We start from the raw sequence: 40,712 nt of genomic DNA, 5'->3' as shown, positions 1-40,712 counted from the left end.
AACGATTCCGGCATCGTCGCCGCGGCGACGATGATTGTATACGGCAGCGTGCCGCTCCTGCTGCTCAAATTAGAAGGCGCCTGATTCGCTCAGGCGCCTTCGGTTTATTCCGCCAGCTGTTCCCACTGCTCATAGCAGCCGGCAAGCCGGTTCTTGCGATCTTCGATCGCTTCATTCGTTTGTTGGACGCGGACATAATCGTTATACACTTCCGGACTGGCGAGCTCGGTCTCCAGCGCGGAGATTTCCTCCTCCAGCTTGGCGATCTCCTGCTCGAGCTGTTCCAGCTTGCGCTGCTTGGAGCGTTCCTCCCGCTTGGCTTGCTTGTTGGCCTCATAGTTATTCTCGGCGGCCGGCTGGGGTGCGGCGGACGATTTGCCCGCGTTTGCGCTGCCTTTGCTTTTTGCCGCTTCGGCGGCGAGCCGCTGCTGCTCGATCTCGGCAAGCTCCTGCTTTTTTTCCACATAGTCGTCATAGTTGCCCAAATAGGAGGTCACGCCGTCACGGCTTAATTCGAGCATCGATTCGGCCATTTTGTTCAGGAAATAGCGGTCATGGGAAATGAAGAGCAGCGTACCTTCATAGTCGATCAGCGCCGATTCCAGTACCTCCTTGCTGAACAAATCCAGATGGTTGGTAGGCTCGTCGAGAATCAGCACGTTGGCTTTCTCCAGCATCAGCTTGGCCAGCGAGACGCGGGCTTTTTCGCCGCCGCTGAGCGCGGCGATTTTTTTGAACACATCCTCGCCGCTGAACAAAAAGCTGCCGAGCACGGTGCGTATGCGCGCCTCTTCCAGATTCGGGAACGCATTCCACACCTCGTCCAAAATCGTGTTGTTCGGGTTCAGCCCTTTTTGCTCCTGGTCGTAATAACCGATACGGACGTTGGTTCCCCAGCGAACGTCGCCATTGTCAGGCTGCTGCGCGCCGATGAGCGTCTTCAGCAGGGTCGTTTTGCCGATTCCGTTCGGGCCGATCAAGGCGGCGGTATCGCCGCGGCGCAGCTGGAACGACACGTCGCGCAGCAGCGGCTGCCGGCCGTCATAAGAGACGGAGACATCGCTGACCTGCAGCACTTCCTTGCCTGACGTCTGCTCCACCTCGAAGGCGAAGTGAGCCCGTTTCAATTCGCCGAGCGGCTTGTCCAGACGATCCATTTTCTCCAGCGCTTTGCGGCGGCTTTGCGCCCGCTTGGTCGTGGAAGCGCGCACCAGATTGCGCTGCACGAATTCCTCCATCTTGGCGATTTCTTCCTGCTGCTTTTCGAACTGCTTCAACTGAATCTCATATTCGGCCTGCTTGGTTTCGACATAACGGGTGTAGTTGCCGGTGTAACGCTTCGAGGTCGTCCGCTCGATTTCGTAAATGGCCGTAACGAGCGCATCGAGAAAATACCGGTCATGCGAGACGACGAGAATGGAACCGGAATACGAACGCAAATAGCCTTCAAGCCAAGTCAGCGTTTGAATGTCCAGATGGTTGGTCGGCTCGTCGAGGAGCAGCAGGTCCGGCGCCTGCAGCAGCATTTTGGCCAAGGCGAGACGCGTTTTTTGCCCTCCGCTCAGCGTGTTTACCAGCGTCTCCGGAGCAAAGCCGCCGAAGCCCATGCCGTGCAGGATGCCGCGGATGCGGGCCTCCGCTTCGTAGCCGCCCCGTTCCTTGAACCATTCCGATAAGGAAGCGTAACGCTTCATCGTATCTTCGGTCAGCTTCTCGTCCGCCAGCACCTCGGGGGCGGACATCATCGACTCCAGCTTGCGCAGCTCCTGTTCCGCCTCATCCAGATGGGCGAAGACGCTGCGCATTTCCTCCCAGATCGATTTGTCCGACTGGAGCCCGCTATTTTGCTTCAAATAGCCGATCTTAGTTTCTTTGGCTTTGAAAATATCCCCGGAATCGTAAGACATCTCCCCGGCGATAATCTGCAGCAGCGTCGATTTGCCCGCGCCGTTGACGCCGACGAGGCCGATCCGCTCCCTTGCTTCGATTTGCAGCGATATATTCGAAAGCACGGTGTTGATTCCGTAGCTTTTGGTTATTCCCGATACTTGCAGCAGCATGATAAGCCCCCTAAACATAAGTTGCGCGTTTTTTCAAAAAACCGCAATGTTTTCATACCCTTCAGTGTATCATGTTCCGGGCTGTTTTTCAGCTTCGAAATCCGGAAAAAAACGATGACCATTGAATTATACACAGATTTATACACAAATTAACAAACCAAAAACGCAGATTGTGTACAGATCGGCATAAGGGTATGCACATATCCACAGGCGAAGTTATCCACATGGCTTGACTCCGCTGCAGGTTCCGGGCTGCCGGCGAGGCCCGAAACCCCGTAGAAAATGTTCCGTTTTCAGCGTATTTTCAGGTTGAAAACCTAAACTTTTTGCGGGAATTTGTCGATATAAGATAAGTATGGTTCTGAATTGAACCGCCCACATTCGGAGGAGCAACAAAAAAAGATTTAGGGAGATGGAACAATGGGTTTGCGGGCAACAAAGCTTATGGTATGGCTGCTTGTTTTGACTATCGTTTCAAGCGGCTTCGGCGCAATGAGCGCGATGGCGGCGGAAATTTCCAGTCTGGTGCTGAATAAAAACGAGCTCACGCTGGAGGTCGGGGGGACCGCATCGCTAACGGCAACGGCTGTGTACGATACCGGAACGACCGAGAATGTTACCGTCAAGACGGATTGGAACTCGGGAGCGTCCGACGTAGCTTCGGTTTATGCGGGAGCGGTAACGGCGAAGAAGGAAGGCAAAGCCGTCATTACGGCGACTTACCTGGGGAAAACCGTCATCGTGAACGTGACTGTAAGCAAGCATGTTCGCTCGCTCATCAAAGATAAGCAAACGATCGATTTGCGCAAAGGAAATTCCGAGCAGGTGACTCTCACCGCTTATTATGACGACGGAACGACGGAAGATGTAACGACCAAAGCCGAATGGAACATCGACAACGGCCAGGTAGCTACCGTCGTGAACGGTTTGGTTACGGGACAAAGCTCGGGGACGGCGATCGTCTCTGCATCCTACAACAGCCAAACGGTGTCGATTCCCGTCAATATCGAAATCGTCAAACGGGTCGATCCCGAGAAATCGAAACTGTCGCTCTTATTGAACGATTCCGAAACGATCAAGCTGTTCGCGACTTACCCGGACGGCAGCTCCGAGGATGTATCGGACCGTGCGGAGTGGGAGTCGGACAATCCGGATATTGCCGATGTGATCAAAGGGAAGATTACCGGCTACGGTCCGGGACAGGCTACGATTACTGCTTCATACGGCACCAAGAAGACGACGATTAAAGTCGAAGTGGACAACGCCATTAAGCTGGATCTCGGTACGGAGACCGTACTGATGAAGAAAAACGGCACCGAGCAGCTGAAGCTGATGGCCAGCTACGCCGAGGGCAATCCGGAGGAGATTACCGATCGCGCCGAGTGGAGCTCCAGCGACGATTCGATCGTCAGCGTCGTGAAGGGCAAGCTGTTCGCCAACGCTTCCGGCGAAGTGACGGTTACCGCCAAATACGGCGAGAAAACGGCCGGCGTCATCGTCGACGTCGATGTGCCTAGAAGATTGGAGCCCGAGAAGGACGCCATCGATCTGCAAACCGGAGGCAGCGATACGATTACGCTATGGGCCACTTATGCGGACGGTACGCGCGAGGATGTGACAACCCAAGCCAAATGGTCGGTCGATAACGAAGCTATCGCCTATGTGCTTAACGGCAAGGTGACGGCCTACAAGGCCGGCGAAGCGACGGTTACGGCCACCTACGGTGAGAAAAGCGTTACGATTCAAGTGTCGGTGGATATTCCGACGATCATCAAGCCGAGCAAGAAAACCGTCAGTTTCCAGACGGGAAGCTACGAGCAGATTACATTGAGCGCGATTTACAGCGACGGCAAGACCGAAGACATTACGGAAAAAGCGGAATGGTCTTCCAGCGCCCCGGCGATCGCCGAGGTTCGCAAAGGGTTGATTAGCGGAGTAGGCACAGGAGCTGCTACGATTACGGCCAAATACGGCACGAGATCGGCGACGGTGCAAGTGTCCGTAGGCGTATTGAAGAGTTTGACGACCAAAAGCCTGACGAGCATTTCCATGAATAAGGGAGCGACGCAGAAGCTCGACCTGACGGCTACTTATACGGACGGCACGACGAAGGACGTGCTGCAGGATGCGACTTGGGTGAGCTCCAGCGAGAAGATAGCGACGGTTGACGAGGGCGTTATTACGGCGCTCGCCTCCGGCGAAGTATCGATCACCGCATCGTTCGAAACCAAGTCGGTCACCTTCACCGTGAAGGTGGATATGGCTGACAAGCTAACGGCCAGCCCCGCGTCCGTCAGCTTTGACTTGGGCGATATCCGTACGATTACGCTGAGCGCGACCGATTCCGACGGCATCGCCAAGGATGTTACCGCGGATGCGGAATGGACCTCAAGCAATCCGGCTCTGGTGACCGTAGACAAAGGGGCTCTGACGCCTGTTGCTCGCGGCAAAGCGACGGTGACGGCGAAATACGGCGGCAAGACGATTTCCATCTCGGTCGAGATCGGCGTTATCTCCGCTTTGGACGTGGACAAACGGTTTGTTTCGACGAAGAGCGGTTCTACGGCGCAGCTTGTCTTGACGGCGACGCTTGCCGACGGCACGAAAAAAGAGGTTACAACGAGCGCTCAGTGGAAATCGAGCAACTACAAAATTGCCGATGTCACCGACGGTCTGGTGACCGGCGTATCGGCAGGCAACGCGACGATCACCGCCTCGTTCGGAGGCAAGAGCCTCGCGATTCCGGTCGAAATTGACAAGCTGAAATATTTGAAGACCGACAACGTCATTTTGGAACTGAAGGCCGGATCGACGGGAGAGGTTAAAGCGACTGCTACCTATGAGGATTTGACGGAAGAGGATGTAACGATTCCGGCACTGTGGACTTCGAGCAATATCCGTGTCGCCGACGTCAAGGACGGCATCATCAAGGCGACGGGCAAAGGCAAGGCTACGGTGACGATAACGTACGGCAAGAAGAAAACGACTGTTTATGTTATCGTAAGCTAACTATATTTAAAGGATGGACAAAAGGGCCCGCTGCGCTGCAGCCGGGCCCTTTCGCCGTAGTTGGAGATGGCGGAAGCACGCGGCGAGTTCTAACGGTGAATGCAAAAAAACTCGCCTTTCCATGAAGGCGAGTCCAATTGCCGTGTACGGCGTCGTTTTATTTCGTTTTGGATTGCAGCAGCTCGACCAGCTGGTCCCCGATATTTTTCCCGCCGCCCGGATTGAAGCCGCCGCCGTTACGCGGCTGTTTGTCCTTACCGGATTGATCGCCTCCATTTGCGTTCGCGCCGGAATCGGCATTCGCCCCCGAAGCGCCGCTTGCGTCCGTCTTTTGCTGCTCGCGTTTTTGCCGCGCTTCTTCCATTTTTTGCTTCTGCTCATCCGTCAGCTCCGGCTTATTGGCATTGTCGCCCTTATTGCCGCCCGGCCGCACCTGAGAAGCGTTCGCCGCCTGATCGTCGAGAAATTTCTTTTGCTCGGCGGTCAGTTTCTCCGTCAGCTTCGTTTTAGTGTCGGCGCTGACCTCTCCTTTGGAGATGCTGTCCTGCACGACAGGCAGCATTTGCTCGGCCTGCTCCTTAGTAATGGCAAGCCCGTCGGCTTTATCCATACGGATGAGCGAGGAGAATGTCATCATCATTTCGCGCTGCCCCTCGGTCATCGAGCCTCTCTGCTGCTTGTCCTGCTGGCCTTGCTTTTGATCCTGCGCCTGATCTTTATTCTGCGACGTCGAAGCGGTTGCGCCCGCTGCATTGGCCGAAGCGGCCGCCTTGCCGTCCGACTGCGTGCCGCAGCCGCTTAACAGTACCGCAATGACCGCACATGCTCCTAAAAGCTGTTTGTATTTCACGTATGACTCCATCCTTCCGTAATTCGTTCCTTCTTTCATCTGTAAGCGCCGCAAGAAGAGCTGACGTGACGATCAGCTCTTTTTCAGCTTATAGCTCGGCGGTGATTGGCGGGCGTGACGATTCCTGTGCCGCTATCCTTGAGTGATGCCGGCCGGGTTTTATTGTTCGCTGCCGGAAGCCGCAGCATCGGAAGAGGCGGAGCCGGAGGCTTTCTCTTTATGCTGTCTTTTGCTTTCGACGAAGGTTTTCAAAGTATCCGTCAAGCTGTCTTTCAAGCCGCTGATCAGCTGATCTTCGCTAATGCCTTTGGCTTCGGCGATTTCCGCGAGCGATTTGCCTGCTTGCAGGTCGGCGGTCAGCTCTTCTTTAGTAACCCCGATGATTTGCGCTAACTTGTCGGGATCAGCCAGCGATCCGAAATGCTGCTGTTTGCCTTTTCCGGAAAACTGGCCGAATTTCATAGTGCTCTCCACTTCTTTTTTCAGACGATCGGCCAAGTTCGCTTTTTGCTTATCCGCTTGCTCTTGCGTCAGTTTGCCCGAAGCGACAGCCGCATCAATGTCGGCCGTTTCCGCCGCGGTCAATTTGCTCAGGAAGTCGTCTTCGCTGAGGCCGGCTTTATCTTGGGCGATCTGGGCGAGCGATTTGCCCTGCTTCAGCTCGTCCGTGATGACGCTTTGTTCTACGCCTAGCACGGTTGCCGCCTGTTTCAAGAGATCTCCGCCTCTCATGACCATGCCGCCGCCGAAGTTACCGCCGAATTTTGGCTTATCTCCGGTTTCTTTAGCTGTGCCTTTCCGTTCCACTTCTTTCTTCAGGCGGTCGGCCAAATTCGCTTTCTGCTTATCTGCTTGCTCTTGTTTCAGCTTGCCTGAAGTGACGGCGTCATCAATAGCTGTCGTCTCCGCCGCGGTCAGCTTGCTTAAGTAGTCGTCTTCGCTAAGGCCGGCTTTATCTTGAGCGATTTCCGCGAGGGACTTGCCCTGCTTCAATTCATCGGTCACGACGCTTTGCTCCACGCCGAGAATGGTTGCCGTCTCTTTGATGACATTAGTGCCGCCGAATCCGAATCCGCCTCCGAAGGCGCCGCGGCCCTCGAAGCCTTTTTTTCCAAAGTCGGCTTTATGTTTGGTACCATTGGTATCTGTATTGTTCTGGACAGTGGAACTGTCAGTATCTTGTGCTTGAGCTTGGGTAAGCAATGCGGTCAATCCGCCGCCGATTAAAAACCCTGCGGCAATCGTACCTGTAAGTATTTTTTTACCGATCGTCTTCATTCGTTCCTCCACCTTCATTATGAAATGGCCTTACACTTAAAGAGTATAAGCTCAATATATGAAAAAGCTATGAAGCTTAGCTTAACTGGAGATTAATGTTAGCTGAAAGTGAACTGAGCGAAATTTGCCATCCGTTTCCTAGTATACAAATCAAAAAGGGTTATCGTATGCTCGGAAGTATAGTGGAATCCTCTACGAAGTTATCGGAGGTTACATATTTTTAGGGAGAGCGGGTGAGGGTATGCAGCCTCAGTTGAACCAAGGAGCCGGACCGGCGCTGCCGAAGCGGGCGGGACGCGGATTGCTGCTTGTTTTGGCGCTGTTGATATTCGCGGTATCGGCCGCTGATCTGCGTCCCGATACGATAGCGGTATCCGCTAAGGAACAGGCTGTGGGCATACCGGATTCGATATGTTTTATGACCTTTAATATTCGTCATGCTAAAGGCTTGGACGGAAAGGTTCAGCTAGCCGCCATCCGAAGCCAAATCGAGCAGGGGAAAGCCGATCTAATCGCTCTTCAGGAGGTAGACCGGTTCCAGTGGCGCAGCGGCATGCAGGATCAGGCCCGATCGTTGGCCCGATCGCTGGGGCTTGCTTATGCGTTCGCACCCGCTATGCGCAGAGGGGTCTCACAATACGGAATCGCTCTGCTCAGCCGGTATCCGCTCTCTCATGTCCGGACCTACCCGCTGCCTGGCGACAAGGAGCCGAGGGTCGTGCTGACGGCGGAAATGAAAGTGCGGGGTGCAGGGCAACCGGGGAGCGGGAGACCGGAAGAGTCCGTCACGATAGTGACGACTCATTTGGGCGTGTCGGGATCGGACAGGGCGAGGCAGATGCCGCAGCTGCTGCGCGTATTGCAGAGCATCCGTACGCCGATTATTTTGATGGGCGATCTGAATATGCCGGATAACGATCCTTTAATGAAGGAACTGAACAGGCGGCTGCATAAAGTGTCTCTGAATCGTCCGCAATCGACGGTTATGCACGGTGGAGAGATTGATCATATTTTCACAAGCTTTGCCGACAGCTGCGACGGCTTCGCCTGGACGGAGCCTACGCAGGCGTCCGATCATATTCCGGTGCTTCATCAGATTTCGTTCTCGCGGCTGCTCGATTAATATGCTTGAACGGAACGCATCCATTAGACCATATAAGGAATACTATTTTAAACATTATCATGCATCGGGACCGGTTCGGGTATCGATTCCGTATGATCCATGCCGGGAAAGCTTGGCCCGCCAAGCCGGAAACGCTAATGTCCGGAGGCGGTTTTCCCTATGTCATGACGAAGCGGATAGAGTGAAATGGGAGTAAAATGAAAAAGAAGTGCGAACAAATGCCTTCCTTGCTTTTTTTTACCGGATAATTGTTGTAAACTGAATGAAAATAATGTTTTTCGTTACGGAGCAATTCCTTCACGTTTCCGACCCCATCAAAGAGAGGCCGTTACATGAATATCAAAGAATGGAAAATTGAGCTGCGGCGGAAGGCGGAGGCCGAGAGAAACGCACTCTCCCCGTCCCAGCACAGCGTAAAATCACAACAAATTAATGAAGCTTTAAACAAGCGGATCGGCGAAATTTTGGATTCCTGCGCCAAGCCGGGGCATCGGCCGACTTTATTTACGTATGTTCCGGTGAAGTCCGAGGTCGATGTGAGCGCGGTAACGGAAGCATGCTGGGCTAAGAACTACCGCGTTCTGGTTCCGAAGGTGCAGCATGATCCGAAGCAGCTTAAGCTGTTCGAAATCAGCTCCCACGATGATTTGGAGAAGGGCGCATGGAACATTCCGGAGCCTAAGGCCGGCGCCCCGGAGTTTCGCCAAGTCAGGGAGATCGATGTTATTCTCGTTCCGGGTCTGGCGTTTGATACGCAGCTCGGCAGGCTCGGCTACGGAGGAGGCTTCTACGACCGGTTCATGCAGCAGTATGTCCGTGCCGGCTGGGACAAGCCTTATATTATCGCGGCCGCCTTCGATCTGCAAATGATCAAGGAAGTTCCCATGGGCTTGTTCGATTTCCGGCTGGACGAGCTGATTACGGAAGCGAGAACGATTCGCGCGGCTCAAACAGGAGGCTTGAAGAACGGATGACGGATTCCAATCCATTAACGCATTTTAATGAAGAAGGCCGGGCGCGGATGGTCGACATTTCGGAGAAGCAGGAGACAAGCCGCAGCGCGACGGCGCGGACGACGGTCGCCATGCAGCCTTCGACGCTCGCTCTGATCAAGGAGGGACGGATTGGCAAAGGGGATGTGCTGGCGGTCGCTCAAGTGGCCGCGATCATGGCCGCCAAAAAAACATCGGACTGGATTCCGATGTGCCATCCGCTGTCGCTCACCGGCGTCGACGTGCGCTTCTCCGATAACGGGCGCAATGAGCTTTATATTGAAGCGACGGTGAAAACAAAAGGTCAGACCGGTGTCGAGATGGAGGCGCTGACGGCCGTATCCGCAGCCGCGCTGACCGTCTACGACATGTGCAAGGCGGCCGAGAAAGCAATGGAGATCGGCCCTACGCATCTCGTCAGCAAAACCGGGGGGAAAAGCGGAGATTTTTATAGAAACGATACCGGTAAGTAATCACTTTACGGTACAATAAGCCCATGGAGAGGAGTAAGCTTATGCGTTGGAAAGTGGCGATTTTAACGGCAAGCGACCGAGGATCCCGGGGAGAGCGAGAGGATACGAGCGCCCAAGTGATTCGGGAGCTGATCGAAGAGGAGATTAACGGGGAAATCATCGAGTACCGTGTCGTTCCCGACGAGAAGGACGAGATTATGGCTGCGCTGATCGAAATGACCGATTATTTCAAGGTCGATCTCATACTGACGACGGGCGGAACCGGACTTGCCCCCCGCGATGTGACGCCGGAAGCTACTCTGGGAGTCATCGATCGCCTGGCGCCCGGCTTTGCCGAAGCGATGCGGATGATCTCGATGCAAAAGACGCCCCGAGCGATGCTCTCCCGAGCCGTATCGGGCATTCGCGGCAGAACGCTGATTATTAATCTTCCGGGCAGTCCGAAGGGCGTATCGGAAAATCTGGCCGCCATTATGGATCAGCTGCCTCATGCGTTGGGGATATTGACCGAGCGTGAAGGAGATCACGGGTATGAAGCCTGATGCCATGCTTCGCGAGGTGAAGGTGGAGGAAGCCGTCGGGATGCGGCTGGCGCATGATTTGACGCAGATTATTCCGGGGCAGTTCAAAGGCCGGTTGTTTAAAAAAGGACATGTCATCGAAGAAAGCGATATCCCTGCGCTGCTCAGCATCGGCAAGGAGCATATTTACGTCATGGCTTTGGAGCGGGGATGGCTGCATGAAGACGAAGCGGCGCTGCGGATGGCGCGGGCCGCGGCGGGATTGAATGTGGAGCTGGGCGCGCCTCATGAAGGAAAAATAACGCTCAGGTCAACCATACACGGACTGGCCTCAGTTCGCAAGCCGCTGGTCGACGCGGTGAATGCCGTCGATCAAATCGTGATGTCCACGATCAAGACGAATACGGTCGTCCGTCCCGGACAGGCACTGATCGGCACCCGGGTCGTTCCGCTCATTATTGAGGATGAGAAGATCCGCATGGTGGAGCAGCGGATAACGATGCCGCTCGTCGAAGTGAAACCGTTTCGTCCGCTTCGCGTAGGATTAATTACGACCGGAAGCGAAGTGTACAAAGGCCGCATACAGGATAAATTCGGCCCCGTCGTGAAAGAAAAAGTGGCTGCGCTCGGCTCCGAGGTGATCGAACAGCGACTTACGCCTGACGAGAGCGACGCTATCGTGCGCGAAATCCGCTATTTCTTGGACGAGCGGAAGGCGGATTTGATTCTTGTGACCGGCGGCATGTCGGTGGACCCGGACGACCGTACGCCTGGAGCGATCAAACAAGCGGGGGCGACGATCGTCAGCTACGGCACGCCGATGCTTCCGGGATCGATGCTGCTGATGGGATATTTGGGCGAGGTGCCGATTATGGGGCTGCCCGGATGCGTCATGCACGATCCTTATACATCGTTTGACGTGCTGCTGCCGCGCATTTGCGCAGGGGAGACGATCGTGCGCGAGGATATTACCGAGATGGGCTACGGCGGTTTGCTGGGCTGCTAGTGTCGGCCGGCAAGCTGCCGCCGTTGGTTTGCCCCGATCCGCGGGATTGTTTAAAAGCCTGATGAACAAGTGGCCGGAGAGTCGGTAGAGAGTTGGAACAGCGAGTGGAAGCCTCTATCGACCGCAGGCCACAACGAAATCATTACCCTTTTAAAGCATGATATATAAAGGAGGTCCGGCAGTTGAGTATTTCTCACTTGCTGCTTATCGCTATCGTCGCTTTGGTTTTGTTCGGGCCGAACAAGCTGCCGGAGCTGGGGAGAGCTCTGGGCAAAACGATGCGTGAATTCAAGAAAACGGCCAACGATTTGATGGGCGACCTTCAAGAGACGGATTCGCAGCCGCAGCCCTCGCGCAAGGACGTGACCCCGTCCTCGTCTTCAACGGGTTCTACGGCGCCTGCCAGCTCATCGTCCGATGCGCCGGCTGCCGCTGCCCAGCAAGAGAAGCCGGCTGCGTCTGATACCCGCAGATTGCCCGATTAACGGCCGTCATTCCATTTTACAACCAGGAAAGGTGAATAGATATGGATCTCGATGAAGGGATGTCACTGGTCGAGCACCTCGGCGAGCTGCGCAAGCGCATTATATGGGTGCTGGTCGTTCTTATTCTTGGAATGGTCATCGGCATCATCGTGGCACAACCGCTCATTACATATTTAAAAAGCGTTCCTCCGGCTAACGGCATTACCTGGAACGTGTTCTCGCCATGGGATGCGATTCGTATGTATATGAGCTTCGCCTTGATCACCGGACTGATTATTACGATTCCTGTCGCATTGTATCATATATGGGCGTTTTTGAAGCCTGGGCTTCGAGAAGAGGAGCAAAAAGCTTCGCTTAAATTCGTGCCCTTTGCATTTTTACTGTTCCTAATAGGCCTGGCCTTCGCTTACTTTGTCGTCTTCAAGATGGCTTTTCTGTTTACTTCGGGGATTACCGAAAAGCTGGAGCTTCAAGAAACGTACGGCATAGCGCAATATTTTTCGTTTATGTTCAATATTCTCATTCCGATTTCTTTGCTGTTCGAGCTGCCGATCGTCATTATGTTTTTAACGCAGCTTCGCATCCTGAACCCGAAGAGACTGCACAAGATTCGCCGCTACGCGTATTTGATTCTCGTTATTATCGCCGCGATGATCACGCCTCCCGATGCGGTTTCTGCTATCGTCGTGTCGGTTCCGATGATCATACTGTACGAGTTCAGCGTGTTTTTGTCGGGGCTCGTCTACCGCAAGCAGCTGCTCAAAGACCGGGCGTGGGAAGAGGAATACGGCGCCAAATAAAGTCTGCTCCACCGTTTCGGCACGGCTTGGGGCAGGCTTTTTTCTTCCGTTGACGGCTCGTATAAATTATTTTCGTCTGGATACAATGAATGGGGTGTGAAAAATCGGTAAAACCACTTGCAAAATTCACGCAAACTGATTATCATAATAAGTGTTGTTAGCACTTAGTCAATTCGAGTGCTAACGGAAAAATGAACAACCATAATCTAAAGGAGGCTATTTTCTCATGATCAAACCGTTGGGTGATCGCGTAGTCATTGAAGCCATTGCTAAGGAGGAAACCACAGCAAGCGGTATCGTGTTGCCGGACACTGCCAAAGAGAAGCCGCAAGAAGGCAAAATCGTAGCAGTTGGCAGCGGCACTCTGAAAGACGGAGAGCGTATTCCGCTTGAAGTGAAAGAAGGCGACCGCATTATTTTCTCCAAATACGCTGGCACTGAAGTGAAGTACGATGGCCGCGAGCTTCTGATTATGCGGGAAAGCGACATTCTTGCCGTTCTTGCCTAATTTAGAGCGTTCTTACTTAAGTTAGCCTAACAGCTGCAGCTTTATGAGCGAAACAGCTTCTACTTATGATGCAAATAATGGTACGACTTAAAATAAAAATCAATATTTTTCGGGAGGGTATCACTCATGGCAAAAGAAATTAAATTCAGTGAAGACGCTCGCCGCGCAATGCTTCGTGGTGTTGACGCGCTGGCAAATGCCGTTAAAGTCACTTTGGGTCCAAAAGGCCGCAACGTCGTTTTGGAGAAAAAGTTCGGCAGCCCGCTGATCACTAACGACGGCGTGACCATTGCCAAAGAAATCGAATTGGAAGACGCGTTCGAGAACATGGGCGCTCAGCTCGTTAAAGAAGTAGCGACCAAAACGAACGATGTTGCCGGCGACGGTACAACGACTGCAACTGTTCTGGCTCAAGCGATGATCCGCGAAGGCTTGAAAAACGTAACGGCAGGCGCTAACCCTATGGTAATCCGCAAAGGGATCGACAAAGCGGTTAAAGCGGCTGTAGAAGAATTGAAAAACATCTCCAAAGCAATCGAAGGCAAACAATCCATCGCGCAAGTTGCGGCTATCTCCGCTGCTGACGAAGAAGTAGGCGAACTGATCGCCGAAGCTATGGAAAAAGTGGGCAAAGACGGCGTTATCACCGTTGAAGAGTCCAAAGGCTTCGCTACGGAGCTGGAAGTGGTTGAAGGTATGCAATTCGACCGCGGCTACATCTCTCCTTACATGATCACCGATACGGATAAAATGGAAGCTGTATTGGAAAACCCATACATCTTGATCACAGACAAAAAAATCTCCAACATCCAAGAGATCCTGCCTGTGCTTGAGAAAATCGTACAACAAGGCAAACCGCTTCTGCTTATCGCCGAAGACGTAGAGGGCGAAGCATTGGCTACCTTGATCATGAACAGACTGCGCGGCACGTTCACTTGCGTAGCGGTAAAAGCTCCTGGCTTCGGCGACCGCCGCAAAGCCATGCTGCAAGATATCGCTGCCTTGACTGGCGGACAAGTAATCACGGAAGAGCTTGGCTTGGATCTGAAATCCACTCGTCCGGACCAACTGGGTACGGCTCGTCAAGTTCGCGTAACGAAAGAAAACACGATTATCGTGGACGGCGCTGGCGACAAAAAAGACATCGGCGCTCGCATTTCCCAAATCCGCGCTCAACTGGAAGAAACGACTTCCGACTTCGACAAAGAGAAGCTGCAAGAGCGTCTGGCTAAATTGGCCGGCGGCGTAGCGGTAATCAAAGTCGGCGCAGCCACCGAAACCGAGTTGAAAGAGCGCAAGCTTCGCATCGAAGACGCTCTGAACGCTACTCGCGCTGCAGTAGAAGAAGGCATCGTATCCGGCGGTGGTACGGCTCTGGTTAACGTATACAGCGCGGTTGCAGCTGTACAATCGTCCGGCGACGAGCAAACCGGCGTAAACATCGTCCTGCGCGCTCTGGAAGAGCCTGTACGCACGATCTCAGCTAACGCTGGCCAAGAAGGCTCCGTTATCGTTGAGCGTCTGAAGAAAGAAGCAGTAGGCATCGGCTACAACGCAGCTACCGGCGAATGGGTGAATATGTTCGAATCCGGTATCGTTGACCCTGCTAAAGTAACTCGTTCCGCTCTGCAAAACGCAGCTTCCGTTGCGGCTATGTTCTTGACTACCGAAGCGGTTATCGCCGACAAACCGGAGAAAGACAAACCAGCTATGCCTGATATGGGCGGCATGGGCGGTATGGGTGGAATGATGTAATCAAAACCTCATCGAAGCCATTCGAGGAGGAACGACCGCGATGAAGCGGCCGATTGGATTACCAGTTGAGCCAAACGCGATCAAGGCGGAAATACGGGCAGAACAGCCCGTAGCATCCGTGGTTCTTCTGCGGAAGAACCATCGTTATGAATAAATCAAAAAGGTTTCTCATAGGTTCGATTTCGAACTTGTGAGAAGCCTTTTTTGTTATTCGGGAAAAACGCTGACTGCACAAGCAAAAATGCCTTCCGACCGCTGCCTTTCCCCGATTTATTGAACTGCTGGCCCGTGAAGGTTGGTCGAATCGAGGGGACAAAGGCGGCCGCGACCGCGCTTCTACAGACTGCTTCCGCTTGAAGCTTACATGATGAGAATGGATGGAGCAGAGCTAGAGCATTTCACAAGCTCATGGATGAAGGCTTGGGAATCAAGCAGCAGTCGATACTGTGACGCCCCGTGCAGCGATCGCGCTGTGACAAGCGCAAGAGCTTGTCTGTAGCTTCATTAACAGATATCCTTGTCGTTGTATGTATTTTACAAATAGAGGCTTATACAGGCGTTTAGCACCTTTAAAACGCGTTCGTCAGATAATAGTCTGATGAAAAAGACGGCTGTTACGCGAAAACGTCCTCCGGCCACTGTTTGTCCGGAAAGGAGAACAAAAAAAGACCCGATACCGAAGTATCAGGTCTTTTCCGTAATTAGTTGATGAAGCGAGCTGTGCTCAAGAAACGTTTCAGCATAGTAGCCGATTGTGCGCGAGTAGCTTGGCTTGCGGAACCGATAGTATCATCAGTCATACCGTTAATCAAACCAGCGTTGATCGCAGCAGCGATTTCTTTTTGAGCCCATACAATTTGATCAGCGTCTTTGTACTTGCTCAAAACGCTTTGAGGATCAGATACATTCGTCGCGATATCAACATAGTTCATGGCACGAACAACCATAGCCGCCAATTCTTCACGAGTGATTTGCGCGTCAGGACGGAATGTGTTGTCTTCATAACCATCGATGATACCAGCGTAAGATGCTGTTGCTACAGTGCTTGCATACCAAGCATCGGAGCTTACGTCTTTGAACTTGCCAGCTCCAGTTTGTGGAGTCAAGCCAAGAGCACGAACAACCAAAGCTGCAAACTCAGCGCGGGTGATGTTGCGGTCTGGTTGGAATTGAGTGTCAGTTACACCGTCGACAACCAATTTGTTAGCCAGAAGCTCAACGTCTGTTTTGGACCAGTGGGAAGCTACGTCAGCAAAGCTTTTGCTGTTTTCAACAACCGTATAGATGCTGCTTCCGTTACGTTTCAGCGTTGCGATCGTTTGATCATCCTCAGTGGAGAAGGTGGATGGAACGAAGCTCAGCTTTTTCGTAGTGTCATTGAACAGAACACCCGTTGCCTTACTGGAATCAACAGCTTTCGAAACGTTGATGGAACGAGATACATAAGTGTTACCGAAGTCAACTGCTGCTGTTTTGCTGCCGTTATCTACTGCTACGACGTCGAAGTCTACAGCGTTAGCCACTTGAGTAGCGCCCAATGCTGTTGCAGCTGCTTTAAGATCATCGGCTGTTGCGCCGGTTACTTTCGCGATGAATACTTTGATCTTCATGTCCTCTACTTTAATTCCGAGAGTTGTTGCAAGATCATCCAGTTTCAATACGGAAAGCGGAAGAGTCAAAGTACCATTGCTGTTAACAAGCACGATCGTTTTGCCGGCTTTTACTGCGTCTACCAAAGCAGAAGCAGGAAGAAGAGCAATATCTCCGGAGAGATTCAACGTAACAGTGTCATTGTTAGACAAAGCACTGGACAGTGTAGATGCGTCTACGGAACCGTCGCTGCTAACGGAGATCGTTCCGTTACCAGTGGAAATTCCGCCGCCACCGCCACCGCCGCCACCACCACGGTTATTGTTGGTCGGTGTGGTGTTGCTAACAGTAGAGTACACGGAATCGTTAACGGACACAACGCCGTCTTTGTAAACCGTCGTATTTACTGTCAAGGAAGTGTAAGTATTACCTACATCCAAGCTTCCGATTGTGTAGAACCATCCCTTGGCAGGGTCATATACATTATTGTAAACAGCTTGTGCAGTTCCCAAAAATTGACCATTAGTGCCAGGGCTATACACATTCACATATACGGCATCATTTTTACTTGCGTCCAGATAAACATCGGAATAAACGCTGCCGGAAACCGAACCGTATTTATAAGTCAAATTAGAAAAACCGGTTGCGGCGAAAGCCAGTACAGGAACCATCATAGCGATAACAAGCATTAAAGATAGCATTGCAGAAGTCTTCTTAACAAAATTGCGATTCAACACCAGGTTTCTCCTCCTATTTCTTTCTCTGTTTGATCCATTTAGGTTATTTCTATTCGCCATTATCTCTTTTCACCTCCTTTCCATGGGGGCTTCTATAACATAAGGCACAGCCTTTGTTATTCAAACACATAGAGCCTATTCTAACATCTGTTCGCTAATTTTGGTAGCATCTTGAAGAAAAAAATGTTTCCCAAATAATAGAACGTTATTTAACGGAAAAAGTTGCGTTTGCCAGCTTGTTAATTTCATCCTTTTCATCAGGATGTTTGGCAATTAACTTATCGTACAGCGCTTGATCGTTTTTATTTTGTTTTTGAAGCGAGGCGAGATACCATCTTGCAATGTCCTGCTCCATTTCATCATTGAACTGATCGTTTACATACATCTTCAAATATTCAGTGGCGGAAGCGTATTGACCGCGAATATATTCGATTTGTCCCAAATTGAACGCCATCGTTTTGGTGACATCAAACTCTCGTCCTTGTACCTGGGCTTTCGGCAAGCTTTCAAGATCTTTCATTTTGGCAAGAACCATGTTGTGAATGTCGAAGGCATCGTTCCAATATTGGGTCATCAATGCTTCGTTGTGCTGAGCTCTAGCCTGTTCGCTAAGACCTAAATCATAGGAAATGACTTTTTCATACAAAGTAATATCCCAAGGAAAATTGCTAATTTGGGATCTCGCTAAATCGTGCGCTTGCGTTAATTGATCCTTTAAAAGATAGGCCTGAAGCTCTTGATCGATGAGATAGCGGTTATGAGGCTCCGTTTGTTTCAACTGGTTAATTTGGTCCATTAACAAAGTGTAGTACTGTTCGTCTTTCGTTTGTTGATAGCCTTGCATTAAAATATTAATTTTATAGATGGAGTAATCGGGCTGATTAGGATGTATTTTTAAAGCTTTATCCACGGTATTGAATACTTCGTTAATGGGCTTGTTGCCCGAAGCATTAGCAACCGCTGAGCTGAACAAGCTATTTGCATTAAGGTTTTGAGTCGAAATAAAGAACATTACTATTGATAATACCAGTAAAACCGCCGGTACGCCCTTGTTAATATAAGGCAAAGCGTTTGGTTTGATGAACTTGGCCGTTGCGCTCGTATCAATATGGGAGATCATGGCTCCCAAGCATAAGAAGACAAGAACTCCAAGAAATACAAAGCTCAAATCGAAGTCAATGATACTGTGAACAAGCAACGCTATTGTAAAAATAAAAAATACATGGTGGTTCTCGTTGCTTTGCGGAGCTTTCAATTGACGATGTATATACAAGTAAAAAATATAGATTAAGAAAGCAAGAAGAATCAGGATTCCGATTATGCCCGTTTCTACTAGATATTGAATAAAGAAATTATGTGCTTGTCTGCTTACATAAGGGTTGTTTTGATATTTCTCATATAGGGCTGCCCAAGCGCCGCCTCCGGCACCTGTCAGAGGATAATCGTTGAGCAGCTTGATGGAGTCTTTATAAAAAGTGCCTCTCTCCAGTACACTGTGTTGTTCAAAGTTGATATTTTCGATACGCTGCTTAATATAGTCGGGAAATAGATTCAAAGCGCCCGTATTGCCAAAGACAATAAATATACCTAGACAACCGACAATTAATGCAGCGGCAGGCAGCAAAATATTGGCGAACCGGTTTTTAATTTTAGCTTCAAAATAATTTTCCAAAATGGGATAAACAAATCGCTGAAGCAGCCAGATGATTACTGCACAGCCGACGGAGGAACCGAGTAAGATCCAAAGTCCCGTCGATGCTGTGGACAGATCCTGGTGAAGATAAAACTGCTCTCCGACCAAAGTAATTTTGTTTAAAATAAGCATCGAGATTAATCCGGCAATGCCAAAATGAATGAAAACAAATATTTGCTTTGTAATTTTCATAAACGGCAGTACCAATAAAAGAACAACGGGCAATATGACAAGTCCGCCCCTCGAAAGCGTGAGCAGCAGCGAAACTAGCATAGGAACCAGCATGAAAGCGTGTATTAGTATCGATGCAGGCTTACGTGTTTTTACAATCAGATAGGCCGCGGCAAGCAGCAGGGCGATCAGATAAGCGGCATAAGAGTTTGCGTACTGGAAAATGGAAGTTAGACGCAGCTGATTATCCGCCATCATAACGGCATCTTTATATTCATTGTTCTGTATAATGGCGAACCATTGCACCAATGAAGCGGAAAGCGATTTATAACCAAGCCAATTTATCATCCCGAACCAAACAACTACATAACCTGAAACCATAATGCAGTATGTAATGATTCGGTTTCCAAGAGAGCTCCTGCATAGATACAGTCCGAGAATGAAAAAGATCGAATAAAGCATCTGTATATACAGCATATTCGTGGAATAATAACGGGAAGCTTCGTGAATTCTCGCTAATAAATACGTAAAGGGTAAAAGCCAAACGAATAAGCTAAGCCAGTCGCGGTGGTCCTGCAGTTTCCAGTTAAAAAGCAAGTACAAAGAGGCAAGAAACATGATGATGAAGCCCCATACCAACGAACTGTAAATCGGACGTTCAAAGTCAAAAGTATTTCCGTTAAATAAACCTTTTTGAAACGGGGCCCAGAACATAAAAAGAACGACAAAGGCCGTCAATATCCAAAATAAAATGGATGTTTTCTCTTCACTCACTATTTGCTTATTTTTCTTATACATGAGGCTGCTCCTTCTGTTTAATTGCATTGTCGATAAATGATGAAATTTGGTTTTTAAACCTTGTCTCGTTAAACTGATCTGCATGCTGCCGAATAATTTGCGAATCAAAGCTCAAGGTGTTGAAGTGCTTCAGCGACTGAATTAAGCTATCTGCAGAAGGCTCGCGGAAAAACACGCCGCTTGTCCCTTCGGCTACAGTTTCAAGCGCACCGCCTTTACCATAGGCTATGACAGGTTTCCCATTGGCTTGTGCTTCGAGAGGCGTGATGCCAAAGTCCTCCTCTCCAGCTAAAATGAAAGCTTTGCAGCCGGCATAATATTGCGAGATGACTTCATCGGATTGATAGCCCAGGAGCTGAACCGTCGGCCCGGCAAGCTTTTGCAGCCTGCTGCGATCGTACCCGTCGCCGATGATAACAAGCGGCAGTTGGAGCCGATTAAAGGCCTCTATAACGAGATCAATCCTTTTATAAGGAATCAACCTTGAAACGATTAAAAAATAATCTCCGCTTTCCGTCGGCGCGCCAAAACGATCAAAGGCAACCGGAGGGTGAATGACCTCACTTGGAAGATTATAATATTTTCTAATTCTCCGGGAAACATTTTCGGAATTCGCGATATAATAATCCACTCGCTGCGAATTTACATAGTCCCAGTTGCGTATTTTGTGCAAAATAAAAGGGAGTACGTTTTTATAAATTGGATTATGGATCTCGGCTAAATATTGATGATACAAGTCCCATACATATCTCATGGGAGTATGGCAGTAACAAATATGAATCTGCGAAGGGTTTGTTATAATTCCTTTTGCAAACGCGCTTGAGCTGCTTAAAATCACATCATAGCTGCGCAAATCGAAGCTTTCCACCGCGTGAGGAAGAAGGCTTAACATTTTTTTATAATGTTTTTTGGAAAAAGGGACATTCTGTACAAATGAATTTATAATATTGGCCTGCTTGAATCTGCGAGGCATGCGGTCTAAATCGGAAATAATCGTGTAGACGGGAGCATCGGGGAACATGTCCATGAAACATTCCAGAACGCGCTCCGCTCCCCCATATTGGTTCAGATAATCATGAACAAGTGCGATTTTCATAAGGATACCTCTTTCCTTAATTTCAAAAGAAGGTCACTGGTCATTTAATACTTTCAAGTAAATTTTTTTTGTTTCAGCGGCAGTTTTTTCCCAAGTAAAGTTAGAAGCGCGCTGCAGAGCTAATTGGGAATATTGACTCCGAATTTGTGTGTTGGAAATCATTGTGTGCATGGATTCCGCCCAGGCAAGATCGTCATCCGGTGGAATTAGGACACCGCCGTCTCCGATAATTTCAGGTATAGATGAGATGTTGGAGCCAATCACGGGTGTACCGCACTGCATAGCTTCAAGAAGGGGCAGGCCAAAGCCCTCATAGATCGATGGCATTACAAAAGCGGAAGCAGCACTGTAAATAGCCGGAAGGTCATCATCGTCAATAAATCCTGTAAATATGATTTCTTCTTCTAATTGATGCTTTTGAACCCATTCAAAAATAGGACCATATTTCCACCCTTTTGCACCTACTATAACTAATTTAACGGATGTTTCCCAATTTTGTTTCAACAAAAGGTATGACTTTAGAAGCCCAAGTAAGTTTTTACGAGGCTCTAATGTTCCTACGAACAAAATAAATTTTTCAGGAAGTTTATATTTTGTTAAAACAGGAAGACTGTCGAGAATAAATCTGAAGTGCTCGTCTGCAGCTAAATAAACGACATCAATTTTATCTTCGGGAATATGAAGCAGTTCGATAATATCCTGTTTCGTCTGCAAAGAATCGGCAATAATGTGATCGCATTGTTGTGCGCTGTAAGGAACCCAATTACTGTGATGCTTCAAAATACGTTCGCTTGTCGCATCAGGGTATCTCATGTACGCTAAATCATGGATAGTAATGATACTTTTGCCTCTCCAAGTAGGCGTATAAGTGAAGTTAGTACCATGAAATATGTCGGCTTTTGCTTTTGACAGCATATCATAAGGCATATGGTAAAGGAAATTTGGCCTAAGTAATCTTCGTATTACTTTATAAGGATAAACGTTATTTCTTAAATGAAGATGAAAATCACGTTTTAAATCTAAAACGTGATTTTCATGTATAGCTTTTACGATTCGGTTAAAAGCTAAGTGTACATCTAAATCTTGAGTGGCTAACTGCTTGCTCAAACACTCCACGTATCTTGCGATACCGGATCGGGGACCCAGCAGAGGTTGAGCATCCAAATATACATTCAAGGTTAATAAGCTCCTTCTCCTTTTAGAACAACAGGAATAGTTTTTAGCAATATTTTGATATCAAATACAATACTCCAGTTTTCAATATAATAAATATCAAGGCTCATCCATTGTTGGAAAGATAAATCGCTGCGCCCACTTACCTGCCAAAGTCCGGTAATGCCCGGGAGCACTTCAAGTCTTCTCCACTCCCAGTCCCCATAACGTTCAACTTCATTGGGCAGAGGAGGACGCGGGCCTACTAAGCTCATGTCCCCTTTAAGGACATTGAAAAGCTGAGGAAGCTCATCAATAGAGTACTTTCGTATGAAGCTTCCTACTTTGGTTATTCTCGGATCATCTTTCATTTTAAATGCTAGCCCATTTACTTCATTTTTATCTTGAAGGTTTTTGAGCATGGAGTCGGCATTGGTGATCATTGATCTAAACTTCAACATATGAAATTGTTTACCGTTTTTTCCGATTCGCTGCTGCTTATAAATAATGCTGCCTTTGGAGTCCAGTTTAATAGCTAATGCTGTTATCAAAAAAATGGGTGAAATTACTAGGATTAGTAAAGACGATGCTATAATATCAATTAACCGCTTGAAAGCCAAACCGACGCCTCTCATTGGAGTTTTCACTAAAGTAACAACGGGCAAAGTGTTAATATTGCCAATTTGTACGGTACTCATAACAAGATTATATAGATCAGGAACAATTTTAATTTGAATATCCAATTTTCTAAGGTCTGTAATGAGTTTATTAACGAGTTCCCGTTCGGAAGGGATTGTAATAATTATTTCCTCGACCAACTGGTCTTTCAGAATTTCATTGATTTTGGATACTGGCCCTAAATACTTATTACCTTTAAAATCAGTAAACTCATTGTCATCGACAAAACCTACAATTTGATATCCCAAGTAACGGTAATTTGACAATTCTTCCATTAGCGATTTGCCGAATTTGCCGGCTCCAACAATAACTACGTTCTTACTAACAATACCTTGCTGGGCCAATTGAATATACATAAATCGCTTAATGGATCTTATTGAACATGAGGATATAATTGCGGCAAACCAGTAACTCACAATTACCAATCTTGATAAATCCGTAAACTTTAATATAAAACTTACACCAATAGTAATCAGAATTGAAAAAGAAAATGCTTTAATGACTTTGTAAAGCTCATCTGCAAGTCCTGATCCCGATCTAAAACGAAATAGCTGATATCTGTACACAAATATTAGGTAAGTCAACGAAGAAATTATAAAGAATACAATATAATTGATAAAACGGGGGGAGTGCATATTCCAAATAAGACTTTCATCAAATTCTTGAGCAATTCGATATTCATATAACAAGAAATAGATGAAGGTAATCAAGGCTAATTCTAGCAATATAAAAACAGAACCTAATATACTGGATATATTCTTCTTCGTCTCTAATTTTTTATTAATTTCAATGGTTGGTATAAGTTGTTCCTTTTTGGAATTTGTCGTTGTATAGGAGTAATTCACTTTCTGTACCTCCGAAAATTCGACTTATCATATATGATTTTAGTCTGAATAAGCTAAGTAAAGCAACATAACATATTGCCAATTTTATTAACTATCCTCTTGAATACTGAAACTGTTAACATGAAAGTTAATAAAATTATCATTGTTTGATTCTATTATACTAATAATGTGGTGCTAGAAACAATTAATTCCAGAAAAGATTGCTTTGCCTTATTTTGATAGGCTATAATATTGTAGTTGTATATAATTGCTCGTTTTATGTCGATAACTGGAGGGGAAGACATGACCATTACCGCTGTGATTATGGCAGGCGGGAAAGGCGAACGTTTCTGGCCCAAAAGCCGTACCCATTTGCCAAAGCAATTCCTGAATATTTCTGGCAGCAAATCAATGATACAGCAAACTATCGCTAGACTTGAAAAACTTATAGATATAACTCATATCTTCATAGTTACTAATGAATTGTATGCCGAATTAATCCGTGCCCAAATACCAAATCTTCCTGCTGATAATATCATTATTGAGCCTATCGGAAGAAACACCGCTCCTTGCGTGGGGCTTGCTTCTTTAATTATAGAGGAAAAATTCCCTGATAGTACTATGGTTGTCCTGCCTTCCGATCATATTATTGAGAACGATGAAGGCTTTATTAAAATTCTTCGAACTGCTGTTGAAGTAGCCCGAGAGAAAGATAATCTTGTGACCCTCGGGATTCAACCGACTTATCCGGAAACAGGTTACGGCTATATCGAAAGCACCAAACAAATTCAAAAAGTTAATGATTTAGATGTGCATAAGGTCAATAAGTTCGTAGAAAAACCGGATTTGGAGACAGCACAATCTTACTTGGATTCAGGTAATTTTTTCTGGAACAGCGGAATCTTCATCTGGAAAACCGATGTTATAAGAAATTATATTAAACAGCTTATGCCAGATATGCATGACGTATTGGAGACATTAAAGAAGGCTTTTCAAACCGATACAGACCGCAATCAATTAATCCGTAATGAGTTTTACAAAATGCCTGACCAATCCATCGACTACGGTATAATGGAGAAAGTGAGCAATATTTATGTCATTCCCTGTGTTTTCGGATGGGATGATGTAGGCAGCTGGACAGCGCTTGATCGTATCAACGATCGGGATGAAAATGGGAATGTTATAAAAGGAAATATTTTGAACTTGGATACAAAACGATGCATCATTGAAAGCAACGGTAAACTTATTGCTACCTTAGGGATTGAGGATCTTATTATCGTTGATACAGAAGATGTAACATTGATTTGTACAAAAGATAAAGCCCAAGAAGTGAAGCTGCTTTTAAAAGAACTGAGAACTCAAAAGCTTGATCAATATTTATAAAAGATAACAATTATCTAAATTAAGGAGTTATTGAAGATGACAAAATCGGCATTGATTACGGGCGTTACAGGACAAGATGGTTCATATTTGGCTGAGTTATTGCTCTCTAAAGGGTATAAAGTATTTGGTTTACGTAGAAGAACTAGTACTCCGATTATGGAAAACGTCGAACATATAAAAAATGAAATTGAGTTTATTGAAGGGGATCTGCTTGATCAAGGTTCCTTGATAAGCGCAATCCGTATTTCAAATGCTGATGAAGTATATAACTTGGCGGCACAATCCTTTGTTGGTACTTCCTGGGAACAGTCTGTATTAACCGGACAGGTAACGGGCATCGGTGTTACCAATATGTTGGAGGCTGTTCGTTTAACTAAGCCGGAGGCTAGATTTTATCAAGCCTCAAGCAGTGAAATGTTCGGTAAAGTTGTTGAAACTCCTCAAAAAGAAACAACGCCGTTCTATCCGCGGAGCCCTTATGGTGTTGCTAAAGTTTATGGACACTGGATTACAGTGAATTATCGTGAAAGTTTTGATATGTATGCTTGTTCGGGTATATTGTTCAATCACGAATCTCCGCGCCGCGGCGTAGAGTTTGTTACACGAAAAGTTACTGATGCTGCTGCTAGAATTAAATTAGGCCTTGAGAAAGAACTGCGAATGGGGAATCTGGATGCCAAAAGAGATTGGGGCTTTGCAGGCGATTATGTAAAGGCGATGCATCTGATGCTGCAGCAAGAATATGCTGATGATTATGTTATTTCCACCGGTGAGATGCATACGGTTCAAGAACTAGTTGAAATTGCTTTTAATTACGTAGACCTAAATTGGAAAGATTATGTCATAGTTGATCCTAAATTTGTCCGGCCAGCTGAAGTAGATCTTTTATTGGGAGATTGTACTAAAGCTAAACAAAAACTTGGTTGGGAGCAAAAGGTTGGTTTTCAGCAGCTTGTACAAATGATGGTAGAGAGTGATCTTCAGAAACTATCTAAGTATAAGGTATAAAAACATGACTATATCGTTAATAACAGGAATTAATGGTTTTGTAGGCAAACACTTGGGTAAACTATTAATTTCAAAAGGACACATTGTTTACGGCACTTCTAGAAGTGCCTTTTTAGAACATAATGACTACTACAACTACCTAATAACTACTGCGTTAGAAGACAAAGATGAATTTAAAAAGATTTTGAAAAAGATAAAACCTGATTATATTTTTCATTTAATGGCACAAAGTAATGTGCGTCGGTCATGGGAAGATCCGGATGGAACATTCTATACAAATGTCGAGAAAACAACAGTTTTATTAGATGCAGTGGCTGAATTAGATTTGCCGGTTCGAATTATTAATGTAGGATCATCTGAAGAATACGGATATGATCCAAATTGGCAAATGCCAATCAAAGAAGATTATGAACTAAATCCACAAAATCCTTATGGGGAATCTAAGGCGGCTGTTTCGAGGTTAATTGCTAATTATTTGAATGTCAATCGATTGGATATTATTCATATGAGGCCCTTTAATCATATTGGTCCAGGACAAAGATTAGGATTCGTAGTTCCTGATTTCGCAAATCAAATCGTCAAAATAGAGAATGGGTTAAGTGAACCAAAATTAAAAGTTGGAGACTTAACTTCGAAAAGAGATTTTTCGGATGTTAGAGACATAGTTAATGCTTATTTATTAGCAGCTGAAAAAGGTGAAACAGGAAGTATTTATAATGTTTGTTCAGGTGTTCCATTGGGAATAATAACAATATTGGAAAAATTAATCGCCCTTTCTAAAGTAGAAATATCTTATGAAATAGACAAACGATTATTTAGACCTAATGATATACCTTTTTATTTTGGTGATAATACTAAAATAATTAGTCACACTCAATGGAAGCCTAAATGGTTAATTGACGATTCTTTAGTGGATACAATAAATTATTTTAGAACATCCTTTAATCAATAAGAAATTTGGTGGTCTTATGGTACTTAAATATTCAGGACTTTTAAGGGATTTAACAATTAAAGATTTTAAAAGTAAATATGCCAGTTCACATTTGGGAATACTGTGGAACATTTTGATGCCTATTTGTTATATCTTAATATATACTTTGATCTTCTCAAAACTTATGATGGCCAAGTTGCCTCAAATGACAGGAACTTTTGATTATAGTATATATCTTAGCTCCGGTATACTTGCATGGACCATTTTCAATAATTCACTAATTAGATTACAAAATGTTTTTATTGAAAATTCGAACATAGTAAAAAAAGTGTATTTCCCTAAAGTTATTTTACTTCTCGCCATAATATGTTCTTCATTAATTGAACTTTTTATAAATTATGTTTTACTTTTTATTGTGTTACTATTAGTTGGGCAAGCCGTTTCATTTAGTTATTTACTTATATTTCCACTTCTTGTTTTGCTTCAAATTTTTGCACTTGGGGTAGGGTTAATATTATGTGTTACTACTATCCATTTTAGGGATTTATCACAGATTTTTTCAATAGTTCTGCCGTTATGGTTTTGGTTTACACCTATAGTATATGTAAAAGACATTATTCCAAAAGAATATCAATATTTTATTGACTGGAACCCTTTATATTATTTTATTCGTTTGTTTCAAGATATTGTTTTTAATAAACCACTTGACGGCATTGATTTTGTTTCCATTATCTTAATTACATTAGGCATGGTACTAGTAGGATCCTTAATATATAAAAAACTAGTTAACGAAGTTTCTGATTTGATTTAATAAAAAAGGGTTGGTGTCTGAAATGCAACTTAATTTCAATACAGAACAATTAAAAAAAAGATTAAAAGAAAATATTGAAAGAAATATTGTATCAGGACATCAAGTTAATGATGCTTATTTTTCAAACATTGAGAAATTAATTGAACTTCATAATATTTCTGAGGTTCATTATTTCTCTCACAGAAAATTTTTGGGGAAATTTATTATTGCTTTTAAAAAAGTTATTAGAAAACTTATTCGTCCAATACTTAATAAACAAATTACATTCAATCAACTGATGATTGAAAATGTTCGCTACTTACAACAGCAAGTTAAAGATAACCAAGAACATCAAGCCAAAAAAATCGAAGAATTACTTATTTCTTCAGTTGATGATTTAGTTAATGATTTAAAAGATCAAGAAAATGCAAGAAATCATTATTTGACAGAAGTTGCAGCATCCTCAAATAACAATTTAGAAACTAATCTTAATAAGTTTAAAGATGAAATTAATTATGGTTCTGATAAAAAGATTAGTGAACTACAAAAAAGAATTGAATTACAAACAGAGATAGTCGAACAATTAACCCTTCAAATCCAACAACAAAAAAATGAAATAGAACAGCAAAAAATTGACATCGAAAGTCTAAACAATAAAATATTGAATATTGTTGATGATTCAAGGAAAGAGACAACCAAAAATATTCTTATTGAATTAAGCGATTTTTATTTTAGAAAAAATGAGTTTGATCTAAGTTATCAATTGCTTCTATTTGCTCTTAAGTACGATCCTGATAATATTGAATTAGAAGGAAAGTTACTTTCCGTTTTTGATACTTTAAATAAAAGTAGGAACCTACAATGAACAACGAATATAAAGCTAATATTAATATCCTTGAAGAAGATAATATTATAATCACACAAGTTAATCGTATGAGTAGCATTAAGTTGAAAATAACTAATATTGGTACTAACACTTGGAATGCATACGATAAAAAAAATCCTGTTGCTATTTGTTATCGAATTAAGAGCGAAAACCAGGTTCTTTCTGAAGGGATTAGAACGAAACTTCCCTATAATGTTTCTCCAGGAGAAAGCATAGAGGTCAGAGCCAATTATATAGTATCTCAAAGATGTGAAAATATTGAATTAACCTGGGATTTAGTTCATGAAGGTATCTCATGGTTTGAAGACTACGGTTCTAATATACTAAACACCAAAATAAAGTTGGATAGGAAATCCAAATTACCTGTTAATAATATAGAGAATGATGTGGCTATTCAATGCATCAATCTTTCTAAGCGATATAAATTATATTCTAATTCTTTTGGTAAATTTATGAATATTTTCCCTTATCAGGGACAAAGACATTTTAAGAGCTTCTGGGCTTTAAAAGATATAAATTTTAAAGTACTAAAAGGGGAAACTTATGGCATCATTGGTTTCAATGGATCTGGAAAGAGTACACTCTTAAGTATTTTGGCGCAAACGAAACAGCAAACTGATGGTGAATTTATTGTTAATGGTAGAATAGCCGCATTATTGGAGTTGGGTGCGGGGTTCCATCCTGAATTATCAGGGCGAGAAAATGTGATTTTGAATAGTCATTTACATGGAATTTCAAGAAGTGAAATGCTGACTAGATTAGAATCTATTCAAGAATTTGCGAGTATTGGCGATTTTTTTGATAAACCTGTTAAGAGTTATTCAAGTGGTATGTTTGTCCGACTTGCATTCTCGTTAGCTATAAATGTTGATCCTGATGTTTTGATTATTGATGAAGCACTCGCTGTTGGAGATGAGGTTTTTCAGAGAAAGTGCTTTAAAAAATTTGAGGAATTTAAAGCAAAAGGAAAGACAATTATTTTTGTTAGTCATGATTTAAATGCAATAAGAGCACTTTGTAATCGGGTTGCGTTGATTTATGATGGTAATCTCATATATGAAGGGACATCGAACGATGTTGCTAATTACTATCAAAAAATGACGTTAACGGCCAACCTAGATCAGCTAGATAATTCAGAGAAAAAAGAAAAAAAAGATATTCGATATGGTAACGGCAAAGCTAAAATCACTAGCTTCAAGCTTTTGGACGAAAATGGGGAGGAGAGCTCCATTTTTAAAACCGGAAAAGCAATCCAAATCGAAGTTGAGGCTGTTGCTGAAGATTTTATTGAAGAACCGGTGCTTGGAGTTCTCTTTAAGACTATTAATGGAGTTGAAGTATTCGGCTCGAACAGCAAAATACTGGGTTGTAAAATTCATTCCATTAATTCAAAGGATTTCTTGAGATATACCTTTAAATTTCCTATGCATTTAAATGAAGGAACTTATTTCTTAAGTCTGGGAATAACTGACCAGGCTAACGGAGAAAGTATCACTGTAGACAGACTAGTGGATGTTACTTTCTTTCGGGTTATTTCCACATTATCCTGTTTGGGATTGGCAAATTTAAATACAGGAGCTGAAATCAAGGGACATGTCAATAAATTTGTCGAACAGTAGACCAAAAGTTTACTTTTTTTGTTTTAATTATAGAAAAGATGCTGATATAGAAGCTATAAAAAAAGAAGCCATAACTTATTATAAGATCTTTGATGAAAAAATTGAAGACTTCCAATTTAGATTTATTTCTTTGGAAAGTGAATTGGGGGAAAATGAAGAAGATATCGATAATAATCTTAACATTTCGTGTTGGGGTTATAAATTTGATGAATTATTATTAAAATATTCTCCTGACATTATTCACATATTTAGTGATAGTTTGGAAGGGTATCATCTTTTTGAAGCTAATTATGGAGAGCGTTCATTTCTTACTCTCTACACAGTTACTGGTATGAACCCATTGCCTCGCTATGAAGAGGGTTATTTAGTTCATATTAGGCATGCCATAGATGTCGGAAATCTGCTTGTTACTACAAAATCTTCTATCGTAACAAAATTACTATCAAAATTGGGGATTCGAACAACCCAAATTGTTACAAAAACGAAAATGAATCGCAACGATTTTGTGAAAGAAAAAAATAGTAAATTTACTGTCGGTTTTGCTTCATCGCCAATGTCAGAGGATTCCTGGGAGGATCGTGGAGTACCACTATTGATTGAATTAGCAAGTAAGCATGAAGAATGTCATTTTAAAATTGCATGGCGTGGCAATGTTCTAGAAAAACTAGAAAATCAGATAAATCAGTATAATCTATCAAATATTGAGGTTTTGAATGGGCATATTGATATGTATGATTTTTACAAGAATGTAGACGTTGTAATTGTACCGTATACTTCACTTCATAATAATCATTCAAGCCCTCTTTCAATAGTTGAAGCTATTTCCTTGGGAATACCAGTAATAATAACAGATGTAGTTGGCATCAAGGATATTATTACCAAATATAATTTTGGAGTCATTGCTAAACCCGACATTGATGATTTACAAATGAAATTAAACATAATAATAACCGATTATGAGAAATATAAGAAGCAAGTAGATAAATTGGGATTTAATAAGTTTTATTTAGATAATGAAGAATCCCATGATTACGTAAGAATATACCGCTTATTAAAAGACCAAATTCCAGTGCCTACTCTTAAAAGATGGCAAACTCAACTTGAGCAAAAAGGTAATTATTTAGTAATGAACCGAAAAGAAATAGCAAGCTATTATAACGATGAACGAATTGCAGAACTTTATGATGAACATCGGTTTAGCAGTTATCCCATGCGAACTTTTGATTTGTTGGAGCGTTCTGCAATCAATTATTTAATCGACAAATACAAATCTAATAATCAGAATATTAAATTGTTAGATATTGCTTCAGGTGACGGTAGGGTTCTTCGAGAATTAACTAAATACGGCAAGGTATCTGCTTTAGAAAATTCTGGATTTATGATTTCAGTGTCAGCTAAGAAACTGGATTCAAGTAGCAAAGTCACATATATTAAAGACAACTTTTATGATTTCGAGCCTGACCTTAAATTTCATGTAGTAACCATTTTTAGATTTATAAGACATTATGATTATCTAGATAGAAAAGAAATATACCAAAAACTATACAATTTTATTACTGATGATGGAATAATTTTGTGTGAATTTCCAAATAAAATTGCTGAAACACAGTTAAGAAAGCAAGTTGGCTGGGAAAATTTCAATGTCTATGATGTTTTTTGGTATGATTTTGAAATTGAAGATGAATTGTCTGAAAATAACTTTGAAATTGTGGATTCAATACCATATGGAGAATTTCTGCTGCCCAAAGAAGTAATTAGGAGCCAAAATATTTCTTTGGCTACCTTAGTATGTTTCCGCAAGAAGAGAGGTTGAATCATGAAAAAGAGAAAAGTTGCAATCTGTCATGCACAAGTTCCTTTCTTCTATGGTGGTGGTGAACTGCATGCGGAATCTTTGAAAAAAGAATTATTGAAAAGAAATTATGATGCTGATATTATAACGCTGCCATACAAATGGTATCCCAATGAACAGTTAGTTCAGAGTATGCTGAACTGGCGATTGATTGATCTATCAGAAAGTAATGGCGAAAAAATTGATTTAGTTATTCCAATGAAGTTTCCATCCTATGGTGTTCAACATTCTAATAAAGTGGTTTGGTTGATGCATCAATTTAGACAAGTCTATGATTTATTTGGAACCCAATACAGTGAGTTTGATCATACTCCCGAAAGCTTGTCGACAAGGGAATTGGTTAAGAGATTCGACCAGAATAGCTTGAACGAATGCAATAAGCTATTTACCACTTCAAATAATAACGCGAATCGTTTAAATAAATACAATAATATTAATGCTGAAGTACTTTATCATCCTCCTAAACACTATGGGAAGTATTACACCGAAAATTATGATGATTATATCTTGTCAGTTGGGAGATTGGACAAATTAAAAAGAATTGATTTATTAATAAATGCTATTAAATATACGGATAATAATGTAAAATGCATAATAGTAGGGACTGGGCCTGAGAAAGAGAATTTGCAAAAACTAATTCATAAATTAAATCTTGAGCATAGAATCAAGCTAGTTGGGTTTATTGATGACACTGAGTTACTGCATTATTTGGCTAACTGCCTCGGTGTATATTATGCTCCTTATGATGAGGATTATGGATATGTCACTTTAGAAGCCTTTTTGTCGAAGAAATGCATTATATCATTTGAAGATTCTGGCGGAGTTTTGGAGTTTGTTCAAGATAACGTTAATGGATTTATCTTGTCTCATGAAGAGCAAATAGCCGAGAAAATTAACTTTTTATATCATAATAAAATTAAGGCTACTGATTTTGGCCAAGCAGGTTACAATATCGTTCAGGACATATCATGGGATAATGTAATTGATCGATTAACTGAAACTATAAGATAGGGATAAAAAATGGATAAAATAGCCTACTTTTCACCACTTAATCCTGTACGCTCTGGAATATCCGATTATAGTGAAGATTTACTGCCGTATTTAAAAGAATATTATGAAATCGATGTATTTGTTCCTAATGGTTTTGAAATTGAAAATAAAATAATTAAAATGAATTTTAACATAAAGACTCATGAAGAATTCCCAAGGTTATATGCTCAGAAAGAATACAGTTCGGTTGTTTACCATATGGGAAATAATTATCATGCCCATAAAGAAATATATGAATTGATGCTTCAGTATCCAGGTATTGTAGTTCTCCACGACTTTTCTTTACATCATTTTTATGCTGCAAAAACGTTGGAGAATGGTAATTTTAAAGCATACGAAGATGAGATGTTTTACAGTCATGGTAATGAAGGACTACTTGAAGTGGAGCGGTTTGTAAAAGGAGAAATTCCGCCTATTTGGGAAACCAATTCATTGCAATTTCCATTAAATTTAAGAGTTTTGGATACCGCGGCAGGCGTGATTGTTCATTCACGATTTGCACAAAAACTGTTGCATGAGATTGCAAGCTATGTTCCAATAACTGTAGCACCAATTCCTGCACCATATATTGCAGAAGATATCGAGACTGTTCATAGAAATAAAATTGATGCAAGAAATTATTTAAACTTGGATCCAAATAAGTTAATTTTCAGCACATTAGGATTTACTAATCACACCAAACGAGTAGATAAAATTCTAGAGGCTCTGTATGATTTAAAAAAAGAAAAATTTCTTGAGGATTTTAAATTCTATATAGTAGGTCAAGTAGCCGATAATTATCCATTAGAGGATAAAATAAGAAGATTAGGTCTAACCAATGAAGTGGTGATTACTGGTTTTGTAGACCTCCAGGATTTTGATCGCTATATCGCTGCTTCCGATATATGTTTCAACTTGAGGTACCCTACACAAGGGGAGAACTCAGCAAGTCTGCTCAGAATTATGGGGCACGGTAAACCAGTTATAACCACGGATATTGGTTCTTTTAGCGAATTTCCGGAGGATATTGTTTCAAAGGTTTCTTATGGGAAGGAGGAAAAAGAAGATATCGTTAATTGTTTGAGGAAATTGCTGGATTTCGGGGGATTTGATCTTAAAAATCAGAGAATAATTGATTTTACCAGAAATAAACATACTATTTTAAAATGTGTTCAAGAGTATAATGAGTTTCTCAACAAAATTAAAATGGGGGAACTTAGTAATATATATCTACCGATAAAAAAGGTAATGTGTAATTACCAAAAAAACTCCAGTTCTATTTTAATTAATAATTTTGATCGGAATATTAATCAATTTGCGGATTCTATTTTTTCTTTATTTAAAGCATAGAGGGTGATAAATTTGAGTTCTCCAGTTTTAGCGAAGGGAAAGTTGGACAACGTACTTCCATTATTACTATTAAAACAACTACGACCTAAACAATGGACGAAAAATTTACTGGTATTCGCAGCGCTTCTTTTTTCTTTTAAAGATATCTCTCTCAATATGAGTATGAAATCTCTTGCCGGATTCATTCTATTTTGTTTAGTTTCAGGATGTGTCTACATTATTAATGATTTTGTTGATCGAGAAGCTGACAAAAACCACCCGGAAAAGAAATTCAGGCCTATGGCTTCAGGAGCTTTGAACCCATATATTGCGCTGATTTTTGGAGTGTTTTTATTAGCTATTTCATTGATTATTGGTTTTTATCTTAACGCACTTTTTTCAATACTTTTAAGTATATATTTTATTATAAATGTTGCTTATTCTTTAAAATTAAAAAATGTAGTTATTCTTGATGTAATGATTATTGCTGCAGGTTTTGTCTTGAGAGCAATTGGCGGAGGATTGGTTATTGAAGTCCATTTTACTCCCTGGTTTCTAATTTGTACCTTATTACTAGCTTTATTTTTAGCATTAAGCAAACGTAGGCATGAACTAATTTTGCTCCAAGATTCTAAGGGATCTCACCGAAAAGTATTGGAGCACTACTCCCCTGAATTGATTAATCAATTGAATAGCATTGTTACAACTGCAACAATAATCAGCTACTCGTTATTTACATTTACATCAGGAAGAACCATTCAGTTGATGTGGACAATTCCTTATGTATTATATGGTATATTTAGATACTTATATCTGATTTATATGCAAGATAAGGGAGGGAGTCCTGAAAAAGTATTAATACAGGATAAACCACTACAAATAACAATAGTTTTATATGCTTTAACTGTAGCCATTATTTTATATTATTTCGAGTAAGCGGGGATTTTCTTAATGGATATTTCTAAAAAAAAAATTCATGGAGTTATTTCGAAATTATTTATAGTTTTTTCCATAATATTGATATTGGTAACACTCTATCATAAACCTAATAGATATGGTGATGGTTGGGAGTATTTTGGAATGATTGTATCCTTTGCGAATCATTTTACTCCTGATTTGAAGAAAGAAGATATTGAAATTATTCATTCAACAGCGTTACAGTATAATATCGATGCTAACGTTATAAAAAATATAGACTATTCGGGGTATTTTAAAGACTTGTCTGGCAACTTTTATTCCTATCATTTTTGGTTTTATTCTTTAATATGTGTACCTGTTTTTTTTATGTTGAAATTATTTCATCTAAATACTTTTAAAGTATTTCAAATAACAAATGCAATATTTCTTATCATTATGTTTTGGTGGATATTGCACAAAAATTCATTTTCTATTCGAAAGAAGACTTGGTTAATTTTAGCGAGTATTCTAAGCCCCATTTGGTTATATTTACCTTGGAGTCACCCTGAAGTTTTTAGTTATGTACTTTTGTTTATAGGACTAATTGAATTATACGAGAAAAGATTATTAAGCTCAGTTGTGTTGATATCCTTGGCTTCGTTGCAAAACCCCGCAATAGCCATTATGGTAGCCTGTATTATTATTTTTTATATATTTTCAACAAAAAAAATTGATAAGTCATTTATTGTCATGAGTTTTTGTTCTTGCATAGTTCTTGTTCCCTATTTGTTTTATTATATTAATTACAAACAATTTAATATTATAGCTTCTAGTGGATATGCTTCCAGCAGTCTAATTACAATTAGTAAAATATCAAGCTTATTTTTTGACTTGAATTTTGGTATGATTTTGTTTATTCCTGTTCTTCTTATTGGATTTATCTGGTTGGTTTTTAGATTGAATAAAGAGGTTATTTTTTGGGCGATAGTTCTCTTGATGTTATCTATGATTTGTGCGACCCAGGCTAACTGGAATAGCGGAATGATGTATATTAATCGTTATAGTGTATGGATGATACCAATAATTATCTTTTCCACCATTGATTATTTCACCAACCTTAAGTTCAGGAATTTGGCTATAATTTCACTGGTATTCATTCTTTCCTCAGGCACTGTATTAATTTATTGTATTACTAAGTATGATGGTACAAATTATTTGAAGTTCAGTCCTTTGGCGAAGATTGCATTTTCAACAGTGCCTTCGTTATACAATCCACCTTACGAAGTATTCGTTGAAAGATCTTTAGGTAGGGAAGTACCGAAAGACCAATTCCCATCTAGTGTAGCGGTATGGAGTTCGACCGGGATGAGGAAAGAATACCAACAAAATAAATTTGGAATACAAGGGTATCTTGACGGCAAATATCAGTTTGTGAAATCAAATGCTATTTATAGTTTGTCAAACTTTGAGCCCAATCAAGATATTTTTAGTAATACAACAACGGCAACTTTCCTGTCGGGTTGGTATGGTATTGAAAAATCCCAAAATAATAATTATAGATGGACTAACCAAACCTCAGACCTAATCTTTAATTCTAATCAACAAAAAAATAGCAAGTTTGAAATTGTTATAGGAAGTTTCTATAAAGAAAGAGATTGTATTATTTTACTAAATGAACAAGTTATTTTTACTGGGACAATAGGAGTAGAGCCTCAGAAAATAGCTTTTAAAGGAAGCGTAAATTCAGGCCTTAATACATTGAAGATATTATCTACTTCTTCCAGTACAATTCCACAGGAAATTAAAGAACTTAATAACAATGATACTAGAGAGTTGAGTTTTTTTGTTTCAACAATTAATATTGATTGAAAAATTAGTTAATGTATAAGGAAGGTGTAGTTTTGATATATTTTATAGCGCCTTTTTTAGGTTGGCTCATATCAGGCTCCTTGAAATTTTTTATAAATTATATTAGATTTGGAAAAGGTGCTTTTGGAAAGATTGGAAATGGTGGATTCCCTAGTACGCATACAACTATTATAGTTACTTCTGTTACTTTGGTCGGCCTAAAAGAAGGTCTGAATACACCTATATTTGGTCTTGGTTTAGCTATTGCTTTAATAGTTATTATTGATGCTATTGGATTGAGACGGAATGTTGGTAAACATGCTAAAATAATAAACAAAATGATAATCATTAATAAGCTGGGTGAAAGTGGATTAAGGGAAAGCATGGGCCATAAGAAGCATGAGGTTATTGGTGGAATTATATTAGGAATACTAATAGGATCTTTCCTATATTTACTTAATAATTTAATTTAAGGTTGTGAAATTTTTGATTAATTTTATATTGATTCTAATAGGGGTCGTATTGAATGCAATTGCACAATTGCTATTAAAAAAGGGTATGGATTTAGTAGGTAAATTAAGTTTTGATATTCAAACAATTATTGGATTATTACCGTCAATTATAAAGAATGCATATATATGGAGTGGAATAGGAAGTTATGTAATAAGCTTATTTGTATGGTTAGTTGTGCTTTCTAGAGTTCAAGTGAGTTATGCTTATCCTTTCTTGAGCTTGGGCTATATTATTGCTGCAGTTATTGGATATTATTACTTGGGAGAAAGTTTATCAGTTTATAAAATAACGGGCATTTGCGTGATTTGTTTAGGGGTAATGATATTATCCAGAGGGTAAAAATTGAGTTAATTTAATAGAGCGGAGTAAATATAATGACAAGAAGGAAACTTTTACTTAGTTTTATGATTATTGTATCTGCTATTTTATTAATATGGGCAATAGTTCATAAGCCTAAATTGTATGGCGATGCTAGTGAATATATGGGGATGACCATCTCATTTGCCAATCACTTATCTCCGCAATTTACCTCGGAGGATAATGCTCAACTACAAGAATTATGGAAAGAATATGATGTACATCTCGGTTTTAGTGGGGCTACTAAAGCTCTGAATGACAGAGTTTATTTTTGGCACTTTTGGATTTATTCAGCTATATGTGCAATTCCTTATTTTTTTGCGAAAATACTACATTTACATCCCTTTATTCAATTTCAATTAGTTAACGTTATTTTGTATCTACTTGTGTTTTGGTGGATTGTTTATAAAACTAATGTAGAAAATAGAGGGAAAATTTGGTTAGTTTTAATTCATTTGTTCAACCCTATACTATTATATTTGCCTTGGTCAAGTCCAGAGGTATTTTCATATTGTTTACTATTTTTAGGATTGCTTGAGTTTCTTAATAAACGCTATTTTTGGGCCTGCTTATTACCGGCAATTGGTTCACTTCAAAACCCAGGACTATCTATTATTCCTTTTGTAGTTTGGTGGTTTGTACTTCTAAGGGCTCGTAAGATAACTAAAAAATTAATTTACTGCACTTTTGCATCCGCTGTAGTATTAATTCAATATATCTTTTTCTATGTTTTATATCACACACCAAGTCTGATTGGAAAAGATTCGGCATCTTTCGAAGAAATTTCACTAAATCGAATTGCAAGTCTGTTTTATGATTTGAATTTTGGTTTGCTTGCTTATGTTCCTGTTTTACTCATTATGATTCTCTTGGCAGTTTGGAAAAAAGATAAATTAGCTATTGCAAGTGTGATTATACTATTTATATTCGGTTTAATTTGTTCCCCGCAGGCAAATTGGAATAGTGGAATGATGTACATTAATCGTTACTCTGTCTGGTTTATTCCAATGTTGGCAGTAGGCACGACTAGCTATGCTTGCAGTATGAAAAAAAGAACATTTATGGCAACTTCTTCGTTGTTTGTGATCATTACAGGCATCATTACATTTACTTGTATGTCTCTCTATAAAGGAGATAATCACGTTTCGTTTAGCCCATTAGCTAAATTTGTTATATCAGTAGCCCCATCATTTTATAATCCTCCTGAAGAAATATTTGCAGAACGTGCATTAGGAGGGGAAATTCGTTTTATCGATAAGTTGCCTATTTCAATTTCAAATGATGAAGGCATACGTAAAACTCTTCTTATGGATCCTATTACTGGTAAACTTAGGTATGAGAATGGAAGCCCAAAACTAAGTGTATCTGACCTACGGTTTGTAAAAAGATTTGCTGCAAATGAAGATATATTCACCCAAGATACTGAAGCCTCTTTCCTTATTGGATGGGAAGGCTTGGAACAACACGATAACCAAAAATACAGATGGACACCAGAGAGAGCTGAAATGACTGTGTATACAAAAAACGACAATGCAGTTGTGAATGTCAATCTATCAAGGTTTTACTCTCAAAGTAACTGCAAAATATTTGTTAACGATGTTAAGGTATACGAAGGAATTATAGAAACCACATCAAAATTGGCCACTTTCAATATTCCATATAAAGGAAGCAATAGAATAGTTTTTGTTTCTGATGAGAAAGCGCTAATACCAAGTGATGTTCTCAAAGGTAGTCAGGACAATAGAAAGCTATCAATGGCTATTTCTGATTTCTCCATAAAGTAAAAGTTTATTGAAAGGGGCTGTCCCATAAGTCATGAAAAATGACCAGTGGCAACCCAAGTTTATTTAAAAATATTAATCAAAAAAGAAACCGTCCTTTAGTAAAATGGAGGTATCACCCACCATCTACGAAAAGAACGGTTTCTTTGTACATTTCAATATAACATGCTCAATTGTTTTTGCCAGTGGATTTAGAAGGAGTTATCCCAGCCCAATATTCGGTACGCCTGATCAACGACGTAGTGAATCGCCTAGATGATCAAATCTTTGATGATGCCTATCCTGGTGGGGCCGAGATAGCTAGTCCGAAGATGCGCACCAAAGCCGCCTGGCAGTTTCTGGATTTCCGTACCATTAATCGCTTTCGCTCAAACGAATGAAGGGATGTACTGGAGAAAGTTATTTACCGCGGTGCTCGGTCTTCTGGTGGAAGCAGACTACGTCAATCTTAAGTAATCCTGAATTTCGAAAGCGCATAAGAATGCGGCGGAAAATTTCGATGAGCGGTTCACTGAAAGTAAAAAAATGGAGATAGTGCCAGCGGGATTTGAACGACTTAGCCACATGAGGATAACTGCCCCCTCCCCAGTGAAGAGGCACTTTCGTTTTCCATGTGAAATGTTGGGAAGTGTCATTCCAATTGAACCACTTTAGCTTCGATACGCTTCCAAGCGTGTTGGTTGCCAAAATCCTTGATCAGCTTGAGCACAACTGATCGACTGTGCCGAACGAGCGTTGCTGCGCAATGAAAAAACTCCAAGCGGAATCGGGCAATCGTATAGGGCTGATGTACCGGTTCGCAGCAATCGCTTTTGAAGCGTTCGAACAAGTTGTAGGACAGCAGCTTAATCAGGAGGTCGAGCGTGTTGGCTTCAAATTCGCTGGTGGCG

Annotated in this window: 32 protein-coding genes and 1 pseudogene; 24 read left to right on the top strand and 9 right to left on the bottom strand. The window is 42.3% G+C overall.

The window, feature by feature from the left end; genetic code table 11:
• Positions 1-104: 104 nt before the first annotated feature.
• The gene (locus N0M98_RS29515) at positions 105-2,060 is read right to left on the bottom strand and encodes an ABC transporter ATP-binding protein (RefSeq protein ID WP_259620012.1); all 1,956 of its coding nucleotides are present in this window, start codon (positions 2,058-2,060) and stop codon (positions 105-107) included.
• Positions 2,061-2,480: 420 nt separating this feature from the next.
• Between N0M98_RS29515 and N0M98_RS29510 the strand changes: the two genes are divergently transcribed.
• Complete coding sequence (locus N0M98_RS29510) at positions 2,481-5,069, top strand: Ig-like domain-containing protein (protein ID WP_259620011.1); 2,589 nt, start codon at positions 2,481-2,483, stop codon at positions 5,067-5,069.
• 157 nt (positions 5,070-5,226) lie between these two features.
• Here N0M98_RS29510 and N0M98_RS29505 read toward each other — a convergent pair whose 3' ends face one another.
• Together N0M98_RS29505 and N0M98_RS29500 are read right to left on the bottom strand one after the other, a co-directional pair.
• Positions 5,227-5,919: a hypothetical protein gene (locus N0M98_RS29505; RefSeq protein WP_259620010.1), complete on the bottom strand. Its 693-nt coding sequence runs from the start codon at positions 5,917-5,919 to the stop codon at positions 5,227-5,229.
• Positions 5,920-6,078: 159 nt separating this feature from the next.
• Positions 6,079-7,197 carry a hypothetical protein gene (locus tag N0M98_RS29500; RefSeq protein ID WP_259620009.1) on the bottom strand — a complete coding sequence of 373 codons (1,119 nt, stop codon included), beginning with the start codon at positions 7,195-7,197 and terminating at the stop codon, positions 6,079-6,081.
• 241 nt (positions 7,198-7,438) lie between these two features.
• On the opposite strand from N0M98_RS29500, the gene N0M98_RS29495 reads away from it, so the two are divergent.
• The 9 genes from N0M98_RS29495 (at position 7,439) to groL (ending at position 14,860) form a co-directional block, all read left to right on the top strand.
• Entirely contained in the window at positions 7,439-8,320 is an 882-nt protein-coding gene (locus tag N0M98_RS29495; protein ID WP_259620008.1) for an endonuclease/exonuclease/phosphatase family protein, read from the top strand.
• Between the two features lie 332 nt (positions 8,321-8,652).
• Positions 8,653-9,294 carry a 5-formyltetrahydrofolate cyclo-ligase gene (locus N0M98_RS29490; protein WP_259620007.1) on the top strand — a complete coding sequence of 214 codons (642 nt, stop codon included), beginning with the start codon at positions 8,653-8,655 and terminating at the stop codon, positions 9,292-9,294.
• Positions 9,291-9,785 (top strand): cyclic pyranopterin monophosphate synthase MoaC, encoded by a 495-nt coding sequence (moaC, locus tag N0M98_RS29485; RefSeq protein ID WP_259620006.1) that lies wholly within the window; start codon positions 9,291-9,293, stop codon positions 9,783-9,785. The genes N0M98_RS29490 and moaC overlap by 4 nt, the downstream gene beginning before the upstream one ends.
• Before the next feature lie 41 nt (positions 9,786-9,826).
• A complete protein-coding gene (gene mog, locus N0M98_RS29480) occupies positions 9,827-10,327 on the top strand; it encodes a molybdopterin adenylyltransferase (RefSeq protein ID WP_259620005.1) in 501 nt (166 codons plus the stop codon).
• Positions 10,317-11,312: a molybdopterin-binding protein gene (locus N0M98_RS29475; RefSeq protein ID WP_259620004.1), complete on the top strand. Its 996-nt coding sequence runs from the start codon at positions 10,317-10,319 to the stop codon at positions 11,310-11,312. The genes mog and N0M98_RS29475 overlap by 11 nt, the downstream gene beginning before the upstream one ends.
• A 182-nt stretch (positions 11,313-11,494) precedes the next feature.
• Positions 11,495-11,797 carry a Sec-independent protein translocase subunit TatA/TatB gene (locus N0M98_RS33805; protein WP_283942827.1) on the top strand — a complete coding sequence of 101 codons (303 nt, stop codon included), beginning with the start codon at positions 11,495-11,497 and terminating at the stop codon, positions 11,795-11,797.
• A 41-nt stretch (positions 11,798-11,838) separates the two neighbouring features.
• Positions 11,839-12,597 (top strand): twin-arginine translocase subunit TatC, encoded by a 759-nt coding sequence (gene tatC / locus N0M98_RS29465; RefSeq protein ID WP_259620003.1) that lies wholly within the window; start codon positions 11,839-11,841, stop codon positions 12,595-12,597.
• 226 nt (positions 12,598-12,823) lie between these two features.
• Complete coding sequence (groES, locus tag N0M98_RS29460; protein ID WP_249865930.1) at positions 12,824-13,105, top strand: co-chaperone GroES; 282 nt, start codon at positions 12,824-12,826, stop codon at positions 13,103-13,105.
• A gap of 126 nt (positions 13,106-13,231) precedes the next feature.
• Complete coding sequence (gene groL / locus N0M98_RS29455) at positions 13,232-14,860, top strand: chaperonin GroEL (RefSeq protein WP_259620002.1); 1,629 nt, start codon at positions 13,232-13,234, stop codon at positions 14,858-14,860.
• A gap of 701 nt (positions 14,861-15,561) precedes the next feature.
• Here the strand turns inward: groL and N0M98_RS29450 are convergent.
• The 5 genes from N0M98_RS29450 to N0M98_RS29430 all read right to left on the bottom strand — a co-directional run bounded on the left by N0M98_RS29450 (position 15,562) and on the right by N0M98_RS29430 (position 23,620).
• Entirely contained in the window at positions 15,562-17,187 is a 1,626-nt protein-coding gene (locus N0M98_RS29450) for an S-layer homology domain-containing protein (RefSeq protein ID WP_310944677.1), read from the bottom strand.
• Between the two features lie 205 nt (positions 17,188-17,392).
• Positions 17,393-19,849: an O-antigen ligase family protein gene (locus N0M98_RS29445; RefSeq protein ID WP_249865926.1), complete on the bottom strand. Its 2,457-nt coding sequence runs from the start codon at positions 19,847-19,849 to the stop codon at positions 17,393-17,395.
• Positions 19,842-20,945, bottom strand: coding sequence for a glycosyltransferase (locus N0M98_RS29440; protein ID WP_259620001.1), 1,104 nt, complete (start codon positions 20,943-20,945; stop codon positions 19,842-19,844). Before N0M98_RS29440 ends, N0M98_RS29445 begins: the two co-directional genes overlap by 8 nt.
• A gap of 33 nt (positions 20,946-20,978) precedes the next feature.
• On the bottom strand, positions 20,979-22,121 hold the full coding sequence (locus tag N0M98_RS29435; protein WP_259620000.1) for a glycosyltransferase family 4 protein: 1,143 nt from the start codon (positions 22,119-22,121) through the stop codon (positions 20,979-20,981).
• 2 nt (positions 22,122-22,123) lie between these two features.
• Complete coding sequence (locus tag N0M98_RS29430; protein ID WP_259619999.1) at positions 22,124-23,620, bottom strand: sugar transferase; 1,497 nt, start codon at positions 23,618-23,620, stop codon at positions 22,124-22,126.
• 282 nt (positions 23,621-23,902) lie between these two features.
• Between N0M98_RS29430 and N0M98_RS29425 the strand changes: the two genes are divergently transcribed.
• The 14 genes from N0M98_RS29425 to N0M98_RS29360 are packed head-to-tail and all read left to right on the top strand — an operon-like array spanning position 23,903 to position 39,825.
• Positions 23,903-24,982: a mannose-1-phosphate guanylyltransferase/mannose-6-phosphate isomerase gene (locus N0M98_RS29425; protein WP_259619998.1), complete on the top strand. Its 1,080-nt coding sequence runs from the start codon at positions 23,903-23,905 to the stop codon at positions 24,980-24,982.
• A gap of 36 nt (positions 24,983-25,018) precedes the next feature.
• Positions 25,019-25,990 (top strand): GDP-mannose 4,6-dehydratase, encoded by a 972-nt coding sequence (gene gmd, locus N0M98_RS29420; RefSeq protein WP_259619997.1) that lies wholly within the window; start codon positions 25,019-25,021, stop codon positions 25,988-25,990.
• Between the two features lie 4 nt (positions 25,991-25,994).
• Entirely contained in the window at positions 25,995-26,942 is a 948-nt protein-coding gene (locus N0M98_RS29415) for a GDP-mannose 4,6-dehydratase (protein WP_259619996.1), read from the top strand.
• A 16-nt stretch (positions 26,943-26,958) separates the two neighbouring features.
• The gene (locus N0M98_RS29410; RefSeq protein ID WP_259619995.1) at positions 26,959-27,732 is read left to right on the top strand and encodes an ABC transporter permease; all 774 of its coding nucleotides are present in this window, start codon (positions 26,959-26,961) and stop codon (positions 27,730-27,732) included.
• A gap of 22 nt (positions 27,733-27,754) precedes the next feature.
• Entirely contained in the window at positions 27,755-28,576 is an 822-nt protein-coding gene (locus N0M98_RS29405; RefSeq protein ID WP_259619994.1) for a hypothetical protein, read from the top strand.
• Positions 28,573-30,216 carry an ABC transporter ATP-binding protein gene (locus N0M98_RS29400; protein WP_259619993.1) on the top strand — a complete coding sequence of 548 codons (1,644 nt, stop codon included), beginning with the start codon at positions 28,573-28,575 and terminating at the stop codon, positions 30,214-30,216. The genes N0M98_RS29405 and N0M98_RS29400 overlap by 4 nt, the downstream gene beginning before the upstream one ends.
• Positions 30,191-32,029 (top strand): glycosyltransferase, encoded by a 1,839-nt coding sequence (locus N0M98_RS29395; RefSeq protein WP_259619992.1) that lies wholly within the window; start codon positions 30,191-30,193, stop codon positions 32,027-32,029. The genes N0M98_RS29400 and N0M98_RS29395 overlap by 26 nt, the downstream gene beginning before the upstream one ends.
• A gap of 3 nt (positions 32,030-32,032) precedes the next feature.
• Entirely contained in the window at positions 32,033-33,079 is a 1,047-nt protein-coding gene (locus tag N0M98_RS29390; protein WP_259619991.1) for a glycosyltransferase family 4 protein, read from the top strand.
• Between the two features lie 9 nt (positions 33,080-33,088).
• On the top strand, positions 33,089-34,447 hold the full coding sequence (locus tag N0M98_RS29385; RefSeq protein WP_259619990.1) for a glycosyltransferase family 4 protein: 1,359 nt from the start codon (positions 33,089-33,091) through the stop codon (positions 34,445-34,447).
• 6 nt (positions 34,448-34,453) lie between these two features.
• Positions 34,454-35,362 carry a decaprenyl-phosphate phosphoribosyltransferase gene (locus N0M98_RS29380; protein ID WP_375295564.1) on the top strand — a complete coding sequence of 303 codons (909 nt, stop codon included), beginning with the start codon at positions 34,454-34,456 and terminating at the stop codon, positions 35,360-35,362.
• A gap of 15 nt (positions 35,363-35,377) precedes the next feature.
• Positions 35,378-37,192, top strand: a complete 1,815-nt coding sequence (locus N0M98_RS29375) for a hypothetical protein (RefSeq protein WP_259619988.1) — start codon at positions 35,378-35,380, stop codon at positions 37,190-37,192.
• Between the two features lie 32 nt (positions 37,193-37,224).
• Entirely contained in the window at positions 37,225-37,644 is a 420-nt protein-coding gene (locus N0M98_RS29370) for a divergent PAP2 family protein (RefSeq protein ID WP_259619987.1), read from the top strand.
• A gap of 49 nt (positions 37,645-37,693) precedes the next feature.
• Positions 37,694-38,023 carry an EamA family transporter gene (locus N0M98_RS29365; RefSeq protein ID WP_259619986.1) on the top strand — a complete coding sequence of 110 codons (330 nt, stop codon included), beginning with the start codon at positions 37,694-37,696 and terminating at the stop codon, positions 38,021-38,023.
• A 35-nt stretch (positions 38,024-38,058) separates the two neighbouring features.
• A complete protein-coding gene (locus N0M98_RS29360) occupies positions 38,059-39,825 on the top strand; it encodes a hypothetical protein (protein WP_259619985.1) in 1,767 nt (588 codons plus the stop codon).
• Positions 39,826-40,453: 628 nt separating this feature from the next.
• On the opposite strand, the pseudogene N0M98_RS29355 reads toward N0M98_RS29360, so the two are convergent.
• Positions 40,454-40,712: pseudogene (locus N0M98_RS29355) on the bottom strand (IS1380 family transposase); the annotation flags it as partial.

Source organism: Paenibacillus doosanensis, from assembly GCF_025060755.1.
In the GTDB taxonomy this organism is placed as follows: domain Bacteria; phylum Bacillota; class Bacilli; order Paenibacillales; family NBRC-103111; genus Paenibacillus_S; species Paenibacillus_S doosanensis.
This window is presented reverse-complemented; position numbering and strand designations above follow the sequence as displayed.

Excerpts from the sequence above, each read along its gene's own strand:
- N0M98_RS29405 (WP_259619994.1), top strand. The coding sequence starts at position 27,755 with ATGCAACTTAATTTCAATACAGAACAATTAAAAAAAAGATTAAAAGAA.
- N0M98_RS29510 (WP_259620011.1), top strand. The coding sequence starts at position 2,481 with ATGGGTTTGCGGGCAACAAAGCTTATGGTATGGCTGCTTGTTTTGACT.
- gmd (WP_259619997.1), top strand. The coding sequence starts at position 25,019 with ATGACAAAATCGGCATTGATTACGGGCGTTACAGGACAAGATGGTTCA.
- N0M98_RS29425 (WP_259619998.1), top strand. The coding sequence starts at position 23,903 with ATGACCATTACCGCTGTGATTATGGCAGGCGGGAAAGGCGAACGTTTC.
- N0M98_RS29390 (WP_259619991.1), top strand. The coding sequence starts at position 32,033 with ATGAAAAAGAGAAAAGTTGCAATCTGTCATGCACAAGTTCCTTTCTTC.
- N0M98_RS29440 (WP_259620001.1), bottom strand. The coding sequence starts at position 20,945 with ATGAAAATCGCACTTGTTCATGATTATCTGAACCAATATGGGGGAGCG.
- N0M98_RS29400 (WP_259619993.1), top strand. The coding sequence starts at position 28,573 with ATGAACAACGAATATAAAGCTAATATTAATATCCTTGAAGAAGATAAT.
- N0M98_RS29475 (WP_259620004.1), top strand. The coding sequence starts at position 10,317 with ATGAAGCCTGATGCCATGCTTCGCGAGGTGAAGGTGGAGGAAGCCGTC.
- N0M98_RS29385 (WP_259619990.1), top strand. The coding sequence starts at position 33,089 with ATGGATAAAATAGCCTACTTTTCACCACTTAATCCTGTACGCTCTGGA.
- N0M98_RS29415 (WP_259619996.1), top strand. The coding sequence starts at position 25,995 with ATGACTATATCGTTAATAACAGGAATTAATGGTTTTGTAGGCAAACAC.
- groL (WP_259620002.1), top strand. The coding sequence starts at position 13,232 with ATGGCAAAAGAAATTAAATTCAGTGAAGACGCTCGCCGCGCAATGCTT.
- tatC (WP_259620003.1), top strand. The coding sequence starts at position 11,839 with ATGGATCTCGATGAAGGGATGTCACTGGTCGAGCACCTCGGCGAGCTG.
- N0M98_RS29495 (WP_259620008.1), top strand. The coding sequence starts at position 7,439 with ATGCAGCCTCAGTTGAACCAAGGAGCCGGACCGGCGCTGCCGAAGCGG.
- N0M98_RS29500 (WP_259620009.1), bottom strand. The coding sequence starts at position 7,197 with ATGAAGACGATCGGTAAAAAAATACTTACAGGTACGATTGCCGCAGGG.
- N0M98_RS29410 (WP_259619995.1), top strand. The coding sequence starts at position 26,959 with ATGGTACTTAAATATTCAGGACTTTTAAGGGATTTAACAATTAAAGAT.
- N0M98_RS29360 (WP_259619985.1), top strand. The coding sequence starts at position 38,059 with ATGACAAGAAGGAAACTTTTACTTAGTTTTATGATTATTGTATCTGCT.
- groES (WP_249865930.1), top strand. The coding sequence starts at position 12,824 with ATGATCAAACCGTTGGGTGATCGCGTAGTCATTGAAGCCATTGCTAAG.
- N0M98_RS29445 (WP_249865926.1), bottom strand. The coding sequence starts at position 19,849 with ATGTATAAGAAAAATAAGCAAATAGTGAGTGAAGAGAAAACATCCATT.
- moaC (WP_259620006.1), top strand. The coding sequence starts at position 9,291 with ATGACGGATTCCAATCCATTAACGCATTTTAATGAAGAAGGCCGGGCG.
- N0M98_RS29515 (WP_259620012.1), bottom strand. The coding sequence starts at position 2,060 with ATGCTGCTGCAAGTATCGGGAATAACCAAAAGCTACGGAATCAACACC.
- N0M98_RS29395 (WP_259619992.1), top strand. The coding sequence starts at position 30,191 with ATGTCAATAAATTTGTCGAACAGTAGACCAAAAGTTTACTTTTTTTGT.
- mog (WP_259620005.1), top strand. The coding sequence starts at position 9,827 with ATGCGTTGGAAAGTGGCGATTTTAACGGCAAGCGACCGAGGATCCCGG.
- N0M98_RS29490 (WP_259620007.1), top strand. The coding sequence starts at position 8,653 with ATGAATATCAAAGAATGGAAAATTGAGCTGCGGCGGAAGGCGGAGGCC.
- N0M98_RS29375 (WP_259619988.1), top strand. The coding sequence starts at position 35,378 with ATGGATATTTCTAAAAAAAAAATTCATGGAGTTATTTCGAAATTATTT.